This window comes from Mesorhizobium sp. CA10 (assembly GCF_020165285.1).
In the GTDB taxonomy this organism is placed as follows: domain Bacteria; phylum Pseudomonadota; class Alphaproteobacteria; order Rhizobiales; family Rhizobiaceae; genus Mesorhizobium.
This window is the reverse complement of record NZ_JAIUHV010000006.1, coordinates 112,508-167,703: the sequence shown is the minus strand read 5'-3', so window position 1 is coordinate 167,703 and position 55,196 is coordinate 112,508. Positions and strand designations below refer to the sequence as shown.

Annotated in this window: 57 protein-coding genes and 4 pseudogenes (2 of these 61 running past the window's edge); 26 read left to right on the top strand and 35 right to left on the bottom strand. The window is 63.9% G+C overall.

Going from position 1 to position 55,196, the window contains the following annotated elements:
• The 3 genes from LB535_RS15220 to LB535_RS15210 form a co-directional block, all read left to right on the top strand.
• Positions 1-472, top strand: the 3' portion of a protein-coding gene (locus tag LB535_RS15220; RefSeq protein ID WP_140844173.1) for an SDR family NAD(P)-dependent oxidoreductase. Its footprint begins 296 nt before the window's first position; the window shows 472 of its 768 coding nt (coding positions 297-768); its start codon lies beyond the left edge, outside the window; it ends in the stop codon at positions 470-472.
• A gap of 218 nt (positions 473-690) precedes the next feature.
• Positions 691-1,554: a helix-turn-helix transcriptional regulator gene (locus LB535_RS15215; RefSeq protein ID WP_224632790.1), complete on the top strand. Its 864-nt coding sequence runs from the start codon at positions 691-693 to the stop codon at positions 1,552-1,554.
• Entirely contained in the window at positions 1,551-1,760 is a 210-nt protein-coding gene (locus LB535_RS15210; protein WP_224632789.1) for a helix-turn-helix transcriptional regulator, read from the top strand. The genes LB535_RS15215 and LB535_RS15210 overlap by 4 nt, the downstream gene beginning before the upstream one ends.
• 1,071 nt (positions 1,761-2,831) lie before the next feature.
• Here LB535_RS15210 and LB535_RS15205 read toward each other — a convergent pair.
• From LB535_RS15205 to LB535_RS15195, 3 genes and pseudogenes are all read right to left on the bottom strand, one after another.
• Positions 2,832-3,202, bottom strand: a pseudogene (locus tag LB535_RS15205) (IS630 family transposase); the annotation flags it as partial.
• An 81-nt stretch (positions 3,203-3,283) separates the two neighbouring features.
• A pseudogene (locus LB535_RS15200) lies at positions 3,284-3,406 on the bottom strand (IS481 family transposase); the annotation flags it as partial.
• A 137-nt stretch (positions 3,407-3,543) separates the two neighbouring features.
• Positions 3,544-4,587: a class I SAM-dependent methyltransferase gene (locus LB535_RS15195; protein WP_224632788.1), complete on the bottom strand. Its 1,044-nt coding sequence runs from the start codon at positions 4,585-4,587 to the stop codon at positions 3,544-3,546.
• Positions 4,588-4,885: 298 nt separating this feature from the next.
• Between LB535_RS15195 and LB535_RS15190 the strand changes: the two genes are divergently transcribed.
• A complete protein-coding gene (locus LB535_RS15190) occupies positions 4,886-6,859 on the top strand; it encodes a putative bifunctional diguanylate cyclase/phosphodiesterase (RefSeq protein ID WP_224632893.1) in 1,974 nt (657 codons plus the stop codon).
• 191 nt (positions 6,860-7,050) lie between these two features.
• Here LB535_RS15190 and pqqE read toward each other — a convergent pair whose 3' ends face one another.
• From pqqE to LB535_RS15155, 7 genes are all read right to left on the bottom strand, one after another.
• Positions 7,051-8,172: a pyrroloquinoline quinone biosynthesis protein PqqE gene (pqqE, locus tag LB535_RS15185; protein WP_224632787.1), complete on the bottom strand. Its 1,122-nt coding sequence runs from the start codon at positions 8,170-8,172 to the stop codon at positions 7,051-7,053.
• Positions 8,169-8,438 (bottom strand): pyrroloquinoline quinone biosynthesis peptide chaperone PqqD, encoded by a 270-nt coding sequence (gene pqqD, locus LB535_RS15180; RefSeq protein ID WP_224523261.1) that lies wholly within the window; start codon positions 8,436-8,438, stop codon positions 8,169-8,171. The genes pqqE and pqqD overlap by 4 nt, the downstream gene beginning before the upstream one ends.
• 23 nt (positions 8,439-8,461) lie before the next feature.
• A complete protein-coding gene (pqqC, locus tag LB535_RS15175; protein ID WP_224632786.1) occupies positions 8,462-9,220 on the bottom strand; it encodes a pyrroloquinoline-quinone synthase PqqC in 759 nt (252 codons plus the stop codon).
• The gene (gene pqqB / locus LB535_RS15170) at positions 9,217-10,155 is read right to left on the bottom strand and encodes a pyrroloquinoline quinone biosynthesis protein PqqB (protein ID WP_224632785.1); all 939 of its coding nucleotides are present in this window, start codon (positions 10,153-10,155) and stop codon (positions 9,217-9,219) included. The genes pqqC and pqqB overlap by 4 nt, the downstream gene beginning before the upstream one ends.
• 125 nt (positions 10,156-10,280) lie before the next feature.
• A complete protein-coding gene (locus LB535_RS15165) occupies positions 10,281-10,376 on the bottom strand; it encodes a pyrroloquinoline quinone precursor peptide PqqA (protein WP_108702850.1) in 96 nt (31 codons plus the stop codon).
• 59 nt (positions 10,377-10,435) lie between these two features.
• Positions 10,436-10,954, bottom strand: a complete 519-nt coding sequence (locus tag LB535_RS15160; RefSeq protein ID WP_095768525.1) for a ferritin-like domain-containing protein — start codon at positions 10,952-10,954, stop codon at positions 10,436-10,438.
• 144 nt (positions 10,955-11,098) lie between these two features.
• Positions 11,099-11,428, bottom strand: coding sequence for a low affinity iron permease family protein (locus LB535_RS15155; RefSeq protein WP_224523243.1), 330 nt, complete (start codon positions 11,426-11,428; stop codon positions 11,099-11,101).
• 235 nt (positions 11,429-11,663) lie between these two features.
• Here LB535_RS15155 and LB535_RS15150 point away from each other — a divergent pair, with 235 nt between their 5' ends.
• From LB535_RS15150 to LB535_RS15080, 15 genes are all read left to right on the top strand, one after another.
• Positions 11,664-11,990, top strand: a complete 327-nt coding sequence (locus tag LB535_RS15150) for a hypothetical protein (protein ID WP_224632784.1) — start codon at positions 11,664-11,666, stop codon at positions 11,988-11,990.
• 449 nt (positions 11,991-12,439) lie between these two features.
• Positions 12,440-12,685 (top strand): hypothetical protein, encoded by a 246-nt coding sequence (locus LB535_RS15145; RefSeq protein ID WP_095768528.1) that lies wholly within the window; start codon positions 12,440-12,442, stop codon positions 12,683-12,685.
• A 57-nt stretch (positions 12,686-12,742) separates the two neighbouring features.
• Positions 12,743-13,720, top strand: coding sequence for an alpha/beta fold hydrolase (locus LB535_RS15140; RefSeq protein ID WP_224632783.1), 978 nt, complete (start codon positions 12,743-12,745; stop codon positions 13,718-13,720).
• Positions 13,721-13,965: 245 nt separating this feature from the next.
• The gene (locus LB535_RS15135) at positions 13,966-14,400 is read left to right on the top strand and encodes a hypothetical protein (RefSeq protein ID WP_224632782.1); all 435 of its coding nucleotides are present in this window, start codon (positions 13,966-13,968) and stop codon (positions 14,398-14,400) included.
• Positions 14,397-15,617, top strand: a complete 1,221-nt coding sequence (locus LB535_RS15130; RefSeq protein ID WP_224632781.1) for an NRAMP family divalent metal transporter — start codon at positions 14,397-14,399, stop codon at positions 15,615-15,617. The genes LB535_RS15135 and LB535_RS15130 overlap by 4 nt, the downstream gene beginning before the upstream one ends.
• Complete coding sequence (locus LB535_RS15125; RefSeq protein WP_224632780.1) at positions 15,617-15,976, top strand: hypothetical protein; 360 nt, start codon at positions 15,617-15,619, stop codon at positions 15,974-15,976. The genes LB535_RS15130 and LB535_RS15125 overlap by 1 nt, the downstream gene beginning before the upstream one ends.
• A 2-nt stretch (positions 15,977-15,978) precedes the next feature.
• Positions 15,979-16,308: a PRC-barrel domain-containing protein gene (locus LB535_RS15120; protein WP_224632779.1), complete on the top strand. Its 330-nt coding sequence runs from the start codon at positions 15,979-15,981 to the stop codon at positions 16,306-16,308.
• Between the two features lie 161 nt (positions 16,309-16,469).
• Positions 16,470-17,081: a hypothetical protein gene (locus LB535_RS15115; protein ID WP_224632778.1), complete on the top strand. Its 612-nt coding sequence runs from the start codon at positions 16,470-16,472 to the stop codon at positions 17,079-17,081.
• Positions 17,078-17,470, top strand: coding sequence for a phage holin family protein (locus LB535_RS15110; RefSeq protein ID WP_224632777.1), 393 nt, complete (start codon positions 17,078-17,080; stop codon positions 17,468-17,470). Before LB535_RS15115 ends, LB535_RS15110 begins: the two co-directional genes overlap by 4 nt.
• Entirely contained in the window at positions 17,467-18,333 is an 867-nt protein-coding gene (locus tag LB535_RS15105; RefSeq protein WP_224632776.1) for a DUF3618 domain-containing protein, read from the top strand. The genes LB535_RS15110 and LB535_RS15105 overlap by 4 nt, the downstream gene beginning before the upstream one ends.
• Positions 18,334-18,408: 75 nt before the next feature.
• On the top strand, positions 18,409-18,918 hold the full coding sequence (locus tag LB535_RS15100) for a ferritin-like domain-containing protein (protein WP_095768533.1): 510 nt from the start codon (positions 18,409-18,411) through the stop codon (positions 18,916-18,918).
• Positions 18,919-19,100: 182 nt separating this feature from the next.
• A complete protein-coding gene (locus LB535_RS15095) occupies positions 19,101-20,321 on the top strand; it encodes an ABC transporter substrate-binding protein (RefSeq protein ID WP_224632775.1) in 1,221 nt (406 codons plus the stop codon).
• A complete protein-coding gene (locus LB535_RS15090) occupies positions 20,309-21,271 on the top strand; it encodes a PQQ-dependent catabolism-associated beta-propeller protein (protein ID WP_224632774.1) in 963 nt (320 codons plus the stop codon). Before LB535_RS15095 ends, LB535_RS15090 begins: the two co-directional genes overlap by 13 nt.
• Positions 21,268-21,993: an ATP-binding cassette domain-containing protein gene (locus tag LB535_RS15085; RefSeq protein ID WP_224632773.1), complete on the top strand. Its 726-nt coding sequence runs from the start codon at positions 21,268-21,270 to the stop codon at positions 21,991-21,993. The genes LB535_RS15090 and LB535_RS15085 overlap by 4 nt, the downstream gene beginning before the upstream one ends.
• Positions 21,990-22,796, top strand: a complete 807-nt coding sequence (locus LB535_RS15080) for an ABC transporter permease (protein WP_224600531.1) — start codon at positions 21,990-21,992, stop codon at positions 22,794-22,796. The genes LB535_RS15085 and LB535_RS15080 overlap by 4 nt, the downstream gene beginning before the upstream one ends.
• Here LB535_RS15080 and LB535_RS15075 read toward each other — a convergent pair whose 3' ends face one another.
• From LB535_RS15075 to LB535_RS14985, 19 genes and pseudogenes are all read right to left on the bottom strand, one after another.
• Positions 22,797-23,213 (bottom strand): c-type cytochrome, encoded by a 417-nt coding sequence (locus tag LB535_RS15075; protein ID WP_224632772.1) that lies wholly within the window; start codon positions 23,211-23,213, stop codon positions 22,797-22,799.
• A complete protein-coding gene (locus LB535_RS15070; protein ID WP_224632771.1) occupies positions 23,194-24,072 on the bottom strand; it encodes a cytochrome c oxidase assembly protein in 879 nt (292 codons plus the stop codon). The genes LB535_RS15075 and LB535_RS15070 overlap by 20 nt, the downstream gene beginning before the upstream one ends.
• The gene (locus tag LB535_RS15065; protein ID WP_095768540.1) at positions 24,069-24,410 is read right to left on the bottom strand and encodes a hypothetical protein; all 342 of its coding nucleotides are present in this window, start codon (positions 24,408-24,410) and stop codon (positions 24,069-24,071) included. Before LB535_RS15065 ends, LB535_RS15070 begins: the two co-directional genes overlap by 4 nt.
• Position 24,411: 1 nt before the next feature.
• On the bottom strand, positions 24,412-25,017 hold the full coding sequence (locus LB535_RS15060; protein ID WP_224632770.1) for a heme-copper oxidase subunit III: 606 nt from the start codon (positions 25,015-25,017) through the stop codon (positions 24,412-24,414).
• The gene (gene ctaD, locus LB535_RS15055) at positions 25,014-26,990 is read right to left on the bottom strand and encodes a cytochrome c oxidase subunit I (protein ID WP_224632769.1); all 1,977 of its coding nucleotides are present in this window, start codon (positions 26,988-26,990) and stop codon (positions 25,014-25,016) included. Before ctaD ends, LB535_RS15060 begins: the two co-directional genes overlap by 4 nt.
• Positions 26,987-27,970 carry a cytochrome c oxidase subunit II gene (coxB, locus tag LB535_RS15050; protein WP_224632892.1) on the bottom strand — a complete coding sequence of 328 codons (984 nt, stop codon included), beginning with the start codon at positions 27,968-27,970 and terminating at the stop codon, positions 26,987-26,989. The genes ctaD and coxB overlap by 4 nt, the downstream gene beginning before the upstream one ends.
• A 26-nt stretch (positions 27,971-27,996) precedes the next feature.
• On the bottom strand, positions 27,997-28,530 hold the full coding sequence (locus LB535_RS15045) for a c-type cytochrome (protein ID WP_224632768.1): 534 nt from the start codon (positions 28,528-28,530) through the stop codon (positions 27,997-27,999).
• Positions 28,527-29,396 carry a substrate-binding domain-containing protein gene (locus LB535_RS15040; protein ID WP_224632767.1) on the bottom strand — a complete coding sequence of 290 codons (870 nt, stop codon included), beginning with the start codon at positions 29,394-29,396 and terminating at the stop codon, positions 28,527-28,529. Before LB535_RS15040 ends, LB535_RS15045 begins: the two co-directional genes overlap by 4 nt.
• Positions 29,377-31,209, bottom strand: a complete 1,833-nt coding sequence (locus LB535_RS15035; RefSeq protein ID WP_224632766.1) for a methanol/ethanol family PQQ-dependent dehydrogenase — start codon at positions 31,207-31,209, stop codon at positions 29,377-29,379. The genes LB535_RS15040 and LB535_RS15035 overlap by 20 nt, the downstream gene beginning before the upstream one ends.
• Before the next feature lie 41 nt (positions 31,210-31,250).
• Positions 31,251-31,988 carry a heme-binding protein gene (locus LB535_RS15030; protein WP_224632765.1) on the bottom strand — a complete coding sequence of 246 codons (738 nt, stop codon included), beginning with the start codon at positions 31,986-31,988 and terminating at the stop codon, positions 31,251-31,253.
• A 322-nt stretch (positions 31,989-32,310) separates the two neighbouring features.
• The gene (locus tag LB535_RS15025; RefSeq protein WP_224632891.1) at positions 32,311-32,619 is read right to left on the bottom strand and encodes a multiprotein-bridging factor 1 family protein; all 309 of its coding nucleotides are present in this window, start codon (positions 32,617-32,619) and stop codon (positions 32,311-32,313) included.
• Between the two features lie 470 nt (positions 32,620-33,089).
• Positions 33,090-33,236 (bottom strand): annotated as a pseudogene (locus tag LB535_RS15020) (Arm DNA-binding domain-containing protein); the annotation flags it as partial.
• A 565-nt stretch (positions 33,237-33,801) separates the two neighbouring features.
• Positions 33,802-33,943, bottom strand: a pseudogene (locus LB535_RS15015) (MucR family transcriptional regulator); the annotation flags it as partial.
• Between the two features lie 26 nt (positions 33,944-33,969).
• Positions 33,970-34,743, bottom strand: a complete 774-nt coding sequence (locus tag LB535_RS15010) for an SDR family NAD(P)-dependent oxidoreductase (RefSeq protein ID WP_224600540.1) — start codon at positions 34,741-34,743, stop codon at positions 33,970-33,972.
• Positions 34,744-34,748: 5 nt separating this feature from the next.
• A complete protein-coding gene (locus LB535_RS15005) occupies positions 34,749-36,083 on the bottom strand; it encodes a dihydroorotase (RefSeq protein ID WP_224632764.1) in 1,335 nt (444 codons plus the stop codon).
• 3 nt (positions 36,084-36,086) lie between these two features.
• Positions 36,087-37,016 carry a polysaccharide deacetylase family protein gene (locus LB535_RS15000; RefSeq protein WP_224632763.1) on the bottom strand — a complete coding sequence of 310 codons (930 nt, stop codon included), beginning with the start codon at positions 37,014-37,016 and terminating at the stop codon, positions 36,087-36,089.
• A gap of 11 nt (positions 37,017-37,027) precedes the next feature.
• The gene (locus tag LB535_RS14995; RefSeq protein WP_224632762.1) at positions 37,028-38,050 is read right to left on the bottom strand and encodes an NAD-dependent epimerase/dehydratase family protein; all 1,023 of its coding nucleotides are present in this window, start codon (positions 38,048-38,050) and stop codon (positions 37,028-37,030) included.
• A 24-nt stretch (positions 38,051-38,074) separates the two neighbouring features.
• The gene (locus LB535_RS14990) at positions 38,075-38,836 is read right to left on the bottom strand and encodes an SDR family NAD(P)-dependent oxidoreductase (protein ID WP_140839273.1); all 762 of its coding nucleotides are present in this window, start codon (positions 38,834-38,836) and stop codon (positions 38,075-38,077) included.
• Positions 38,836-40,023 (bottom strand): MFS transporter, encoded by a 1,188-nt coding sequence (locus LB535_RS14985; RefSeq protein ID WP_224632761.1) that lies wholly within the window; start codon positions 40,021-40,023, stop codon positions 38,836-38,838. The genes LB535_RS14990 and LB535_RS14985 overlap by 1 nt, the downstream gene beginning before the upstream one ends.
• 293 nt (positions 40,024-40,316) lie before the next feature.
• Here LB535_RS14985 and LB535_RS14980 point away from each other — a divergent pair, with 293 nt between their 5' ends.
• The 7 genes from LB535_RS14980 to LB535_RS14950 are packed head-to-tail and all read left to right on the top strand — an operon-like array spanning position 40,317 to position 47,439.
• On the top strand, positions 40,317-40,667 hold the full coding sequence (locus LB535_RS14980; RefSeq protein ID WP_095768554.1) for a RidA family protein: 351 nt from the start codon (positions 40,317-40,319) through the stop codon (positions 40,665-40,667).
• Between the two features lie 22 nt (positions 40,668-40,689).
• On the top strand, positions 40,690-42,120 hold the full coding sequence (hydA, locus tag LB535_RS14975) for a dihydropyrimidinase (RefSeq protein ID WP_224632760.1): 1,431 nt from the start codon (positions 40,690-40,692) through the stop codon (positions 42,118-42,120).
• Positions 42,105-43,019, top strand: coding sequence for a nitrilase-related carbon-nitrogen hydrolase (locus LB535_RS14970; protein ID WP_224632759.1), 915 nt, complete (start codon positions 42,105-42,107; stop codon positions 43,017-43,019). Before hydA ends, LB535_RS14970 begins: the two co-directional genes overlap by 16 nt.
• 7 nt (positions 43,020-43,026) lie before the next feature.
• The gene (locus LB535_RS14965; RefSeq protein WP_224632758.1) at positions 43,027-44,346 is read left to right on the top strand and encodes a Coenzyme F420 hydrogenase/dehydrogenase, beta subunit C-terminal domain; all 1,320 of its coding nucleotides are present in this window, start codon (positions 43,027-43,029) and stop codon (positions 44,344-44,346) included.
• The gene (locus tag LB535_RS14960; RefSeq protein WP_224632757.1) at positions 44,343-45,503 is read left to right on the top strand and encodes an NAD(P)/FAD-dependent oxidoreductase; all 1,161 of its coding nucleotides are present in this window, start codon (positions 44,343-44,345) and stop codon (positions 45,501-45,503) included. The genes LB535_RS14965 and LB535_RS14960 overlap by 4 nt, the downstream gene beginning before the upstream one ends.
• A complete protein-coding gene (locus LB535_RS14955) occupies positions 45,500-46,777 on the top strand; it encodes a Zn-dependent hydrolase (protein WP_224632756.1) in 1,278 nt (425 codons plus the stop codon). Before LB535_RS14960 ends, LB535_RS14955 begins: the two co-directional genes overlap by 4 nt.
• Positions 46,774-47,439: a cysteine hydrolase family protein gene (locus LB535_RS14950; RefSeq protein WP_224523192.1), complete on the top strand. Its 666-nt coding sequence runs from the start codon at positions 46,774-46,776 to the stop codon at positions 47,437-47,439. Before LB535_RS14955 ends, LB535_RS14950 begins: the two co-directional genes overlap by 4 nt.
• On the opposite strand, the gene LB535_RS14945 is transcribed toward LB535_RS14950, so the two are convergent.
• From LB535_RS14945 to LB535_RS14920, 6 genes are all read right to left on the bottom strand, one after another.
• The gene (locus LB535_RS14945; protein WP_224632755.1) at positions 47,424-48,914 is read right to left on the bottom strand and encodes an N-acyl-D-amino-acid deacylase family protein; all 1,491 of its coding nucleotides are present in this window, start codon (positions 48,912-48,914) and stop codon (positions 47,424-47,426) included. The two genes, LB535_RS14950 and LB535_RS14945, sit on opposite strands and share 16 nt — an antisense overlap.
• Positions 48,915-48,923: 9 nt before the next feature.
• Positions 48,924-50,465 carry a trimethylamine methyltransferase family protein gene (locus tag LB535_RS14940; RefSeq protein WP_224632754.1) on the bottom strand — a complete coding sequence of 514 codons (1,542 nt, stop codon included), beginning with the start codon at positions 50,463-50,465 and terminating at the stop codon, positions 48,924-48,926.
• Positions 50,466-50,527: 62 nt separating this feature from the next.
• On the bottom strand, positions 50,528-51,496 hold the full coding sequence (locus LB535_RS14935) for a D-2-hydroxyacid dehydrogenase (RefSeq protein WP_224625778.1): 969 nt from the start codon (positions 51,494-51,496) through the stop codon (positions 50,528-50,530).
• A 7-nt stretch (positions 51,497-51,503) separates the two neighbouring features.
• Complete coding sequence (locus LB535_RS14930) at positions 51,504-52,412, bottom strand: dihydrodipicolinate synthase family protein (RefSeq protein WP_224625775.1); 909 nt, start codon at positions 52,410-52,412, stop codon at positions 51,504-51,506.
• Positions 52,409-52,996, bottom strand: a complete 588-nt coding sequence (locus tag LB535_RS14925; RefSeq protein WP_224625773.1) for a hypothetical protein — start codon at positions 52,994-52,996, stop codon at positions 52,409-52,411. The genes LB535_RS14930 and LB535_RS14925 overlap by 4 nt, the downstream gene beginning before the upstream one ends.
• Positions 52,997-55,196, bottom strand: the 3' portion of a protein-coding gene (locus LB535_RS14920) for a 2Fe-2S iron-sulfur cluster-binding protein (RefSeq protein WP_224632753.1). 644 nt of this gene lie beyond the right edge of the window; only the last 2,200 of its 2,844 coding nucleotides appear in the window; its start codon lies beyond the right edge, outside the window — the gene reads right to left on this strand; the stop codon is at positions 52,997-52,999.

The following is a 55,196-nucleotide window of genomic DNA, read 5'->3' as shown; positions in this document are numbered from 1 at the left end:
GAAGCCAAGTCTACTGCAGGATCTCGACGAGGCCAATTGGAATGCGCATTTCGACGTCAATGCCAAGGGCGTGCTGATGATGTGCCAGGCGGTGCTGCCGCATATGCGCGCCAGGAAGTCGGGCAGGGTGATCAACATCGCCTCGATCGCCGGCCGGCAGGGCGTGCCGACGCAGGGCCACTACGCCGCGACCAAGGCGGTGGTGATCACGCTCACCCGCGTGCTGGCGCAGGAGGTCGGCATGGACGGCGTCACCGTCAACGCCATCTGCCCCGGCATCATCCTGACCGAGATGGGCAAGAACAATCTGGGCAGCGAAGCGGCGATCCGCCATTGGGAGGAGGTCGCGGCGCTGAAGCGCCTCGGCGCGCCGGAAGACATCGTCGGACCGGTGCTGTTCTTCGCCTCGGATCTCTCGGCCTTCGTCACCGGCCAGGCGCTCAACGTCGACGGCGGCATCTACTACCACTGACCACTCGCTGAGTTGGCCCACCCGGTCCCCATATCCCCTTCGCCCCGGAACCGTCGAGACTATGCTGTCTGGAAGGTCGGCTTCCTAGTGGCTGTTGCTTCGTTTGATCCGTAGGCCGACTACCGCTCGGCGTCGTTCCTTGAAATTTTCAGGCATTTCTCGCTATCCTGCGGATGTAGGCGCGATACGCGTTCGCAGAGCAAGAAATCGACACGCGAATGTTCACAGAAATTGTCGATGCGCTTTATGAAGCTGCATTCGTAGCGGAAAAATGGCCCGCTGTTCTCGGGCAGATCACCAATGCGTCTGCATCGAAAGGCGGTGCTCTCTTTGTCTTCGCGGATGGCGCGCCCGTTCGTGGAAAGGCCGTCGCAGGGCTGCAGGATCTGATGGACGAATTCCTTGAGGATGAAAGCCTGCGCCTATCCACTGCCGCTGCGCGTATGGGCACCGTTAGGCCCTCGAGCTTTGTGGATGTAGACAGATTCATGACGGCTGACGAGGTGCGGGATGATCCGATACGCGTTCGGTTGCGCGCGCGTGGCCTGGGCGTGAATGCCTGCGCGGCCATCCCGATGCCCACCGGTGAGATGGCGATGTTCGTTTTCCAGCGCGGGCTGGGCGAAGGGGGCTACGACGAGCGCCAACTTGAAGTTCTTGACCGGATGAGGCCTGACATGGCGCGCGCCACCCTCGCGGCCGCGCGGCTCGGCCTTGCGCAGGCGCGCGGCGCCGTCGATGCCTTGGCCAACATCGGGCTTCCGGCCGCCGTTCTCGCCGCCAATGGGCGTGTCCGAGCGACCAACAGCCTGTTTGATCGCGAGAAGTCGCTTTTCCTGCCGACGGCGTTTGGCGGCGTCGCCGTTGCCAATTCTGAGAGCAACCGTCTGTTCCAGTCTGCGCTGCAGGCGAAGCGTGGCGAACTCCTCCCGCGGTCCATCCCTGTGCCGGGCACACCGTCGGCGGTGGTGCATGTCCTTCCGCTCAAACGGACCGCGCATGAGCTTTCGACGGAGGTGATATGCTCGTCGTCGCGACGTGGATCTCGGCAAGCGCCCTCGTCCCGTCCCCGACCATCTTGACGGGCCTGTTCGACCTGACGCCTGCCGAGGTAAATCTTGTGACCGCGTTGGCCAAGGGACATAGCCTCAAGGCGGCGGCAGCCGAAGCAGGCCTGCAATTCTCGACCGTGCGCACCTATCTCAACCGCGTTTTCCGCAAGACCGGTACAAACCAGCAAAGCCAGTTGGTTGCCCTGCTGAAGTCGGCGCACCCCCTTCCGCGCTGACCGGGGCTCCCAAGGGGCCACCCTTCGAACGCAGCCATCACCCTTCCTATCATCATATGATGATAGGCGACCCCCAGTTTTCGGGGCAGTTTCTTCTGCGGTGGCTGATGCTGCCCAGCAGACGAGAGCGACGCCGCAATTCGTCTAGCAAAGCACGGCCCATTGCAGGGGGTATGACGATGCTGGGAAGCGTTGTCCGCGGTTCACAATCTGCCGAGAGCCTGCTCAGCCGGGACGACACTGCCCTGCTTGGCGGCGAGCCAATGGCCGTACTAGCGAACTGCAAAAGGGCGCCAAACAAGCCAGCATGTTCGATGGGACCATCCCCGCCGGATCATCGCGCCGAAACGCGCAGAAGATTAGGATCGAACTCGTCCAAATTCATGGCGCCAATATCCGGTATATTATCATTCAATTTCCCCCGATTAGATCACGGTCTTAGTAACGAGAGCGGCGCTGCAGCTGCTTTCGACCGAATGTCTCCGCTGCGCGCCGTGTTGGCGGTTCCGGTGGTGGGGCTTGTCAGCGCAGCAGTCCACCAATCCCGTTTGTCTTGAGGTATAAGACGATGAGAGCCATGGCCAGCACGAAGGGGATCGTCGCCGTCGCCGTGCTGCTGATCATTGGCGGACTGGGCGCGGCGCTGCCTGCCCGGGCGGCGGACGTGGAAGGCAGTTCCGATCACCCGCTGGTCGGGCGCTACGACGGCTCCGAGATCGTCGGTTACAAGACGACGGAATTCGACGAGGCATACCTCATCGAAGCTCCCTTTTCGCCGACCAGCACCAATGGTGGAACCGGCTTCAAGACCGTCGAGGGCCACGTCACGCTCATCTACTACACACTGCCGCAGGGCCGTTCCACGCTCGAGGTGCTCCGCAATTACGAGGAAGGCCTGAACGCGAAGGGCTTCTCGGAGGTCTTCACCTGCGCCACCAAGAACGGCTCCTGCTTTGAATCCGGCCAACCCGAGGGTGGATATCTTCTGGGCCAGGCTGTCGGCGATCCGCTCAGCCTGCCGAAGCTTTCGGATGACTACGTGCACAATTGGTTCCAGGACGGCGGGCGCTACCTTCTCGCACGGCTCGACCGCCCGGAGGGCGCGGTCTTTTTAAAGCTCAGGCCTTCGCGGCGCAGGAACTGCCACACTGCGTTGTACGAGACCTTGACCCCGCGAGCGGCAACTCATCCTTCAGACCATGCAGCGTCAGATGCGGTGTTTCAGGCAGACGGCCCAAAGCACGGTGCGGCTCCAGCACCCTTTTGCGATGTCCGCCCATCTTGCCAGGCGCAACCGAGCCAGTCGCCTGATGGCGCTGCAACAACTTCACCGCCGTCGAATTCGCAATACCGAACCGTTGGGCGGCCGACCGGCGGCTCTCGCCACCCAAAACCGCCGCCACAACCCGCTCGCGAAGATCATCGGAAAGTGGTCGAACCATCAGATGCTGGCCTCCTATCCAGCCAGAATCTTGAATCACAAATCCGACCGACCGGGAATCCCTTCCGATTCAATCAAGCGATGAAACGCTCTTCTGGTTGATCCCGTAGCGCTTGGCCAGGACCCTCAAGCTCTCTTGACTATGCTGTATCGCTCGACGGACCGCCTCTGTCGTCGTGGCGCTCCCATGAAGAACCTGGCCCATAGCGCATCCTTTGATTCGGAGGACAAGGATGCCCCATCAAAGCCTGGGATCAAACATCTAGCACGACGGTTGTCGGCCAATGATTGTGATGCGGTCCGCCGAAAGTTGTTTTCGCGCCCGCCGCCGGCGTTCGCTGGCTATCCCCGCTTTCCGATGACGCCGTAAAGCACGTTTCGGTTCTCGCCGAAGAACACCTGCGCCTCGACCGTGTTGCGGTCGACGCTCGCATTGATGATGTTCCACATATCGGCCTCAGATCGCAGCAGCAGCACCCAGTCCATAAACGTCTCGCGGTATCCGGCGTCGGGATTGCCGTCGGTGTAGTTCGCGAACAGGAACGTGCCGCCGGGCTTCAGCATCTGCATACATTGTTTGGTGAGTTTCACTGCCACGTTGTGCGCAAGATAGTCGTAAAGGCCGGAGGCATATATAAGATCGAACTTGCCGAGCTTATGGCCCCTAGCGAGCACGGTCCGCACCGAACCGTCGACGGCCTCGACCGCTGTGCCCTGGAATTCGCGCGCGATCAGGCCGACGCTCTGCGGATCCTGATCGAGTGCAACCCAGCGCTTGATACGCCCTTCCGCCAGCGCTACTGAACGATTGGCCTCCCGCAAATGGCCGGCAGCTATTGCCAGAACCTCCGTTTCCGGCCCGTTTCTGGCCGCGATCTCATCGACATAGCGGGTCAGAAGATCGCGCCGCTCCCGTGCTGCGATGCAGGACGGCACATTCTTGGTATGGCTGTAGAGCGCCGCGCCAATCTCCGAGGCGTTCGCCACGCTGTCGGCCACGTGAGGGTCGCAATAGATGTAGTCAAGCAGTTGCGCGTCGCCGGAATAACCCCTGGGCTTGGTGAAAGACCAGCGCGTCAGCGGGTCTTCGAGAAAATACTCCAGGATTGGGTGGTTCTGCGCCACCGGTATTAATGCTTGCCAGACATCGGGGCGAAGCTTGGATCGCAGTCCGTTGAGCGTCGACAGCAGGCGGCCAACAAGCCCGGCCGGGTCCTTGCCTTGTTCGATCTGCTGGCTGGTCGTGTGCAGTATGAGCGCAAGCTCGGCGCGTGCGGTTTCGAACGCTTCGCCATGATGTTCTGGTTTTCGATGTAGATTGCCCGCGATCATCTCGGCTGTAATCAAGCTTTGGCCATCTAAGACAGTTTGCACGCGCCGCTCCATGGTTAACAGGCTGTTAAGGTATTACTTAGAATGCTTCATTTGACAATGTCGCGCCGGGCGCATTTTACCGATATGATTAATGTCCCGTTGACCATTTCGCATCTTTGAGCCTCTCGTAGCTCGGAGTCCGGGTTCCAGTTAATGCAAACTTGGCCTGCACAGGTGCAATGTTCGCGTGGAAACCGTGTCCCAAGGAGTCGACGCGCGTGGGGCAGAAGCTGGAAAGCATCCCGCAACGCAAAACCCCGTTCAGCCGGGGTTTGCGGTGAACTACCGTGTCTCCTCCGCATTGGCCGATATGGCGCATCTGGAACCATACGAACCCCGCGATGAGCCGGGGGCTGGCGAGCTCAGCGTCCTTTATCGTGCGGAAGCCCAAGCGAAACGAAGAACGGAAGCCAGGCCTGGCCTCTGGATGGCAGTCGCTATTTATTTGATGTTTTCGGCAACGGATCTGCTGCTGATACCGGACGTGGCCGCCTATACGATCGTGGCCCGCTTCGTCGTCGGCATAACTGCGCTGCTGATTTTGGAAGAACAGCTTCGCCGCGGGGTCGCGACGCAATGGCTCGATTTGACTTGCGCCGGAGCCATCATTTTCGGCTATATCGGTTGGCTTTGCCCGGCCTTTATCGGCGCCGACAAGGAAAGCGTTGCATACTACATGGTGTTCGGTACGATTTTCATGATGAGCGCCAATCTTTTCTTTACTTTCAGCTTTAAGCTATCGATTGTAACATCAACAATAATAATGTTGATATTGTATGTGGTAAATTATTTTTTGCCGGCTACGTTAACCTACAAGATGGTGTTCGGGACCTTCTACGTGTCGTGCTTTACGTTCACATCATATGTGAACTGGAAGTTGAACAGAGAGCGTTACAACGTCTTCCTGAACGCCCTGGAGGCCAAAATTCAGCACAGGGAGGCCACGGAGCGCGGCAAGGCCCTGCTGCGGCTATCGCGGACGGATCCGCTTACGGGGCTGGAAAACAGGCGGGCGATCGATGAGAAGCTGCGTGACTATTGGAGCGACTGGCAACAGCTCGGCAACGGCTTCGCCGCCATCCTTATCGACGTGGATTTCTTCAAGAAATTCAATGACTGCTACGGCCATCAGGAAGGCGACCGTTGCTTGATCCATGTCGCCAATGCCCTTGGCGATCTCATCAAGCAATATGACGGTTCGATCGGGCGCTACGGAGGCGAGGAATTCATCGTCCTGGTCCGCATGGACAAGAAGGAGCGCGTCGCGGAGCTTGCGGAAGCCATTTGCCACACAGTGGAGAGCCTGGCACTTACCCACGAGCTGCGCCGCGACGGCATCTCGATCGTCACGGCGAGCGTCGGCGCCGCCTTGACCCGAGTGCAGGCTGGCGCCAAGCTGGAGAAGATCATTCACGAGGCCGATCGCGCGCTCTACCTGGCAAAAGCCGGCGGCAGGAACTGCGCCCGGCTGTTCGATCCGACCGATCCCCAGAGCAGCGACGAGAGCGAGAACATCGCGGCTTTGCTGAAAATCGCGATCGGCCAGAATCTCGTCTCGCTCGTTTACCAGCCCATCCAGGATGTCGCCTCGGGCAAGGTCCACGCCGCCGAGGCTTTGATGCGCCTCAAGATGCTGGACGGCACTTTGGTTCCGCCCAGCCTGTTCATTCCCGTGGCGGAAAGAACCGGCGCTATCCTGGAACTCGGGCGGTGGGTGATAAGGTCGGTCTGCACGGAGCTCCTGGCGGGCAACCACATTGGCGTCGTCAGCGTCAACGTCTCGCCGATCCAACTCAAGACGCCCGGTTTCGCAACGTCCGTCGCCAGCATACTGGGCGAGACCGGTGTTGCCGGCAGCAGGCTGGCCTTCGAAGTTACCGAAGGCCTCGAGATGGAGATGCATTCGGACGTTCTGCGCTGCATCAGCGACCTGAAAGTGCTGGGGATCAAGATATGGCTTGACGATTTCGGGACGGGCTTCGCAGGCCTTTCGTGGCTTCGTCTCATCGATTTCGATACGGTCAAAATCGACCGCTCGTTCCTTCACGCCTGCGGCACCCAGACGGGCATGGCGATGCTCCAGGATATTGTCGCCTTGGTCCGAAATCGCGGCCCCAAAATCTTGGTCGAGGGGGTGGAAACCGACGAGCAGATGGCGCTCATGCAGGAGTTCGGCATCGACAAGGTCCAAGGTTACCGTGTCGGCCGCCCTGCCGCCGCCGGAAGTTTCCAGGCAAAACGGACCACCCAGAAACGCGCATTTACCGTGCTAAAGTCCGCGTGACTAGGCAGGCGGCGGCGTTCAGGGTGGGCAAGCGGCTGGTTGCTCGCTACATTGTGCCTGCGTCAGAGGAAAAACCTCGCGTAAAACCCTCATAGAAATCGTTCGCCGATTGCGTGTAGGTGTCTCTGGGTGACGCTTTGTAGGTTGTCTAAATGATCCCGGTATCCGCGCGATCATTCCGCAGACCAATGTCACGCGATTTCATTCACGACTCCTATCCGGCGATAGATGAATGCTTTGTTCTCAGCGGTGTTGGCAACGCTGCGTCGCGTTCCGTCGACCAGCACAGCCATGCGCGCATGTGCCCCTGACTTGATGCACACCGGATCCGTTGCCGCCGCATCGCCGGCGATCGCCATCGCCTGACACCTACAGCCGCCCCAATCGATCTCACGCCGCTCGCAGCTTCGGCACGGCTCCTGCATCCAGTCGGTGCCGCGGAAGGCGCTGAATGCCGGTGAGTCGGCCCAGATTTCGGCGAGCCTGCGGTCTCCGAAGCGCTCGAAGCGCAGCGAGGGAATGGTCTGGGCGGCATGGCACGGCAACACGGTGCCGTCGGGCGCGACCATGAAGGCGTCGCGCGCCCAGCCCCCCATGCATGGCTTGGGATACACGGCAAAATAATCCGGCGTGACAAAATCGATGTTCATGATTCCGGCGAGCCTTTCGCGTGCCGCCGTGACGATGTCCGCCTGCCGGTTGACCGCCGCCAGGTCGGGCATCAGCCTGTCGCGGTTGGCGAGCGCCCAACCGGCATATTGGACGTTCGCGATCTCCAGCCGCTCCGCATCCAAGGAGAGGGCGAGATCGATGAATTCCGGCACTTCCTCGATGTTGTGGCGATGGACCGGCGCATTGATGGTGAGGGGCAGCCCGGCCGCGCGGGCGCGGCGTGCCGTCTCCAGCTTCTTCTCGTGGCTGCCCCGGTGGTTGCCGATACGGTCGGTGGTCGCCGGACGGGCGCCCTGGAAGCTTAGTTGCAGGTGGTCGAGACCGGCTTCGGCAAAGGCCTCGATGCGGCCCTCAGCAATGCCGATGCCGGCGGTGATGAGGTTGGTGTAGACGCCGCGCGCCGAAAGCCCGGCGATCAATTGCTCGAGGTCGCGACGCAGCGTCGGCTCGCCGCCGGAAAGATGCACCTGCAGGACACCGAGATCGGCGGCCTGCGAGAACAGATCGAGCCAGATCTGCGTGTCGAGCTCGTGGTTGGCCTTCAGCAACTCGAGCGGATTGGAGCAATAAGGGCACTGCAGCGGGCAGCGATGCGTCAGTTCCGCCAGCATGCCGATCGGGGGCAGGAGGGGCGCGTTCATAGCTTCACCAAAAGCTTGTCCGACCATTCCTGCAGGAAGGCGATGACGTCGGCCGCCACGTCCTCCGGATCCGCGTCATAGTCGGCCGCAAGATCGGCGATGATGCGCTCGACCGTGGACCGGCCGTCGCAGCGGCGCAGTATGTCGAGACTGATCTCGTTCGGCCAGAATACCTTCTCCGGCGAAAGCACGGCGAACGCCTGCCGCACGGGATCGTACTGGATGCGCACATGCCTGGGCAGCGATGGCGCCGACCGCAACGACACGATGGCTCTTTCCCGTAGTGCCGTCATGAGGCCGCCGCCGGGCGGAAGGCGCCGGGCGGTATGTTTCCCGGCGCGCCGTAAGCATGCTGGAGCGCATCGAGCATGGCCCAGAGTATGTCGCATTTGAACACCAGCGCATCGATCGCCTGCTGCTGGCGTTCGGCCGTGTCGGCATGGGCCAGCACATAGGCGAGGGCGAAGTCGGCGTCGCGCGATGCCTGTTTGGGCCGCCGGCTGAAATAGGCCAGCGTATCCTCGGTGATGTAGTCGTATCTGGCCAGCATCGCCGGCACCCGCTCGCCAATGATCGTCGGCGAGAACATCTCGGTCAGCGATGACGCGACCGCCTCGAGCAGCGTATGGTTCGTGCAGAAGGAAAGATAGGCGCCGACGGCGAAACGGGTCGCCGGCAGGGCCAGCTTTTCGCCCTTGACGGCTTCGGCATCGAGCCCAAGAGAGCTCGCCAGGTGCAGCCAGCGCGCGATGCCGCCGCTCCAGCCGTCATCACCGTCATGGTCTTCGATGCGCTTGCGCCAGGCGGCGCGAAACGCCGGATCCTCGGCACGCGCCAGGATCATGGCGTCCTTGCGCGGAATGACGGCCTGATAGCAATAACGGTTCAGCGCCCAGGCCTGCATTTCGACCTTCGACAAGGCGCCGCCGGTCATCCTGTGATGGAAAGGATGGCGGTTATGATAGCGCTCGTCGCCGACCTGCCGCAGCACGGCCTCGAGCTCGTTCTTGGACAGTCCGCCTCGGGCCGCGTCGTGGAAATCGCTCACAATTCAAGCTCCATGCCATCGCTGGCGACTTCCCAGCCAGCCGCCTTGACCGCCGCGTGTTCGGCGGAATTCTCGTCCAGAACAGGATTGGTGTTGTTGATGTGGATGAAGATACGGCGACCGATCTTCACATCAGCGAGGCCGGCGATCGAACCTGCTTCTCCGGACATTGCGATGTGCCCCATGCGCGCGCCGGTTTTCTGGCCGACGCCGGCCGTGATCATCTCGTCGTCCGTGTAGACGGTGCCGTCGAACAGAAGGCAGGCAGCACCGGCCAGGCGCGCGCGCAGCGCGGCATGGATGCGCGCGCAGCCCGGAACGTAGAAAACCGCGGCACGACCGCCGTTCTCGCTGATGCGGACGCCGATCGTGTCGCCGGTGTCCGAGCTGAAATCGGCGGCGGGATCGCCTCTTTGCTCGAGGTAGAGCGCTATTTTGCCCGGCACCGGAAAGCTGCGGACGATCACGCCGGTCGGGTGGCCGTCCGCGCCGCAGATTGCCATTTCCTGTGTCGGCGCCAAGAGACGCCGTGGCACGATCGCCGGATCAAGGACATTGAAGATCGAATTGGCCGCCAGTGTCGCGAGCACCTGCGCGGTCGCATAGATCGCGAAAGGCTGCCGCTCACGCAGGCTGAGCAGGCCGGCGACATGGTCCACGTCGGCATTGGTCAGCACCACCGCGCGGATAGGCGTCGAGCGCAGCGGTGCGTCGGCCGCGGGCTGAAGCTCGGGCGCTTGCGCAATCTGCTGGCGGATATCGGGCGACGCGTTGAAGAGGACCCAACCTGTCCCGTCCGCCGATACGGCGATGGAGGATTGGGTTCGCGAACGCACGCCGGGCATGCCCGCGCGGGCCGCGCGGCTCAGGCGGTAATTGCAATTCCACTGCGGAAAGCCGCCTCCCGCCGCCGATCCGACGATCTTCACGCGCATGGCAATGCATGCCCAGCGGGCCAACTGACCGGCGCCACTTTTACGGCTGCGGTCGATTGCGTCCGCGTCTTCTGATATCGCAAAGAATTGCATGCCCCGTTGAGCAGGGCATGCAAATTCACGGGCTACTTTTTCGGCCGGATTTCAGCAGGCAGATATCGCGATATCTCGAAGCCCGCCGCCACCTGACACATGGTTGGTTTCTTCCAGGTCTTCTTCATCGAGTTCTCCTTCTGCAACCATAAGATCGACGGCCGTTAGGGCCAAGTGGTCCACTTTGCTAGGCCGCCTGCAAAGCACGTTGATTGGCGTCGCTCTCGCCAAGAGCGTTGAGCGCCTCGTCGGTTGCCGATTCTTCCTTCAACGTTTGTCGGAGCAGCGGAAGAGCATCCTTGAGACCGAGCTGTTCGGCCCATGCGATCAGCGTGCCGTAGCGTGCGATTTCATAATGCTCGACCGCTTGCGCGGCGCCAACCAGCCCTGCGTCAAGCGCCGGCTCGTCCTTGTACTCTTCGAGGATTTCCGAGCCCTCCTCGATGATTCCGTCGATAGCAGGGCAGGTCTTGCCCCTGGCCGGCTTGCCGAGCATGTCGAAGACTTGTTCCAGGCGGTCCACCTGGTCTTCAGTTTCCTTGAGGTGCTTTTCGAAAGCGGCGCTTATCTTTTCGGACTGTGCTGCTTTCGCCAGCTTTGGCAAAGCCTTCAGGATCTTTTTTTCAGCGTAATAAATGTCTTTTAGTCCGTCCAGGAACAGGCTTTCCAAGCCGTTCGAGGTCGCGGACGAAGCTTTTTTCGGCATCTTAGGTCCTCCTTGGGTGTAGGGATGCGCCTGCGGCACTCTTCCTAATCCGCCCGGGGACCCGAAGTTCCGACAAGAGTGTCATCATCGCTGGCGCCGTGCTCACAACGACTTAGCTCCGAAGGCAGTCCGGTTGAGGAGACGTCAACTTCCGCCTCGTCCGACATCGCGCATCCGCTCGATTTCCTCCGGCTCTTTGTCGTCCATTCCGGCGATCTCGTTGCGAGCCTTGGCGTTCGCCTTGATCAGCTCATCGAGTTTCGCCTGCAATGCTTGGGTGTCGCGATGCTCGGCCCTTTGAATAAACAGCGTCATTGCCCAGGTGATCAGCGTCGCGGCGCCGTGCCAGTCAAGTGTCTCCCGCTCGAAGACGTACCAAGCAAGAGTGTAGCCGCCCAAAATCAAAAAGGCCGCCGGTCGGGACGTCAGTGTGCCGACTTTGGTCAGCGCTTCTCGAAGCTGCAATGTTGCCATGCCTGCGAACGGCTGAGCGCAATCCGGGTTCCCGCTGGATACGTTGGGCTGGAACCTAGCTCGAGGCGGGAACGTCCCCTCGTTTCAAGCGCTCTCGCCGTGGAAAGCCATCGAGTGTCTCCCCAGAGTGTTCAAGCTCCCCACCGTGCAGCGATCCGTCCATTCCCCGCCGTTTCGGATTTGCGGAACATCGGCGTCCCCGTCCAGTTATCTCGCGTCGAGGAGGAGGTGCTCCATGAACGCGACAAAGGAATTCCTGCGAAGCTGGCTGGCAGAGAATGTCGGCAACTTGCCGACCGACACCGAGATCAGCGTTGCGATGCTGGCGCAGCAATTCGAGCAAGACGCCGATGCCGCCGGCTACGGTCGCGAGGTGCGCGAGCAGGAGGTGGGCAACATTGAGGACGCCATCCAACGTGCACTAGACAAAGCCGGCGAGGAAAACAGAGGGTCGGAATCCAGTGCTGATCACGAGAATTCGCTGGCGCCTGTCATCGATGCCCTGGAAGATGTCGAGCCTGAACAGGATGATGCCGAGGGCTCCGGCAAGCCGGCTGTCTAGTCTAGCGGTTCTCCTTGGTCAGCGTCGAAATTACCGCGTCCAGAACCGTCTTTGGGCAAGTCTCTCCTTCGCGCAGCGCTTCGAACAGGGAGGTCACCAAGCTTTCCAGCGTTCCGCCGTGATCCTTCGACAGTTTCGAAGCTGCCTGCGTTAGCGCTTCGAATTCCAAAGACTAAGTTGAGAGTGGCGCGTCATGGTTCCTTCGTCGCGAGGCGGACGCAGGACGCGACCGGACGCTCGCCGCACTTGTAGAAGTGCAGCGGTTCAGCCTCAACCACATTTGCTGCAAGAGGCTGGTGCTTCTCCCGGCTGCGGAGCAGTAACGAGGCCGATCCCACGCCCCACGGAACAAAGGCCGGCCACAGAGGTTTGGCCGGCTTCCAACCTGCCCGGAAGTCAGCAGACATCCGAAGTCAGCAGACATCCGATGAAAGCGGAGAAGGTGCTCAATGACGAAGCCCCGCCAAAACGACGATCCCGCGCGATCAACCCCAAGCAGCGATCGGACCGGCCAGCAAACAGGAGCGGACAGGGATTCGCCGCAGGAAGATCCGGTTGAAGGCTCGCGCAAGATTGTGGATCGCGAGCTCGCCCGGCAAAAGCCGTCGGCCGGGGCTGATAAGAAGGAGGCCGAGCAGAGCCTGCGCGACCAAGTCGAGGAAGAGACCGAGCTGCCTCAGAAAGGGTCGGCCTGATAGCGAGCAGGGCGGCTGTAAAGTCGCCTGCTCCGCCACACCGCCTGATTTCCAACGATGACGGCAAAGTTCAGGAAGAACCTGCTTCTGTTGCTTGCGGCGGCAGCGGTTGGCTTGTCCCTGTACAATGGCCAGCTTGCGCGACGGGCGTTGGCCGCACGTCCGCTCGGGCGCTTCATCCATCTCCGGGGAACGAAGCTGCATTTCCTGGAGGCGGGCAATGGGCAACCGCTTCTGCTGTTGCACGGCAATGGCGCCTCGGCGGAAGACTTCACGACAAGCGGCATCTTCGGCAGAGCCGCCGCCAGATATCGCGTACTTGCCTTCGACAGGCCCGGCTTCGGCATGAGTCCACGCCCGGCCGGCAGACCTTGGACCGCAGCTGCCCAGGCCGACGTCATCGATGCCGCGGTCGCGAAACTCGGCATCGGGCGCTACATGGTTGTCGGCCATTCCTGGGGTGCAGCGGTGGCGCTCGAGATGGCGCGCCGGCATCGCCGGTCGGTAGCTGGCGTCGTTGTCGTCGCCGGCTATCATTACCCGTCGCCGAGACTGGCCCTTGCCATTTCTGCGCTGCCGGCGGTTCCACTGCTCGGGACGGTGCTGCGCCACGCTTTGCTGCCTTCGCTGGTCAGGCTGAACTGGCATTGGGCGATGAAGCAGATTTTTCATCCGGCAACGGTCGCGATGCCTTTTGCGGCGATGACAAGAGGATTGGCGAGCCGGCCCTCGCAGCTGCGCTCCATATCCGCTGAACCCTTTCTGATGCTGGCATCGGCACTCTTCCCAAATCGCCGATATGCCGACATCGCCGTCCCTGTCGGGATAATTGCCGGCGCGGGCGACCAGCTGTTCGATGCCAAGGCCGAGGCAGTGCGCCTGCAATCCGAGATAAGCCAGGCGCTGGTCGATATCGTGCCGGACGCCGGGCACATGGTGCATCAAAGCAGGCCTGAGGCGGTCCTAGCCATGATCGATAAGATTGCGGCACTTACCAGCGTCGGTGACAGGGCGGAGCCAAGCCGGTCGGTCTGATTGAGTCCGAGCTCCACGGAACAATGTCATGGCCGAGGTTCGGCTCGCTCCCAACGGAGAACCAGCCATGCACCCTGCAGCAGGCAATCGGCGGCGTAGCATGCCTATGCCAGGGGCAAATTTTGTAAAGCTAGGCAGGGCATGGAAACGGGCCAGCCGCAGTGCCGCAAATCCCGACACGGAGGAACTTTCCCGTGGCTGCGGCTTTATCCCTCGTGACTTCAAGCGATTGCAAAGAGGGGAAGATGTTGCGCACCGTTGCCCGGCCGTGCCGGGTCTTCCTGCCTCTACTGGCGCTGGCGGTTGCCTCCTGTTCCTCGTCTGAAACCGTCGACCAGCAAGCGAAGCTTGCAGCATCGACGGCGCAGGCGGCTGTGCTGGTGAGTGATGCCTGGCTCGCCGGCGCGGCGCCCTCACGCTACGCATCCTCTGCATTGCAATCGTTTGCCGAGACACTCGCCGACTCCGGCCGGCAAGTGGAATCGGCGTCTCCGTCCGACGAGGCAAAGCGGGATGCGCTGGCAAAGGCTCTCAGCCGGTTGTCGACCGCGGCAAAGCGGGCCAAGAACGCGGTCGAGGCCGGACGGCACGCCGAGGCCGGCGAGGCGCAGCAGGAACTTCGCGCCGCGCAAGGCGATCTCGCAACAGCCTATCGAAACTATTTCTCGCCGGGCCGATGAAGAAGTTGCTGGAGATCTCGCTTGGTGTCGTGACCAGCGTCGGCGGCTTCCTGGAGGTCGGGTCGATGGCGACGGCGGCGCAGGCCGGCGCATTGTTTGGCTACCAGCTCATCTGGGCCATTGTACTTGGCACCGTCTGCATCATCTTCTTGGTCGAGATGGCCGGTCGCTTCGCCGCGGTCAGCCATCACACCATTGCCGACGGCATCCGCGAGAGGTTCGGCTTCAATGCGTTCATCTGGCCGCTGCTTGCAGTCTTGCTGGTCAACTTCCTGGTGCTTTCCGCCGAGATAGGCGGTGTTGCCGTCGCCGCCGAGCTTGCCACGGGGATCAGCTTCCAGTGGTGGGCCTTGCCGGTCGCTTTCCTGGCGTGGCTGCTGCTGTGGAAGGGCACGTTCGGCCTCATAGAGAAAGGGGTGTCGATGCTTGGCCTCGTCACCCTCTGCTTCGTCGTCGCGGCCGTGATGCTGCGCCCTGAATGGAAAGGGGTGGCTGTCGGCGCCGTGCCCAGCCTGCCGCACCACGACACGGCAAAATACTGGTTCATGGCCGTCAGCATCCTCGGCGCCTCGATCTCGCCTTACCTCTTCATGTTCTATTCCTCGGGCGCGATCGAGGATCGGTGGGACAAGAGCTATCTCGGCACCAATCGAGCGATTGCCGGCCTCGGCATGAGCTTCGGTGGCACGATCTCCGTGGGCGTGCTCATCGTGGCCGCGCTCGTGCTGGGCGCTCATGGCGTTACCGAAGTGGACGACTACAACCAGCTCCCGCTGATGCTGATCCCGATATTCGGGTTCTGGGGTTTTGTCCTCTTCGTTGCTTCGCTGGCCATCGCCTGCTTCGGCGCCGCCCTCGAAGTGGCTCTGCAGCAAGCCTATCTCGTCGCGCAGGGGTTCGGCTGGAACTGGGGTGAGGATCTCAAGCCGCGCGATGATCCCGGATTCAGCCTCGTCTACACATTGACGCTCTTCCTCGCCGCCGTCCCGATAGCGCTCGGTCTTGACGCCTTGAAGCTCACCATCTTCTCGATGGCGCTGACCGCGGCCAGCCTGCCGCTGACGGTCGTGCCGTTCCTTTTCCTGCTGAACGACGACCGCTATGTCGGCAAGCATCGCAACGGCGTCGTTTCGAACGCGGCCGTGATCTTCGTTATCGCGCTCGGCTTCGTGCTGGCGGTGGTGACCATTCCGCTGCAGATATTCGGAGGCACCTGATGCAGCTGCTGCGCGATATATTGGACAAGCAGGTCGTCGATCGCGAGCAGGTCAAGATCGGCAAGGTTGATGGCCTAGTCGCCGAGCTGAGGCCGGGTAAGCCGCCCAGGGTCATTGCGATCGAGCTTGGCTCGATCGCGCTGGCGCGTCGGCTTGGCGCGCGACCCGGCCGATGGACCGCGCGGCTCGCGGCAAAGCTTGGCGGCAAGCGCCAGGCACGGCCGCACCGGATCGCGTGGCACAAGGTGCGCGACATCGGTGTCGACATCGAATTCGACATCGACGTGCGCCGCACCAAGATCTTCGCCTGGCAGGACTGGCTGCGCGAACATGTCGTCGGCCGAATCCCGGGAGCCTGAGGATGGCGACTGTAAATCTCGAGCATCTTGCCGGCAGGCCCGTATTCTCCGAGCGCGGCAAGAGCATCGGCTACATCGAGGAGATCATCGCGGAGCGGGACGGCGACGACCTCGTCGCCACCGAATTTCATGTCGGCATCTTCGCCGCATTCGAGCGCTTGTCCGCTTCGACTGTCGGCGCTGCATTGCTCGACTTCTTCGCGCTGAGGCGCCGCGAGGGCCTTTATCGCATTCCCTGGGACAAGATCGATATTTCCGATCCGACACGCCCCAGGCTGCTTTGCCCAGACGAGGAGCTTGCCGCTTTGAGGGCAAAGCCCAAGGGCAAATGAGAGCTCGCTAAAAAGCTGCTCGTCCAGGGGAACATCGTAGCCGGCCGGAAGTTCGGACTGCATCGAGGAGGCTGCACCATGAACAGTGTCATCTATCTCATCGGACTGATCGTCGTTGTGCTCGCCGTGCTTTCCTTCCTCGGCTTTCACTAGGAGGCACCATGCAGCGCGAGGATGATCGAGGCCCCGAGTCCGACTTCGCCAAGGCGAAGGAGGAAGTTTCCGACCGGATCCAGCAAGAAACCCAAAGCGCCGGCGAAGCTCTCCACGATGCCCGCGACGAGGTCGCCCGCAGGGCTGGAGCGTATGCCGCCGAAGCCCAGCAGGCCGTCTCCGAAAAGGCCGAGCAGACCCAGCGCGATATCGGATCGAGCCTGTCGGTTTTCGGCGGCGCCCTGCGCGCCGCGAGCGATCACTTGGCTAACAGCGACCAGAGTGCGGCCTCGAAGTTCATGCAGGAGGCCGCAAGCGGGCTAGAGCGGCTGTCCTCCTCGTTGAAGGAGAAGCCGTTCGGACAAGTGCTCGAAGACGTTCAGTCCTTTGGCCGCGAGAATCCTGGAGCGCTTCTTGCCGGTTCGGTTTTGGCGGGATTGGCACTCGGCCGCTTCATGAAGGCTTCGCCGCCCGGCACGCGCCGCCCGACGCAGGCCGCGGCCAAGCCTGAACATTCCGGACAAACCGGCCTGGGAAGGAGTGCACGACGGGATAGCGCTCCCTCAAATTGGGGTTCCGACGGCGGCATACCCGGCAAGGCAGCGGAGCTGAAGAAATGAGCACTCACGATAATCCAAGTCTCGGCACATTGGTCGCCGATCTGGCGCAACAGGTGAGCACGCTCGTGCAAACGGAGGCGAGGCTCCTAAGAGCGGAGATCTCGGAGAACGCGACCAAGGCTGGCGCAGGCGCCGTCGAGGTGCTGGGCGGCGCGATATGTCTGCTCGCTGCGCTGCTGGTTTTGTTGCAGGCGCTCGTTATCGCTCTGGCCCGCCTTGGTCTGGGCGCCGGGTGGTCCGCTTTGCTCGTGGGCGTGGTCGTGGCCGTGCTTGGCGTGATCCTGTTGCGGACCGGCATGGCGAGCATGGCGCCTTCCGAGCTCGCGCCGGACCGTACACGGGAACAGCTCAAGCGTGACGTGAACGTGATCAAGGAACAAGCGAGATGACCGAGAGATCCGCAGCAGAGCTCGAACGCGAAGCGGAAGCCACGCGCGCAAGAGTGGTGGCGACCGCAGACTCCATTCGCGACAAGATGACCCCCGGGCAGCTCTTTGACGAATTCACCGGGCATTTCAGAGGCGGCGCGGGCTCCGAAATGCTTCACAACCTGAAGGCCCAGGTTCGGGACAATCCATTGCCGCTGACGGTGATCGGCGCGGGCCTGGCCTGGCTGATGTTGGGCAGTGGCGCCTCCGCCACCCCGGCTGGTACCGATGGTGTGACGCGGCGCGGTCCTGGCCTCGATCATGGAGCGTTCGGCGCTGGAATAGGTTCGACCGTCTCGGATGCGGCAGGCTCCGTCGCCGAAGCGGCCAGCGGGGCGGCCGGAACTGTCTCGGGAATGGCTAACGAAGCTGCCGGCACAGTGTCGAACGTGGCAAGCAGCGCAGCCGACACACTGGTGAGCTCGGCGGCGGCTGCGGCCGATATGGCAACGAGTGCCAGCCGCTCGGCACATAGTTTGCTTGAGGACCAGCCTCTCGCAGTGGCTGCCGTCGGCCTCGCCATCGGAGCTGCCATCGGCGCCATGCTGCCCCACACAGAGGTCGAGGACGAGCGATTGGGCACCTATCGCGAGAGGCTTCGGGATAGTGCCGAAGACACTTTGAAAGAAGGCCTCGACACCGCAACGCAAGTCGCGGCGGAAGCCTACCAGTCGGCAAGCGACGAAGCCGGACGGCAGGCGTCGAGCGAGGGCACGCTGGCCGACAAGGTCGGCGGGGTCGTCAAAGCCGCGGCCGACAAGGCCGACGAATCGGTGCGCGAGAAACTTTCCGATTCCGACGCGTCCTCGTCCGGGAAATCGTAGCCGCTTTTTCAACACTCAAGGAACAATGCGCGCCTCCCTCGGTTCGGGCGGCGTCAGATAGATGGAGACACCGCAATGGCTGAATCGCGCGAATGGCTTGTCCAATGGCTGAGGGACGCTCACGCCATGGAGGAACAGGCAGAGACGATGCTGTCGGGGCAATTGAGCCGGATTGAGAGCTACCCTGAACTCAGCGAGCGAATTCGCAGCCATCTGGAAGAGACGAAAGAGCAGGCGAGGCGACTGAAAACCTGCCTAGATGGCCTCGATGAAGGTTCCTCCATGTTGAAAGACGCAGGCGGCAAGCTGACCGCTACAGCGCAGTCGATCAGCGGCGTCTTCGCCGGCGACGAAGTCATGAAAGGCTCTCTGGCGAGCTACACGTTCGAGCACATGGAAATCGCGTCCTATACGATCCTCATCGCCGCGGCCAACGCCGCGGGCGAGGCTGAGATTGCCCGTGTTTGCGAACAGAACCTGCGCGAAGAAGAAGCCATGGCCGAGTGGTTGAAGAGCAACCTGCCGCAAGTCACGCAAAAGTTCCTGACGCGGGCGGACGCCGACAGCGACAGCGCGAAACGCTGACTTGGAAAGACCACCGCCAGGAACAATCCGCATTTCCAGCTGTTAGGGTCGCGGTCGGTCCTCCCTCTACCGGTCGAAGGCTGGGCCCGCCCCGATGGTTGAATGGGGCGGGCCCGGTTGGCATGAATCCAGGAACATTCCTTCTTTCAAAACATTAGGGTCGCTCCCATCCTGGAGTGCCCATGCCGATATTGAACATCCGACTTGGCTTGCCCGACCTGAGCCGGATGCGGCTGGCGCTGACGTTTCTCATGCTGCTCGCCATGGCCCTGCCCGGTCTGGCCGAGCCGCAGACGTTGGTGATCGGCTATCTCGGCGAACAGCGCAAACCACCTCTGCCCCTCGGGCCGCTGGACGAGGTCGTCACCGACAACGGCCTGCAAGGTGCCCGGCTCGGCATCGCCGACGATGCCAGCACCGGCCGCTTTCTCGGCCAGCAATTCCGGTTGCAGCAAGCCATCCTCAAGGTCGGCGAGACGCCAGCCGAAGCGATCAAGGAATTCGCCGCCGCCGGCATCAGCTTTGTGGTTGCCGATCTGGATGCCCCCCAATTGCTGCAGGCGAGCGCAGCTCCTGGCGCCGAGCGGATGACGCTGTTCAACAGCCGCGCACCCGATGATCGCCTGCGTCAGGAGGATTGCCGCAAGAACGTGCTGCACACAATTCCGAGCCACGCCATGCTCGCCGACGCCCTGGCGCAATATCTGATCTGGAAACGCTGGCAGCACTGGTTCCTGCTGGTCGGCCCGCATCCGCAGGATCAGGCGCTGGCGGCTGCCTTCCGGCGCGCCGCGACGCGCTTCGGAGCGGAAATCACCGTCGACCAGCCCTGGACGTTCCGGCCCGCCAATGGCCGCGCGGACACGGGGCACGTCACGCTGCAGACCGAGATCCCGGCCGCCACGCAAGTCAGCGACTATGATGTTCTGGTCGCAGCCGACGAAGCCGATGAATTCGGCGCCTATCTCGAGGGGCGCACCGCTCTTCCGAGGCCGGTGGCCGGGACGCAAGGGCTGGTCGCAACCGGCTGGAGTGCGGTCAACGAGGAGTGGGGCGCCACGCAGCTCCAGGATCGCTTCCACAAGCTGGCCGGGCGCTGGATGCTGCCCAGCGACTACGCCGCCTGGCTTGCCGTCAGAAGCGTTGGCGAGGCGGCAACGCGGCTGCACAGTCTCGATCCGACCGCGATCGGAAACTATCTGCGCAGCGACGATTTCCTTCTCGCCGGCTTCAAGGGACAGGGGCTGAGTTTCCGTCCGTGGGACGGGCAGATGCGCCAGCCCATCCTTATCGCTGGCCCTCGCCTGCTCGTCTCGAGTTCGCCACAGCCGGGCTTCCTTCACCAGCGTACGACGCTGGACACTCTGGGCGTCGATCTGGAGGAGAGCACGTGCAAGTTCTGATCGCGCTCGTCCTTTCGATGTTGATCCTCGCTCCTTCCGCCGGGGCGGAGACGATTTACGTTTCCAACGAGCAGGACAACACCGTCGCGGTCGTCGACGGGGCGACCATGACCCTTCAGGACACGATCGAAGTCGGCCGGCGTCCGCGCGGAATGGCGCTTTCGATCGACAAGAAGACGCTGTTCGTTGCCGAAGGCGACGATAACCGCATCGACATGGTCGATCTCGCCAAGCGGCAGGTGGTCGGTCGATCGCCTTCCGGCGCCGATCCGGAATTTTTCGTCGTCCACCCGGATGGCAAACGGCTCTTTGTGGCCAATGAGAAGGACAATCTGGTTTCGGTCGTGGATATCGCGGCGGCCAAGGTTATCGGCACCGTCGATGTCGGGGTGGAGCCGGAAGGTATGGCGGTTAGTGCCGACGGCCGAACGGTCGCCTGCACCTCCGAGACCACGAGCATGGTCCATCTTATCGATGCCGCCACGCTCGAGCTCATCGACAACCTGCTCATCGACACGCGGCCGCGCGCGGCGGCGTTCTCGCCGGACGGCAAGCAATTGTGGGTGTCGTCCGAAATCCGCGGCACCGCCACGGTGTTCGACGCCGCGACGCGCGCTCAAACGGGCAAGATCGAGTTCGAGGTGCCGGGTATTCGGCGCGAGGGCGTGCAGGCGGTCGGTATCGTGATGTCGCGCGACGGCGCGAGCGCCTATGTAGCGCTCGGTCCGGCCAACAGGATTGCCGAGGTCGATACCAAGACGCTGACGGTCCGGCGCCTCTACCTTGTCGGCCAGCGGCCATGGCATGTTGCGCTCTCGGACGACCAGAAGCGCCTGATCAGCGCCAACGGCAACTCGGGCGATGTCTCCTTCATCGACCTGGAGAATCAGGAGGTGGTGAAATCGCTGCCGGTGGGGCGCGGCCCATGGGGCGTCGTGATCGGCCCATGAACGCGCTGTCGGTCGAGGAGCTGGGCCACAGTTTCGGAAGCCGGCGGGTTCTCCAGGGGGTCTCGTTCGCTGTGGCTGAAGGGAGGATGTGCGTCCTGCTTGGACGCAACGGGGCCGGCAAGACGACTTTGTTCTCGCTGATCACTGGTCTCTATCACGCGCGGGCAGGATCTGTGCATGTCTTTGGCCAGGCGATGGAGGCGAACCCATCCGCCACGCTCGCGCAAATGGGCATCGTTTTCCAACTGCCGACGCTCGATCTCGACCTGACGGTGGGGGAGAACCTGCGCTACCACGCGGCCCTGTACGGGCTTCCTACAGACCTGAGCAAGCAGCGCTCCAGGGAGGAACTCAGCCGCCTGGGAGTGCTGGACAGGATCGATCATCCCGCCCGCGCGCTGTCCGGCGGTCAGCGCCGACGCGTGGAGATCGCAAGGGCGCTGATGCATGGTCCGCGCCTGCTGCTGCTCGACGAGCCGACCGCCGGGCTCGACGTGCCGGGACGGCGCGCGCTCGAGCGGCATGTGAGAGAGCTTTGCCGCGAGCGCGGCATTGCCGTTGTGTGGGCGACGCATTTCCTCGAAGAAGTGGGAGCCGATGACGACATCGTCGTGCTGGATCAGGGCAGGGTGCGCTGGGCCGGTCGCGCTGATCGCATCTCTCCCGAGCTTGGGGTCGAAAGCATCGCGGAGGCATTCGCCTTGCTGACGGGTTCGCCATGAAGACGTATCACGCATTGCGGGCGCTCCACGGCATCTTGCAGCGGGAAATGCTGCGCACGCTGCGGCAGCGCGCGCGCCTGTTCTCCGCGATGGTCCGTCCGCTTGTCTGGCTGGCGATCTTCGCCGCCGGCTTCCGCTCGGTACTCGGCCTGTCGATCACGCCGCCTTACCAGACTTATGTCCTCTACGAGGTCTATGTTGTGCCCGGGCTGGTGGCCATGATGCTGCTGTTTCATGCCATGGCAAGCTCGCTGGCCATGGTCTACGACCGCGAGATGGGCAGCATGCGCCTGCTGCTGACGGCACCTTTGCCGCGCTGGTACCTGCTTGCCGCGCGCCTGCTGGCCAGCGTGATCGTCGGCCTGCCGCTGGTCTACCTGTTCCTCTTCGTGGCGCGCTTCTGGGACGTGCGGCCGCCGATCCTGGGCTATGTTGCCGTGTTTCCGGCGCTCGTGCTGTCGGGTCTGATGCTCGGTGCGTTCGGCCTATTGGTGTCCTCGATCTCGACCCAGATGGAGAACTTCGCCGGCGTGATGAACTTCGTCATTTTCCCGATGTTCTTTGCCTCGACGGCGCTCTATCCGATCTGGCGGCTCGCCGAAGCCGGCCCGGTGCTGGCGACGATCGCCGCCTGGAACCCATTCAGCTCGGCGGTCGAACTGATCCGCTTCGCGCTCTACCTTCGGTTCGATGTGGTTTCCATGCTCGTCGTTGTCGCCTGCCTTGGGGCATTCTTCCTGGCGGCGGTGGTCGGCTACGATCCGGGCCGCGGCTTGTGGTCCCGGCGCGGCGGCGAAGGCTGATTATCTGAGGGCATAGAGATAGGCCGCGATATCGCGGGCCTGCTGCTCGGTGATCCTTGTCGACGGCATGGCGGTGTGCGGGTTGATTTCCCTTGCCGACCGGATCCAGCGGATCAGGTTCTCCGGACTGTTTGCCACAACGCCGCCGATATAGACACGGCCGGCTAGGCTGCCGTCGAGGCGCGGCCCGACCTGGCCTTGCGCTCCCGGCACGCCAGGAATCGTATGGCAGCCGGAACAGCCATTCGCGGCCATGATCGGAATGGCGCGTGCGCCCACGCCGCCGGTCGCCACATCCGACTCGTGCCGGACGCGCTCGCGCCGGTCGGTCCATAAGGCCGCCGCGCCGACTGCGGCGGCCAGCAGGAGGATCGCGGCAAGGGCGCCGCCGATCAGCCTAGCCAGGTCGGAGCGCATGCGTTGCCTCCCTGGTTCCACTGTTGCTTATCCAAAGGCCGGCGAGCAGCAAGGCCGCTCCGCCATAGATCAAGCCGGCCGGAACCCACATTACTAGCCCGGCGAGTTGCTGGTCCTCGATCGGGCTCAGGCCCCAGAGCGCCGCGCCGGAGGCATTCGCCGGATACCAGAGTTTTGGCGATAGCAGCAGCAGAACGCCGAGCAGGCCGGTATGCAGCGAGGTGAAGAAAAGATGCATGACGGAGCTGCCACAGGTTTGCTGTCGACCAGAGCGCGGCAGAAGTGCCCACCAGAACAGCAAGGCGGTGCCGAGGAAGCTCGCGTGCTGCGCATAATGCAGTACGCCCTGCTGAAGTGCTGCCTCGAACAGGCTGGGAATGTGCCAGATCCAGATCGTTACCCCATGAATGACTGTCGCGTTGAGCGGGCGCGCGGCGAGGGCCCAGAGCGCCTGCAGCACCTTGCCGTGGGTGAGCTTTCCTGTCCCTCGGCGAAGTTTGGCCGGCAATGCCCACATCAAGGCCGCGCCGGGGCAGGCGGCGACAAGGAGCGGCGCCGCTACGGCCATCAGCAACTCGTGCTCGATCATGTGGGCTGAGAACACGCGCTCGCCGAGCGCGTGTATCGGGCTGACCAGCGCTCCGGTCAACACGCCCCAACCGGCCGCGAACAACAGAGCCTGTCGTAGCCGCTCCGGTCGGCCCCGGCCGCTGCGGCGCCATAGCCGGCTTGCGCCGATCCCATAGATGAGCGCGAGTCCAGCCAAGGGAAGCGTGATGGGAAACGCCAACGTCCATCCGGCCTCGGGCGCGCCGGCGCCATAGCAGATCGAGGTCGAAAAGAAGGCCTCGAGGCTCATCGCAGGCACTCGTCGAGAATAAGCGCCGCGCTGCCCTGCATGAGGATGACGAGGGCGAACAGCAGCGCCGCGAGCATGCCGAGATCGGCGACGAAACGCTCGGTGCTGCGCGTGCGCTCGGGCTTGAAGGCGGCGCCGCCTTGCCGCTTCGCCCGCCATGATAGCGCGCCGCCGAGCAGCGAAAACAGCGCGAGCAACAGCGCCACCGGGAGCACGACCTGAACCTGGCGATTGCACTGCCAGTGCACGAGCGAATAGTTCAGCTGCGTCGAGATTGCCCAGGCCAAAGGCCCCGACAACAAACCTCCCCAGGACGTGCCCAGCCGCAGCGCGCGCATCTCAGCCCAACCTCGGTAGCCAGTAGATGAGCAGGTAGATCGGGATCCAGGTGAGGACCACGAAGTCCCAGTAGAAGACATTGTCGCCGACATCGCCGAAGCGCCGGCCGCTGTAGCCATGGTGCGTGAACATCAGCACGGTCAGAACGATCGTGTCGCCGACATCGGTGATCAGATGCGTGGTGTGGAGACCGAGCAGTACCCACAGCATCGAGCCGTAGGCGTTCGTGTCCCAGTAGATGTTCAGCGCGGGAAATTCGAACCAGCGCACGACGAGCGGCGCTATGCCGAGCAGCGACATCACCACCATGCCGATCCGCACCGGTCCTATAGCGCATTGCTTGGCGTAGCCGTTCAGTATGTGGTTGGGAATCAGGCTGGCGATGAGAAGCAGCGTCACGATCGTTCCCGGCCAATGGTTGGGCTGTGGAGCGCTTAGGCGCCAGTTGGGCCACAAGGTCGCGAGATAGAGATAGGCGCCGGCGGCCAGCGCAAAGCCCGTGCCCTCCAACGCCATGAAGCCAAGCGTGCCCCACCAGGTCGGGCTGCGCGGGCCGTGTCCAAAGGTCGGGAGGCCGGAAAGATCCATCGCGGGACGCTGGTTCATTCCTCGTCCTCCGGATCGCCCTTGGGCCAGAACCATCCGATCAAGGTGACGGCGATCGGCGCGGCGCCCCAGACGATCGCCCAGGGCGTGAAGATCGAGTAGAGGAAGGTGCCGCCCACGGCGATGGCCGCCAGCAGCGGCCAGATCGACGGCGTCGCAGATTTCTCGCGGATGTCGGGATGGGCTTCCGCCACCGTCGAGACGACCAACTCGCGCACGTCGACGCGAAGCCCGGTCGCGACGGGGAGCGCCTCGCGTTGGGCCCAGAGCGGCTCGATATTCGTCACGATCGGAATGCGCGCGAAATTGTAGCTGGGCGGCGGCGAGGACGTCGCCCACTCGAGCGTGCCGGCGTCCCAGGGATTGTCGCCGGCAGGCGCACCCCTCAATGCGCTGTGGACGAGGTTGAAGGCAAACAGCACGAAGCTCAGGAAGAAGAGCACCGCGCCGGCGCTGATGAAGAAATTGATGTTCCCCCAGCCGAGCTCGGCCGGATAGGTGTAGACCCTGCGCGGCATGCCCCACAGGCCGACGATATGCATGGGGAAGAAGGCCGCGTTGAAGCCGACCATCGCCAGCCAAAAGTGCCAACGCCCGAGGCGCTCGCTCATCATGCGGCCGGTGATTTTGGGAAACCAGAAATAGGCAGCTCCGAGCAGCGGAAAGACCGAGCCGCCGATCAGCACGTAATGGAAGTGAGCGACGACGAAATAGGTGTCGTGCACCTGCAGGTCGAGCGGCACTGAGGCAAGCATGACACCGGTGAGGCCGCCGATGACGAAGATGAAGAAGAAGCCGAAGACGAACAGCAGCGGCGTGCGGATCACCGGTCTGCTGTCCCAGAGAGTCGCCAGCCAGCAGAAGATCTGAACGCCGTTGGGAATGGCAATCATCATGCTAGACGCGGTGAAGAAGCTGGCCCCCAGTTTCGGCAGCCCGGTCGCGAACATGTGGTGGACCCAGAGGCCGAACGACAGGAAACCGACCGCGATGAGCGACAGAACCAGCCCGAGATGACCGAAGGCCGGGCGCCGCGCGAAGGCGGGGATGATGGCGGACACCATGCCGGTCGCCGGCAGGAAGATGATGTAGACTTCGGGATGTCCGAAGAACCAGAAAAGATGCTGGAACAGCAGCGCGTCGCCGCCTTCCGCCGGGTTGAAGATATGCGTGCCGACGAGCCGGTCGAGGATCAGGAAGGTCGAGGTGACCATTACCGCCGGCATGGCGAAGACGACGACGAAGGACGTGACCAGCAATGCCCAGACGTAGAGCGGGATCTTGTCGAGCGACATGCCGGGTGCCCGCTGCTTGAACACGGTGACGATTGTCGCGACGGCGACCGCCAGGGATGATACCTCTGTATACGTGATCATCTGCGCCCAGACGTCGGCGCGCTTGCCTGGAGCGTATTCCGGCCCGGACAGCGGCACATAGGCGAACCAGCCGACATCCGGCGCCATCGAGAGGGCGAAGGACACCCAGGCGAAGAGGCCTCCTGAGACATAGACCCAATAGCTGAAGGCATTGAGGCGCGGAAAGGCGATGTTGCGGGTGCCGACCATTAACGGCACCAGATAGATTCCTGTCGCCTGGACGATGGGCACAGCGAACAGGAACATCATGGTGACGCCATGCATCGTAAACAGCTGGTTGTAGAGATCCGGCCCGATCAGGCCGCGCCGCGGACCCGAGAGTTGGATGCGCATGACAACGGCGTTGAGGCCGCCCAAACACAGAAACAGGAAGGCGGTGATCAGGTATCGGCGGGCGATGACCTTATGGTCGACGCTCGACAGCGCGCCGATGATACCGGGAGGCGTGCGCCACGTCCGCGCCAGCCACCGATGCAGGCTGGCATCGTCCAAGCCGGTGTCGCGCGGTCCGTCACGTTCGGGGGCGATATCGCCTTTGGCGGACGCTTCACTTTCGGGCGGCAGATCGCGTTCGCTGGTGATATCGGCGCTGCTCATTTCAGCCCCTCGAGATAGGCAACGATGGCGTTGAGTTCGTCGCCGCTGAGATCGACCACCGGCATGTGGGATCCAGGCTTCACGCCCTGTGGGTCGGCTATCCAGGCGGCGAGATTGCCGCGGCTCATCGTCAATGTTCCGGCCGCGAGCGTCTGCCGGCTGGCAACATGGGTGAGATCGGGCGCGACCGTTCCGCCCGCGGGGGTGCCGCCGATCTTGTGACACATAACGCAGGGGCGTCTTAGGAAGAGGTCCTCGCCGGTCTTGGCCTCGTCGCTCATTGGCGCGGCGGCCGGTTCCAACTGATCGTTCCACCAGGCGTCGAACTTTTCGCGCGGTTCGGCAATGATGAAGGTGCCCATGTTGGCGTGCTGCGCGCCGCAGAACTCGGCGCATTGGCCCCGATAGACGCCGGGCTTGTCCGCCTTGATATCGAGCACGTTCATGCGGCCGGGAATGAGGTCGAGCTTGCCGGAAACGCTCGGGATCCAGAAGGAATGGATAACGTCGGTCGAGGTGATAAGAAGCCGCACCGGCTCGCCGGCTGGAATGTGGATCTCGTTCGCCGTGGTCAGGATGCGGCTCGGTGTGGCATCCTCGTAGCGGACCTCCCACCACCATTGATGACCTGTGACGCGAATGGTCAGCGCGGCGTCCGAACCGATCGCGGCAAGCGTCCTGTTGGCAAAGAAGCTGAGCAAGGTGAGCCCGACCAGGATCACCGCGGTCAGCGCTACGGCGGTCAACACCACGCGCAGCTTGCGGTTGTCGGCATCGGCGTCGATTACAAGCGGCTCGGCGCGTTCTCGTGGACGCATCATCAATGGCAAGGCAAGGGCGATCATCACCAGCACCCACACCGCCGCGCACAGGCCGGTGAAGAACCAGATCAGCCATGCGAGCTCACTTGCCGCGGGACCTTTCGGGTCGAGCGCCGATTGCCAGCCAGCGCATCCCTGAAGAAACAGGGCGATTGCCATCGCGAACGCAATCGGGGCGAAGCGCTTCACGGCGACTTCCCCAGCGTGGCGGCATTCGGCATACGGTTTTCCGACGGGTGCGCCATCATGTCATCATTGCGGGAAGGCGCGGCGGAGGAGGGCGCGTTGCCGCTCAACGAGCGAACGAAGGCCGCAAGCTCCCAGATCTGGTCGTCCGGGACCTTGTCGCGGAAGCTGGGCATTCCGTTCGGCCGCCCGTCGCGGATCGTGGCATGGATGCTTTCCATCGAGCTGCCATAGATCCACTTTTCGTCCATCAGCGCCGGGCCCATGCCGCCGCCGCCATTGGCATGGCATCCTGAGCAGTTGAACCAGCCGAACAGGCGCTTGCCTTCGCTCAGATGAAAGGCATTGGCCTCGAAGCTCGCCGCTTTGTTGTCTGTGGGGGAGGGCCGCTGCCCGCCGGGTTCCAGCGTTGTCACCGGCGTCGGCTGCTCGCCCGAGCCGAGGGCCGATTGCGGGCGCGTATCCCGCTCCTCGCGCTGACAGGCGACGAGCATCAGCACCACAGGAACAAGCATAGCGGCAGCGCACCTCATCGCACCGGGCTCCCCGAAGCATCGAGGCGCGGCACGCCATACTGCGCCAGCAATGCGTCGATCTCGGCCTTGTGCTTGGCCAAGGCAGTGTTCACGTCGCCGCGCAACGCGTCGTCCTCGCGCCGGACGCCCATCGAAATATCGTAGATCATGGGTAATTGCGGTCCGTCGATGCGAGGCGCAACCGGCGTGATCCGGAGCGGCACCTTCTGCTTCTGGGCAAAATAGCCGGCAAGCGGGCCCCATACCACGGCTAGGTCGATCTCGCCGCTCGCTACCGCCTCGACGATACGGGCCGGCGGATTGGGGGCGGAGTAATCGCCATAGACCGGATAGCCCACCAAGTGACCGACGATGCCGCGGCGGCCGAGCGCCTGGACCGGAGGCGAGTTGGCCCCGTCGTCGCCGATGAGTTGAACGCCGATGCGCATGTCGCGCAGCCGCGGGTCGTTGAAGGAGGCCACGTCGGGACCGTCCTGACGGGTCACGAAGACATAGGACGATCGGTAGTAGGGAGTTGTGGTGCGCAGCATTTCGAGATTGGCCGGCGTGCCGGGCACGAGATCGCAGAGGCCCGCCTTCAGCGTGTTGCGCACAAAGCCGCGGCGCTGCGCCCACCAGGTGTAGGTCAGCTTCGCGCCGAGATCGGCGGCGATGATTTCGGCGATCCTGTTCTCGAATCCCTGTCCGGCTGCATTGGAAAAGGGCAGGTTGTTAGGGTCGGCGCAGACCCTGAGTTCACGAGCGCCGGCCGTCGCCGGAAAGAGCAGCAAGGCGAGCGCGGTGATGCCGAGCGCTATCGGCGGGAAAGCCTTCCGCGCCACGCTGTGGATCACACCGAACACATCAGGGCAGCCGGAACACATAGAGCGTGCCTCCCGCCGTGGTCGCGTTCTTCAGGTCCTTCATCGCATTGACGAAACCGAGCGCGGCGGTGGCATCACGCGGGTCGAGGTCGCCCGAAACGATGGCGCCTGCCCAACCGCCGACGCCGGACAAGATGGCGACGTATTGGTGGCCGTCCGGGCCGCGATAGGTGATGGGCTGGCCGATAATGCCGGACGAGGTCTTGAACTGCCAGAGCAGGTCGCCGGTCTTGGCGCTCACCGCCTTGAACCAGCCTTCCATCGTTCCATAAAAGACCACATCGCCGGCGGTGACGACCGCGCCGCTCCACACCGGGAAATTCTCCTTGAGGCTCCAGGCGGGTTTTTCGGCCGCGATATCCCACGCCGTGAAGGCGCCGCGATTGCCGCCCGGCCCCGGGATCATGCGGACGTTCATCCCGACGTAGGGCGTGCCGGCGATGTAGTTCACCTCGACGCCTTCTTCGTCCATGCACAGATTGTTGTGCGGGATGTAGAGCAGGCCGGTGTTCGGAGAGAAGGCGGAAGGCTGCCAGTCCTTGAGGCCCGACGCGGTCGGGCAGATGTCGCGGACGACCTTGCCGGTGCCCGTCAGCTTGTCCGGGTTCTCGATCAGGCGGCCGGTCTTGAGATCCACGCCCTTGCTGGAGTTGACGGGGCCATAAGGCTTTGCGGACAGGACCTCGCCGGTGGTGCGATCAAGGACGTAGAGATAACCGTTGCGTTCCGGCCGGACCAGCACCTTGCGCGGCTTGCCCTGCCAGTTCATGTCGAGCAGGATTTGCTCATTGATGCCGTCATAATCGTGCAGATCGTGCGGGGTCCACTGATAGAACCATTTCGCCGCTCCGGTATCGGGATCGCGCGCGAAAATGCCCGATGTCCATTTGTTGTCGCCGGGCCGCAGATCGGGATTCCAGGGGCCGGGATTGCCGGTGCCGTGGAAGATAAGATTGAGATCCGGATCGTAGGAAATCCAGCCCCACATATTGCCGCCGCCGATCTTCCAGGCCTCCGGCGGCCATGTCGAGACGCCGAGATCTTTGCCTTTGTCCATGTCGTAATGCGGCTTGAAGTCCGGGCCGATCAGCACCTCCTTGTCGGGGCCGGTGTTGTAAGCCGTCCAGACGACATGACCGTCGCCAGCGTCGAGCGCCTTGACCCAGCCGCGAACGCCCATCTCGCCGCCGGAATTGCCGACCAGCACTTTGCCTTTCACCACAAGCGGCGCCATGGTGATGGTTTCGCCGATATTGATGTTGCCGACATGCGCGTTCCAGACCGGCTGGCCGGTGTTCGCATCGAGCGCGATGGTGTGGCCGTCGAGCGTGTTGAAGAAAATGCGTCCATTCGCGAAGGCAGCACCGCGGTTGACGACATCGCAGCAGGCAACCCCTTGCGCGGCAGGCTCAGGATTGGGCTCGTATTTCCACTTGATCGGCGCGCCAGACTTGGAAAGGTCGAGCGCGTAGACGATGTTGGGAAACGGGCTCACGATGTACATCGTGCTGCCGACCACCAGCGGCGCCGCTTCCTGGCCCTTGTTCACGCCGGTGGAAAAGGTGAATGCGACCTGCAGATTATTGACGTTGCCTTCGTTGATCTCGGCGAGCTCGCTATAGCGGGTCGAGGCGTAGTTCTTGGCGGGCATCGTCCATTGCCCGTCATCGGGCGGCGCGGCCGCGGCAGGCGGTGAGATCGCGGGTGCCGGCGGCGATTCCGAAGCGGCTGTCAGCAAGGGGGCGCAGACCAACAGCATCGCTGCAAGGGCGCACGGAGAATGTTTTCGGGGCGCCGACGAGCGCTTGGTCATGGGGGCGTCTCCGCAGGATCGCGCCGGTTGCGCTGCTTGCTTCATTTCGGAGTCGAACCTCCGACGCCGGAACCGATTTCCGCCGCTATATCGGCCTCGTGCCCGGCACAAAGCGGGTGGCCCCAGCCCGAGGCGCTTTTCCCGCCGGGATCAAGATCGTAGACGATGGCATCCTTGCGGTTGGGATTGACGCCCGCCGGAACCTTATCGAGTCCCAGGGCGGCGCGAACGCGCCAGGCGACGTTGTGGTCAGCGCAGGAGGAATCGCCGCTGATCCCGAGGCCACCGACGATCGCCTTGCCGTCGTAGAGAGCCAGGCCCCCGCCGAACACGACGACGCCGCCGATCGGCTCGCCGATCAGCGGATCGTTGGCGCTGCCGAACGTCTTGGGGTCGCCTGTGTAAGCCGCTGCCTGGTTGACGGGATTGGTGGTCTGCAGACCGAACAGCGGTCCGCCTGGTTGCACCCCGGCATAGAGATTGGCTGTCGACAGCGCCATGTTCACTAGGCTGAGGCCATTGGCCGTGTTGGCCTTCTCGGCCGCGATCAGCCGGCTGCCCGGCCATTGCGCATCGGCCGTGGGTCCACTGAAGGCAACGGCGCAGACGGTGCCGTCGCGGGCAACGATTGCCGCCCATTCATTGGTCTCGAAGCCGCCATTCGCGGGGCCGCCGCTCGCCTTGACGTTGGCCTTCAAGGCCGAAAGCAGCTTGTCGTGATCGGCCGGGCAGGGCGCTTGCGCGTGAGCGGCGTTTTGCTGCGTCGAGCCAAACGCCAAGACCAGAAGGCCCAAAGCTAGCAACGAAAACCGACGATGAGCCATGATCCGGAACAATTTGTTGAATGTTACCGAACTGACAGCCGGCTGCTTTGTTCCTCCTTCATGAAGAGGTTTGTAGCCGACCAAGACCGCTGGCCTGTAAGGACGCCGGGCAGCGGAACCAGTTTGGATCACTGGCCGCACCAAATGTCCGCGACAGGTCGGACCATAGCGTTGGCAAGCTCGGCTGTTTGCGGCTGCGGCAGGCTTGCAATGCTACCTCGACCTAATTGAGAGGCGATTTCCCCGAGCCGCTCGCCCCGATCGGGATGAAGAGCGGCTACATTTCGCTGTTGCCGACTGTCCCAGCCCCGCCATCACTACGATTGATGATCGGAACAAGAGCCGGTATTTGCAATCGGAGGGCAGGCTTGCCCGAGCTGTCCTGGCCGAAAAACACGATACCGGCGGCCCGGAATGCCTGGCGCACGGCAAGCAGCTTTTCTGGCGAGGGGAGACGGCCACCACGCTCAAATTCGCGAATATCCACCTCGCTCAAATCGCACTTGGCCCCGAGACTGACCCGAGACCAGTTCAACAGGGCCCGAGCCGCCGTCACCTGCTCTGGCGTTAAAGGAGCCACCAACATCTCCACTGCTTTTTGATCCTGCCACGAATTGAAAACTCAAGAACATGTTCCATTGCTGGCAAAAATCGGGAACGTCATGTTGCGCTCGGACCGTTGCCCCCCTGGAACAACGATGTTGGCGCATCGTTTGATGGCAATGAAACAGCTTCGCTCAGATTTCGCGGCAATAGCGCAGCCGGGCTATTGGATCGCCCTCGGACTTCTCGTCATCCCTTATGGAGTGGGCGTATTTTTCCTTATTAGGATTTGCCACTGTATGTAATTGCACGTGTCGTGCGGTCCAGGGGACGCGTTGGTAGCTTTAATGGCTAAATCGCCGTTCAAAAGGTAGGGCCGAGCGATACGGAGCCATCCTGGAGAGCTTCTGATCTTTGCCCGCCATAAATCAAGAACTTCGACGCACCCACGTCTATGTTGCGATCAACAAGCGGAAAGCTGGGCATCAAGCATCGACTTCACGGAGGCGCGCGCCGGTGCTTGCCGTCAAAGCGATATGCGAGCCGCCAAAGGCGAGATCCCGTTGGCTGTACCCATAGCTGGAGCCCGCCACCGTCAGATAATTTCGTGAGTTTGGAAGCGGGCCGGACGTTCCGGCATTTCACGTTGGAAAGGGCCATTTATCAGATCTCCTTTGGCTGTCTCGATACCATCAGGATGTCCAATACCAACGGAAATACCATCCCCACCCGCCGTTGGACCAAATGCGCTCGAAACGGCCCAACCGCGCTCAAATTCGCGAACTGACCCGAAAAGACCAACAATTTCAGCCGGTTGCAGAGGCTGCGGCGTAGAAGCTTCAGCGAAAGGGACTATCAGGAGAAGAGGGGATGGTGCCCAGAGGCGGATTCGAACCACTGACACGAGGATTTTCAGTGAGCGATAGGGCGGTGTTGCCCGGAATACCGACCTTAACAACGTCAGGTGAGACTATAGCGAGCCCAAGTGGTGAACCCGGAATCGAACCTTCGACCTACGATTAGCGAATAAGAAGGTGGCTCATTTCGGGTTCTTATCCGGTTCGCCAGACCATACGAGACGATACGAAGGATATGGGTTGGCTAACCATCCTGTAAGCCATTGATTTTGCTTGACGACCTCACACCCTCCGGGCCCACCATGACCTTTGATTTCATTGCGAAAAAAATGGCTTCGCCCACGGCTTGCCCGCGCTTTGCCCACGCCCTAGAAACTCGAGGCCGGACGCTTTCCTTCGTTAGTTCGAGATTCCGATCGGGCGGCCGAATAGTTTGGGGCAATCATTAGGGTAGTCCTTCGCCAGTCCCCACTTCGCCCGGTATTCGTCAGGCGTCATCCCGTGCCTGGTTGCCAGAGCGGCCCGGCAATCACTCGTCAGCCGGCCATCCAGCCGCCGTCAACCATCAGGTTTATCCCGGTGACGTAGCTGGCCATATCGCTGGCCAGGAACAGCGCCGCGCCCGCCACGTCGTTAGGATGCCCGAGCCGCGGCCACGGCGTGCGCCGGCGCGAATACTCGAGCGCACCAGGATCGTTGGCGACGCCCGGCTTGCCGGTGATGATCTTGCCCGGCGCGATGGCGTTGCAGACGATCAGGTCGTCGGCATGGTCGACGGCGATCTGGCGCGTCATCTGCACGATACCGCCCTTGCTCACCGAATAGGGAAAATCGCCGGGGCAGGCAACCATGCCGTGCTGCGAGGAGATGTTGATGATCCGGCCGCGCACCTCATTGACCGGCGCCTGGGTCAGCATCTGCGTGACGGCGCGCTTGTTGCAGTAGAAGAACCCGGTCAGGTTGACGCCGATGACGCGGTTCCACTGTTCCGGCGTGGTCTCGATCAGGTTGGTGCTGGTGTAGATCGCGGCATTGTTGACCATCACGTCGAGGCGACCGAACCGCGCAACCGTTGCGCCCACCAGCGCATCGACGGCACTCCAGTCGGATATGTCGGTCTTGACGTAGATTGCAGCGCCGCCGGCCGAGCGGATCATGTCGGTGGTGCTCTCGCCGTCCTCGATCGGCTGCTCCACCATGTCGGCAACGACGACGCTCGCGCCCTCCGCCGCGAATTTCAGCGCGATGGCACGGCCGATGCCGGAGCTCGCTCCGGTAACGATGACGGTTTTACCTGCGAGCAAGGCCATGGTGTTCAGCTCTCCCGGGTGACGATCTTTCCCTGCGCCGGGCCAACCAGCCTGCCTGCGCGCACGATCTCGCGGCCGCGCAGGAAGACGTTGGTCAGGCGCGCTTTCACGGCCCAACCGTCGAAGGGCGTATAGCCGGCCCGAGACACCTGGTCGGCATTGGCGATCGTGCTGGGTTGGTGCGGATCGAGGATCAGCAGATCGGCGTCGTAGCCGGCGGCGATGCGGCCTTTGCGTCGGCCGAGGCCGAAGCGCTCAGCCGGATTGCGAGAGCACATGCGCACCAGATCCGGGAGGGCGATGAACCCGTCATCGACCAGCTTCAGCATGGTGGGAAGCAGCGTCTGCAATCCCGGCATGCCGCCCGGAATGTCAGCGAAAGCCGCATAAGGCGCCGCCTTCTCGGCCGGTGCGTGCGGAGCATGGTCGGTGGCGACGATGTCGATCAGTCCCGCGCCGAGCGCAGCGTGCAGCGCATCGACGTCATGCGGCGACCGCAAGGGCGGCGAAGCCTTCAGATTGGCGCCCAGAGCTTCGTAATCTTGCGCTGTGAAGAACAGGTTCTGCGGCGTCGTCTCGACGCTGGCGTCGGCCATGCCGCGCAGCCGGCTCCAGGTCTCGACACCCAGTTCGGAATTGATCTGCCGGACGTGGATTTTTGCCTCCGCCGAGGCCGCGGCGACAAGGGCGCGGGCGATGCCGTTGGCTTCGGCCAGCGGCGGCCGGCTGTTCAGAAAGGCGGCGATGGCGCCCGAGCGGTCGCGCGTAGCGCTGCCGTTCAGGATCGATTGATCGCCGGGTGAAATGCCGATCAGCGTATCGGCACCGGCAAAAGCTTTGAGCGCTTCGGCGACCGCGTCGAGCGAGGCAAAGAGGAAGGCGTCCGGCACGTCGGCGGTGAACAGCTCGAACGACACCGGCGCAAGGCTAAGCAGGCCAGGGATGAGCGACAGGTCGCGGCTGATCACGGCCTGCAGGCCGACGTCGACATGGATGCGGCCTTCGGCGATCGCCATCTTGTCGGCGAGTTGCGTTGGCGTGGCCGTCCACGGTTCGTCGGTCGGCATGTCGAGCACGGTCGTCACGCCGCCGAGTGCGGCCGCATGCGTGCCGGAGGAGAAATCTTCCTTTTGAGTCAGGCCAGGGTCGCGCAGATGTGCATGCGCATCGACCAGACCTGGCAGCAAGAAGCAGTCTGAGGCATCGACGACCATCCTGGCTTCGGCGGCTTCGCCGGGCGCGATGATTGCGGCGACCTTGCCCGCGGCGATTCCGATATCGCTGTGGCTGATGCCTTCGGCATTCACCACCGTTCCACCGCGGATCAGCGTTTCGAACATCGCTCAGCCGCGCTGTTCGATGCGGGTATGGTTCGCATGCCAGAAGCGGGCGATGTCCTCGCGGCGCATGAAGGCGGCGCCGCCGCTTTGTTGGACATGCTCGATCACCTCGCGTAGACCCGATGCGCGGTTGGGCTGGCCCGTCCAGCGGGCGTGGATGCCGATGGTCAGCATGCGGCCGCCGGTCTCGTCGGCTTCGGAGAGCATATAGTCGATGGCCGAGCGGCAGTCCTCGGCGAAGTCGCGGGGATTGCTATAGCCCGGAGCCACCAGATAGCGGCTGTCGTTGAGCGTCTTGGAGTAGGGGACGACCAGTATCTCCGTGCCCCGGTGGTCGAGGAAATAAGGCAGGTCGTCATTGCAGGGATCGGAGTGGTAAAGGAAGCCGCCTTCCTTCACCAGAAGGTCGCGCGTGTTGACGCTGGGCAGCGAGCGGCAGTTCCAGCCGAGCGGCCGCTTGCCGAGCAGCTTCTCGTAAAGCGCGATGGCTTCGTGCAGGTGACGCTCTTCCTCGCCGCGCTCCATCATCGTGTAGTCAATCCAGCGCAGGCCATGGCCCATCAGGTCTTGGCGGCGGCTCTTCATCCACTCGACCAAAGGCGGGTTGCGCTCCAGCGCCACGGCGCAGGCGGAAAAGGTGACCGGAATGTCGTAGCGATCGAAGAGGCGCACCAGGCGCCAGACGCCGGCGCGGCTGCCATATTCGAAATGCGTCTCGGTGCCGAGATCGCGCACCGGCGGGCTGCTGGTCAGATTGTATTCGCCCCAATTGTCGTTGCGGCCATCATCCAGCCAGTTGTATTCCGAACCTTCCTCGTAGTTAAGCACGAGGTTGACAGCGAGCTTCACGCCGCCCGGCCAGGTGACGAAGGGCGGATGCGGGCCATAGCCGACAAAGTCGCGCGGCTGGGCATGCTGGAGATCGATCGGCATCGGTACTCTCCTCAGCTTTCGTTGGCGGCGATCCAGTCCATATAGGCATGGAAGGCTTCCTTGCCGGGACGCGGCCGCCATGTGGTGTCGCGCAGGATGCGGGCGATGTCATAGGCGCCCCACATACCGCCTTTCAGCGCCACGTCCTGGACGATGTTGGCGTCTTCTCCTGATGTCACCTCGGCCTTCAGCCCCGGCACGCGTTCCTTTGCCCAACCGATGATCTCACCGATGGTCTGGCTGGAGCCGGAGCCGATATTGTAGTGACGGTAATTGAGGTGCGGCGCGTCGATCAGCGCGAGGATCGCTGCGGCAACGTCGGTCGAGGCGACATAGTCGCCGACAGGCTCCAGGCTGTTCGGCCTGATCGTCTCGCCGGCCAGAGCCATATGCGCGACGCGGTTGGGCACATGGCGAAAGTTGCGGCTCTCGGTGGCGCGGTCCATCGGCCCGTAGACGGAAGCAAGCCGCACCGAGACCGCCGACAGGTTAAACAGGTCGGCATAGCGGTTGGTGACCATCTCGGAAGCGAATTTCGAGATGCCGTAGAGCGTCAGCGGCGCGACATAGCCGTCTTCCGGCAGCGGCTCGCTACTCCAGTCGGGCCCGTTGTGGCGGTAGACCGAACCGGAACTGACATAGACGAAGCGCTTGAGGCCGGGCCTCGCGCGCGCCCACTCCAGCATGCGCACGGTGCCCATCAGATTGACGTCGACGATGCGTGCCGGATCCTCGGCCTCCGGCTGGCGCTTGGCCTCCGAAGCACTGCCGCGTGAGATCGGCGTGATCGTCGCGCCGTGGACGATTGCCGTGATGCCTTGCTGGTCGAGCGTCGCGGACCAGGCTTGCGGGTCGAGGATATCGGCAGCGATTACCGTCAGCCGGTCGCGCACCGGCGCGAAATGCTTTTCAGCGGCTGCGTCGAGGCCGGAGCGGTCGAGGATCACGGCGCGGGCCAGAGGGTCGCGATCCAGCCAAGCGCGCGCAACCACGCTCATGACGAAGCCGGTGCCGCCAGTGACGAGCAGGGTCATGGGAACTCCTTTGAAAATACGGGCTCAGCGCGTCGCATAGCCGCCGTCCACGAGCATGTCGGATCCGGTGACGAAGGATGCATCCGAGGAAAGCAGGAAAGCCGCCGCCGCGGCGATCTCGTCAGGATCGGCGATGCGGCCGAGCAGATGGGCGGGACCAAGGCCGGCATTGGCGGCCTCGAAATCGGCGAACCGGCGCAGCAGGCGGGTCGTGGCTACCGCGCCGGGCGACAGGCTGTTGACGCGAACCTTGTCGGGCGCGTGGTCCACGGCCATCGCCTTGGCAAGGTGGATCAGCCCGGCCTTGGCAGCGCAATAGGCGACGGCCTTGGTCGTGGCGACGCGCCCGAATTGCGAGCCGATGAAGACGATCGAGCCGCCGCCGCTTGCGGCGATCAGCGGCACGGCGAACTTGCTCATCAGAAAGGCGCCGGTCAGGCCGATATCGATCTCGTGCCGCCACGCACCTTCATCGAGATCGACGACGGTGGCGTTGGTGGAGGGGGCCGCGGCATTGTGCACCAGCCCGTCGAGCCGGCCGAATTTTTGCCGGGCGAACGCGACGGCCGCTTCGGCGGACTCGATGTTCGTCACATCGCACTGGCAAGCGGCCGCGGCAGGGCCAAGCGCTTCGGCAAGCTTCGTCGCAGCCTCAAGATCGTAATCCGCGCAGACGACGCTTGCGCCTTCGGCAGCGCAGCGTCGTGCAATCGCCGCACCGATGCCGCTGGCAGCGCCGGCAATGAGAATGACGCTGCCCTTCATGCGGTTCATTGCATCCGTCATCAGATCTGCTCCTCGGCTGCCTGCATCGTCGGCGCGATGACCGGCCGGCGTAAAAGATTGTAGCAGGCAGCTATCGTCACCAGCACGGCGCCGCCGCCGAGCAAGAGGAACATGGCCGGCGCGCCCATGCGGTCCATCAGGCCGGCGGAAATGCCGGGCGTCGCGACATTGCCGATCGAATAGAGCAGGAGCAGCGTGCCGGAAGCGCCGACCATGTGCCGGCTGTGCAATTGCGAGGCGCCGAAGGCCATCGCCACGGGATAAACGGTGAGCGCCGTGCAGCCATAGAGGAAGAACAGCACGAAGAGCAGCGGCACCGAAAAATTGCCGAGCCAGGCGATCGCAGCGCAGAGCGTGACGGACAGGACGCCCTGGACAAGCAATATGATTCGCCGCTCAAACCTGTCCGACAGCCAGCCGACTGGCGTCTGCGCCAGCATGCCGGCGATGCTGATGGTCGTAACCAGCCCGACCGTCGTTGCCGCCGACAGCCCGATCTGCGTGCCGTAGATCGGCGTCAGCACGAAGATGTTCATGTTGGTGATGCCGCCCTGGAAGATCGCCACGACCGTCACCGGCGCCAGACGAAAGAGCGCCAGCGGGCCGAGGCGCTTGACCGGCCTCGCCGAACTTGCGTGCTCCGGATCGCTGGCCGGCAGCGCCGGCCAGCGTCCGCCGATGAATTTGGAGATCAACGCCAGAAGCACCGTCGCCGCTGCGACCGGGAACAGATGCGGCGATTGCGGACCGACCAGGCCGACAAGGAGTTGTCCGAGCAGCACGGCGATCGCCGTCGTCAGCATGTAGAGCGAAAACAACGCGCCGCGATTGTGGTGCTCGGCGTAGAGGTTGATCCAGCTTTCGCAGACCACGAACAACGACGCCATCGCCATGCCGCCGAGCAGGCGGAAGCAGATCCAGCTCGGCAGGAAGTCGGTGAAGACAAAGCCTGAAGCGGCCAGCAGCGCCAGCACAAGGATCGCGACGAAGGTGCGCTCGTGGCCGTATTGGGCGACAGCCGGGCGCGTGACCAGGCACCCGACGAGGAAGCCCACGGGATAGGCGGTCAGCACGATCTGCACGACCTGGGGCGAAATGCCGGGCTTGCCGAGATGCAGCGACACGGCGGTGGTCAGCATGGCGCTGCCGATGCAAGCGAGGCAGACGCCGACCATGATCGGCAGCATGGCGCGGGAGCGCTCAGCATTTTGCCAAAGCCTCATCGCGGATTGAGCGATCGACCTCATGAATGCGGCTGCGGCGGCTCCCTGGCGGCACCGTTGACCGACGGCAGCCCGAGCTGAAGCTACACTTTATAGTGGCTGCCACAAACGAAGATTGACGCGGCTATGGCTTAAATTTTTTTGGCCATGCCGGCAAAGGAAAGCGGCGTCTCGGCGCGTCGCGGGCTTTACAGCGGTTTTGCACCCTCCTTACCATAGGCAAAAACCGGATCTGGAACCCAGCGGAAGGGAACATCATGACGATCGAACGCCTCGAAAACGGCCAGCGCTTCTGCCGGGTGCTCCGCTACAACGGCACCGTCTATGTGGCCGGCCTGACCGCGGATGATCTTTCCGGCGACACCACCAGCCAGACCAAGCAGATCCTGGCCAAGATCGATACGCTTCTGGCCAAGGCCGGCAGCGACAAGTCGAAGCTGCTCAGCGTCCAGATCTGGCTCCGCGACATCGCCGATTTCGAGATGATGAACACGGCCTGGGACGCCTGGATCGACAGGAGCGCCATGCCGGTGCGCGCCACGGTGGAAGCGCGGCTTGCCGGCGACCAGTACCGTGTCGAGATCATGGTGACGGCGGCCGTCGGATGAGCCGGCCGGCCAGGGGACGCCAATGCATGAGCTGGTGATCAAAGGCGGGCGCGTGGCGCTCGACGACGGCTGGGCCGAGTGCGACATCGGCATCGACGACGGCCGCATCGCCGCGATCGGCAAAGGCCTGACCGGGGGGAAATCGATCGACGCCGGCGGCAGCTGGGTGATGCCCGGTGGCATCGACGCGCATTGCCATCTCGACCAGCCGGTCTGGGGCGGCGCGGGTAATGCCGACGATTTCTATTCCGGCACGATCTCCGCGGCCTTTGGCGGCACCACCTGCATCGTCCCGTTCGGCATGCCCGGGCAGGACATGACCACCATCGGCGCCATTGACCGCGCGCTGCAGCGCGCGGCGGGGCGTCCCGTGATCGACTATGGGCTGCATGCCGTGGTCACCATGGGCACTGGCGCCGATGTCGAGGCGCAACTTGCGGCGCTTGCGGTACGCGGCATCTCCTCGGTGAAGCTGTTCATGACCTATCAGGGTTTTGCCGTCGACGACGACCTGTTCTTCCGAGTGCTCGATACGGCGAGACGACTAGGCTGGATCGTCATGGTCCATGCCGAAAATGACGCCGCGATCCGGCGCACGCGACAGCGGCTCATCGATCTCGGCCGCACCGATATCCGCTATCATGTCGTCGCCCACAGCGAGACGATGGAGCGCGAGGCGACGCATCGCGCTTTAGCCTTCGCCGAGATGACCGGCGCGCGCATGACCATCGTGCATGTCTCCTCCTGGCAATCGGCGGAGGAAGTGGCGCGGGCAAAGACGCGCGGCGTCGACGCCATCGCCGAGACCTGTCCGCAATATCTGTTTCTCGGGGCTGCCGATCTCGATCGCCCGGCGATCGATGCGGCGCGCTTCGTCTTTTCGCCGCCGCCGCGCTCGCCGCGCAGCCATGAGCATCTGTGGCAGGAGCTGATTAACGGCGGCATCGACCTCTGGTCCTCGGACCATTCGCCATATTATTTCGCCGACAAGATCGGCCGCTCCGAAACACCCGGTTTCACGACGACGCTGAGCGGCATTCCCGGCATCGAGACACGCCTGCCGCTGCTGTTTTCGGAAGGGCTGCTCACAGGCCGCCTGACGCTCGAGCGCTATCTCGACCTCACCTCGCGCAACGCCGCCTCGATCTACGGCTTCGCCGATCGCAAGGGCAGGATCGCCGTCGGGCTCGACGCGGACCTCGCGCTGTGGGATCCGGCTGCGCGCTGGACGCTCGGGCACAAGGCGCTGCATTCGCACGTCGATTTCACGCCCTATGAGGGCAAGGTCGTCACCGGCCGGCCGACCACCGTCCTGGTGCGCGGCGTGCCGGTGGTCGCCGACGGCAAGCTGCAGGCCGAACCGGGGTTCGGGCGCTTCGTGGCGCGCGCCGCAGCCGATCCGGCGCTTTTGGGAAAACCAGTCGAGGATTGGACACCATGGCTCGATGCCTGACCATCGCCGTTTGCCAGACCGGACCGATCCAGCGCAGCGCCACGCGCGCCGAGACAGTCGCGCGGCTGGTGCATCTGCTCGAAAAGGCAGCGGCTTCCGGCGCCGAGATCGCGGTGTTTCCGGAAATGGCGCTGACCACATTCTTTCCGCGCTCGCGCATCGACGACCAGGCCGAGATCGATGCCTTCTTCGAAGTCTCGATGCCAGGACCCGAGACGCAGCGGCTCTACGATGCCGCCGCGCGGCTGAAGGTCGGGTTCGCGCTGGGTTATTGCGAACTGGCGCATGAAGAGGGTCGCAGGCGCCATTTCAACACGATGGATCTGGTCGGGCCGGATGGCGCCTCCATCGGCCGTTACCGCAAGATGCATGTGCCGGGTTCGAGCGAGCCGGAAGCAGGCACGACCACGCATCTCGAACGACGCTACTTCGAACCGGGCAATCTCGGCTTTCCGGTGTTCGACTATCGCGGCGTGCGCGTCGGGCTTGCCATCTGCAACGACCGCCGCTGGCCGGAGACCTATCGCATGCTCTGCCTCAACGGCGCCGAGGTGGCGTTGCTCGGCTACAACACGCCGCTGCTGCTCGACGAGGCGCCGGCGCTGGCGCATCTGAGAATGTTCCACAATCATCTGCCGATGCAGGCCGGCGCCTACCAGAACACGCTTTGGATAGGCGCCGCCGCCAAGGCGGGCCTGGAAGACGGGCAAGCGCTGATCGGCGGATCCTGCATCATCGCGCCGACCGGCGAGATCGCCGCGCAGGCGATGTCGCTCGACGACGAGGTCATTGTCCACCGCGCCGATCTCGATCTGATCGAGACCTGCCGGAAGGTGAATTTCAACTTCGAGCTCTATCGCCGCCCCGACCAGTACAAGCGCATCTCGGAGCCTGTCTGAGACCGCGATGGGCCTGATCGAAACCGGATACAGCCAGGGCACCGCGGCGCTCGCAGCCGACCCGCTGTCGCTTGGCGACATCGTAGAGAACGGACTTTGCATCGGTTGCGGCCTTTGCGTCTCGATTGCCGGTGCTGGAGAAATCGAGATGGTGATGACGCCGGAAGGCCGAGAGCGGCCAGTGGCGAGGCAGGCGTTGGATAAGGCGACCTTGGCGAAGATCAACGCCGTCTGCCCAGGAACGAGGATCGCCGGTCCGCCTCCGGCGCAACGGCGCGAGGCCAGGCTAGCGGATACCGTCTGGGGGCCTGTCGAACGGCTTGTGCTCGGCTCCGCTGGAAATCCCACAGTGCGGTTTATCGGCTCCGGCGGCGGGACGCTGACGGCGCTCGGGCAGTTCCTGCTCGACTCGGGACGGGTCAAGTTCGTGCTGCACGTCGCGGCCTCGCGTTCCATGCCGATGCGCACGGAACGAAGGCTAAGCTTCGACAGCGCCTCGGTGCTCGAAGGCGCCGGCTCGCGCTATGGGCCGGCGGCGACGCTGGTGGATTTCAACGACATCCTCGACCGAGGCGAGCCGTTCGCCCTGATCGCCAAGCCCTGCGACATCACCGCGGTGCGAAACCTGGCCCGGCTCGATCTGCGGGTCGACGAATATATGCGCTATGCGCTCGCCTTCGTCTGCGGCGGGGCCTCTGACCTGACCAAGTCCGAACAGGTGCTGGAGCGTCTTGGCCTTCGCGAGGACGAGTTGTCTCTCTTCCGCTACCGGGGCCACGGCAATCCAGGCCTCAATCGCATCGAAACCAGAGACGGCCGCGCCTTCGAGATCAGCTATCGGCAGCTGTGGGAAGACGAGGACAAATGGATGATCCAGCCGCGCTGCAAGATCTGCCCCGACGCGATCGGGCAGGTGGCGGATATCGCGGTATCGGATTCCTGGCTGAACGGCGGACCGGCCGTCGAGGACGAGCCACTCAACGGCATCATCGTGCGCACGAAGCGCGGGCTGGAGCTGTTCGACGCGGCCGTTGAGACTGGCGTACTGCAGATCAAGCGGGAGAGCGGCATCGCCGAGATCAGCGAATTGCAGTCGCATCAAGTGCGCAAGCGGCGCGCCGTGTGGGCGCGGCTGACAGGCATGGCAATCGCAGGCAAGCCGGTGCCTTTTGTCAGCGACCTCGCTTTGCGGGATTGCGCCGTGCAGAACTCGCCGGCCGACAATCTGGCCGAAGGGCGGGGCGCCCGCGATCGCGCGCGCCGCGGCCGCCTGGGCGAGCCGCCAGCCGTGCCGCGCAAAATAGTCGTGGAGGATGAGCGCCGATGAGCGGGCAGACCGAAGTCATCATCATCGGCGGGGGCATGGCCGGCGCCGGCGCTGCCTTCGAGATTTCGCGCGACAAGAAGGTCGTGCTGCTCGAGCGCGAGAGCCATTGCGGCTATCACACCACGGGACGCTCGGCGGCGAGCTTCACCGAGAATTACGGCAACGGCGTCATCCGCCGCATCGTGCTCGCCAGCCGGGCGTTTTTCACCGAGCCGCCGACGGGTTTTTGTGATTATCCGCTGCTCAGCAAGCGCGGCATGATCACCGTGGCGCGCACCGACCAACTCGACCTTTTGCGTGAAGATCTGGCGGCCGCGCAGGCGCTCGTTCCCACGATCGTCGCGATGACGCCGGCGGAGGCGATCGCGCGCGTGCCGGTGCTGCGCCGGGACTACCTCGCCGGCGCCTATATCGAACCGCATTCGATGGACATCGACGTCAACGGCCTGCACCAGGGTTTTTTGCGCGGCGCGCGAGCGCATGGCGCCCGCATCGTTACCAAGGCCGGGGTGAGAACCATCGGCCGACAGGGTGGCCAGTGGCGGGTCGAGACGGAAGCGGGAGCATTCCTTGCGCCGCTGATCGTCAATGCGGCTGGCGCCTGGGGCGACGAGGTCGCTGCGATGGCTGGCGTGCGCCCGGTCGGCCTGCAGCCAAAGCGCCGCACCGCCTTCAACATTCCCGCACCTGCGGGTGTCGACATTAGCGACTGGCCGCTGGTCAACGATGTCGGCGCGGAATTCTATTTCAAGCCGGATGCCGGGCAATTGTTCGTGTCGCCGGCCGATGCCACGCCCTCCGAGCCGATGGACGCTTTTGCCGAAGACATCGATGTCGCGATCGGCGCCGAGCGCCTCGAACGGGCAACGACGATCGAGGTGCAGCGCGTGTCGCGCTCCTGGGCGGGCCTCAGGACCTTTGTTTCCGACGGGTCGCCGGTGGTCGGGCCGGATGACGAATTTCCGGATTTCGTCTGGCTGGTCGGGCAGGGCGGCTACGGCATCAAGACCTCGCCGGCGTTGTCGCGCGTCTGCGCTAGCCTGATCGCCGGCGGCGGGCTGCCCGACGATGTCGCAAGGCAAGGCGTGTCGCTTGCGAAACTCACACCGCACAGGCTGCGCGGCGGTGACGGCGAAGCCCAGCAGGTCGCTTCATGAGCTCACTGACGGCCGGTGGCAAACTGGCGGGACGCATCCTGGACGCGCTGGCCGAAGCTACGACGGACCCACCGGGAATCACGCGCGTCGCCTACGGAGCCGGTGAACGCTTCGCCCATGGTCTTGTGCGCAAGGAGGCGGAAAAGCTGGGCGCTGTCGCGCGCGTCGATCCCGCCGGCAACCTCTATTTGACGCTGAAAGGCCGTGACCCGGATTTGCCGGCGATCGTGATCGGCTCGCATCTCGACAGCGTGGCGCATGGCGGCAATTTCGATGGGGCCGCCGGTGTCGTGGCGGGCCTGGCGGTCATGGCCGAACTGGTCGGGCAGGGCATCCGTTTGCCACGCGACCTCATCGTGCTGGCGACGCGCGCCGAGGAAGCCGTCTGGTTTCCGCTGTCCTACCCCGGCAGCCAGGCAGCGCTTGGCCTGCTGGAGTCACGGGCGCTCGAAGCCAGGCGCTCCGACAGCGGCCGCACACTGGCCGAGCACATGCGCGAGGAAGGTTTCGACCCTGATGCCGTGCGGCGGGGCATGCCGGGCATCGATGCCGGCCGGATCGCGGCCTTTATCGAAGTGCATATCGAGCAAGGACCGCGCCTGATCGCAGCCGAAGCGCCGGTCGGCATCGTCACCGGGATCGCCGGCGGCTTCCGCTATGTCGATGCGAAATGCCTTGGCGCCTACGCCCATTCCGGCGCTGAGCCGCGCTTCGCCCGGCATGACAGCGTGCTTGGCTTTGCCGATCTGGTCGCCGCGCTCGAAACCGAATGGGATGCGCTCGAACGCGAAGGGCGTGAGGCCACCATCACCTTCGGCCGCGTGCAGTCCGATCCGACGCAGCATGGCGGCAGCCGTGTTCTGGGTGAGCTCGGTTTCACACTCGATGTGCGCAGCGCCGAGGCGGCCGTTCTGGAGCGGATCGAGGCGCGGCTGCAGACTATTCTCACGGAGGTTGGCGGCAAGCATCAGGTGAGCTTCGAGACCGGCCCGCGCTTCACCTGGGAGCCGGCGACCATGTCGCCGGCGTTGATCGCTAGGCTCGACCGCGCCGCGACCGCATTGCAGATGAGGGCGCCGCATGTGCCGAGCGGAGCAGGGCACGATGCGGCCACGTTCGCCGGCGCGGGCATTCCGACCGCCATGCTCTTCGTGCGCAACGAAAACGGCAGCCACAATCCGCATGAAGCGATGGAGATCGCCGATCTCGATCAGGCGATACGTCTGCTTCTGCGCTTCGTCACCGACTTCGACAATCTCCTGGATCAGCCATGAACCTCGCCAAGACTGCCTTGCTCGTCATCGACCTGCAGAATGAGTACCGACCCGGCGCGGCATGGCCGGTCGTCGGCTACGACGCGGTGCTGGCCAATGCCGCAGCGCTGATCGAGGCCGCCCGCAAGGCTGGCGTGCCGGTCATCCACGCTCAGGCTTGGGTCAAGCCGGAAGAGCGTGAAGGCTACGCGCGTCAGGAGGAGATCCTGACCGAAGAATTCCGCTCCGCCGTCGCGGGCAGCGAAGGCGCGGACATCTGCGCCGAGGTGGCGGCCGTGCCCGGCGACATCGTCATCCACAAACACTGGCCGAGCGCCTTTCGCCGCACCGATCTTTCGCAGCGCCTCGCCGCGCTCGGGGTTGAAAACCTTGTTGTCACCGGCGTGCTCACCGACAGCTGTGTGACGGAGAGCGTGTTCGATGCGGTTTATCAGGGTTTTCGCGTCTGGCTGGTGAAAGAGGCCTGCGGCAGCATGACGGAAGCCATGCACCGCACCGGCATGCTCGACATGGCGAACCGGCTCTATGGCGGCGGCATATTGCGTCTGCGGCAGGCGTTGAAGGCGCTTGCCGAACAGCCCTTCGAGGGCTGGCGCTGCACGCGGCCGGTGGAATTCGCCTATACGCTGGAGAGCGTAGACCGGATCTACGAGGCGCTGTGATCGGCGCCACAGCCGCATGCGCCTTTGAATATCGTCTTTGAAGCCGAAGGCTTGAGAACCGCGCCGGGCAGCGCTCCGGTGGCTCTGCCGCCACGCCAGACCGAGATGCCGTTGACGAAGACATGGTCGATGCCGGCGGCGGGCCGGCGCGGCTCATCGAAGGTGGCGGTGTCGATGATCGTCTCGGGGTCGAAGATGACGAGATCGGCGAAATTGCCTTCGGCGAGAATACCGCGCTCTTGGATGCCGAATTCACGCGCAGGCAGGCCGGTCATGCGGAACACGGCCTCCTCCAAGCTGAACAGGCCGACATCGCGCGCATAATGTCCGAGCACGCGCGGAAAAGTGCCCCAGAGGCGTGGATGAGGGTGGATATCGTGCGGCAGGCCGTCCGAGCCGATCATGGTGCGCGGATGGGCGATGATGTTGCGGACATCCTCCTCATCCAGCTGGAAGTAGACCGCGCCCGCCGGCAGCAGGCGCTCGCCGGCTTTGCGCTCGGTGCAGTTCCATTCGCGGGCAATGTCGGCGATCTCGCGCCTTGCCATCTCCGGATGCGGATCGGACCAGGTGATGAGGATCTTCAGGCCGGTATCGCAGCGCTCCAGCCGCAGCACCGTCGAGCTCGCGGCATAGGGATAGACATCCATGCCGATGTCCATCGTCTCGCGCGCCCGGTCGATCCGCTCCAGCGAAGGCCGGCTCTTGCCGAAATTGGCGCGGCCGGTGCACTGGTGGTGCGAGATGAAAAGCTTGCCGCCGGCATGGTCGGCGATGTCGATCGCTTCCTCGATCGCCTCGTCCATCGTCTCGAAATAATTGCGCGTGTGGGTGACATAGGGGCCGCCAAGGCCCGCCGCCGTGGCGGCCAGCGCCTTAACCTCCTCGGTCGACGAGTTGACGGCCGGCGGATAGTCGAGCCCCGTGCTGAGGCCGAACGCACCCTCGGCCATCGCCTCGGCCACCGCTTCCTGCATTGCCGCCGTTTCCGCTGCGTTTGCGGGACGGTCGGTCACCGGCATGCAGCGCTGGCGCAAGGTGGTGTGGCCGACGAGCAGGGCCGCGTTGGTGGCGATGCCGCGCCGCTTCAGTTCGGCGACATAGTCGGCAAAACTGCCGAAGCGGAAGTTCTCGCGGCCGCCGACCAGCGTGAAAGGCGGCGGCGGGGTCTTGTCGAGCAGTAGCGGCGCGAGGCTGACGCCGCAATTGCCGGCGATCACCGTCGTCACGCCCTGGCTGATCTTCGGGTCCATGCCGCGTGGGGCCAGCAGCGCGCCGTCGTCATGGGTGTGCACGTCGATGAAGCCGGGCGCGACGATCTTGCCCAGAGCATCGATTTCCTCGATGCCGTGCTCATCGTCCAGCCGGCCGATCGCCGCGATTCTGTCGCCGGTAACGGCGATGTCGGCCTCGAACGGTGCCGAGCCGTCGCCGGCGATCAGTGTCGCGTGGCGGATAACGAGGTCGTAAGGCATTGTAGTGTCCTAAGCTTCCGGATTGGCGGCGATCTCCTCGCGGCGGCGCGCGACATAGGCGTCGAGCTCCTCGCGGATTGCGGGATCCATGACCGGCTCCTCATAGTCGTGCAGCGCCTGCTGCCAGAGCTCTGTCGCCCGCTCCAGCGCATCCTTGCCGCCGGCTTCCTGCCAGGCGCCGTAGTTCTGCCAGTTGGAGAGCATCGGCTGGTAGAAGGCGGTGGTGTAGCGCGACATGGTGTGCTCGGCGCCGAAGAAATGGCCGCCGGCCGGCACCGATTTGATGGCTTCGAAGCCGAGGTCGTCCTCCTGGAAGGGCAACGGCCGCAGGAACTCCATCATGTTCTGCAGGATCTCGACGTCGAGCACGAGCTTTTCGTAGGACGCCGTCAGCCCGCCCTCCAGCCAGCCGGCGGCGTGATAGATCAAATTGGCGCCGCCGAGCACCGCGCCCCATGTCGCCATTTCGGTCTCGTAGGCGGCCTGCAAGTCGACCACGTTGGAGGCATTCGCATTTGAGGTGCGGTAGGGCAGGTTGTAGCGCCGCGCCAATTGGCCGGCGATGATGTTGGCCTTGGCGTTTTCCGGCGTGCCGAAGGCCGGCGCGCCCGACTTCATGTCGACATTGGAGGTGAAGGCGCCGTACATCACCGGCGTGCCGGGGTTGACGAGCTGGGTCAGCGTCACGCCGAACAGCGCCTCGGCGTTCTGCTGGCAGAGCGCGGCGGCCAGCGTCACCGGCGTCATCGCGCCCATCAGCGTGAAGGGCGTCACCGTCACCGGCTGGCCGTGCTCGGCCATGGCGATCAGGCCTTCCGCCATCGCGTCATCGAACAGGCGCGGCGAGTTGATCGAGATGATCGTGGTGACGCCCGGCGAGGCGCGCATCTCCTCGACCGAGATGCCGCGCGCGACCGCCATCATGTTGATGCCGTCCATCGCCCTGGCGCGGCCGATCGCCGTGCAATGGAAGGAGAGATCGCTCAGTGTCAGATTGGCATGGTAGGTGTCGAGATGGCGGGAATTCGCCGGCAGTTCGATCGGCGCCACCACCTGGTTGCCGATGATGTGGATGGCGTTGAAGTGGTGCGCCAGCCGGATGAAGTTCTGGTAGTCGGGGAGGTTGCCCGGACGGCGGCCGTTGATGCGGTCATGCACATTGGGCGGACCGGCGACCAGGCCGAAAACCAGCGAATTGCCGCCGAAATGGATCTGCTTGTCCGGATTGCGGCTGGTCAGCGTGAAGGAGGAGGGCACGTTGCTCAGAGCTTCCGTCACGATGCTCTCGTCGATGCGGATGGTCCGCTCCTCGCGATCGACGATGGCGCCAGCCTTGGCGAACAGGTCCATAACCTTTTCGCTCATGACGCGGATCCCGAGCTCCGACAGGATGCGCATCGAGGTCTTGTGCAACTGCTCCATGCGCTCCTCGTCAAGGAGCTGCATAGGCGGGTAGGGGTTCTTGACGCTCTGCCACGGCAGCTGCGCGATGCCGCCGCCACCGCGCCCGAGCTTCGATCTGCGGCCACCGCCGCGCCTGTCCTGTGACATAGCATTCCCTTTCGATTCTTGTTCTCGCACGGAAAACCGCTGCACTTTTCCTGGAATTGCTTTCAGTAGCCGCGTTCCGGATTGACCACATTCTCGAGCGGCTCGCCGCGGCGGTAGCGCGCCAGATTGTCGGCGAACATGCGCACCGACTTGATGTCCCAGCCGTCATAAACCGCAGCGCAATGCGGCGTGACGGCAACGTTGTCGTAGCTCCAGAGCGGATGCTCCGCCGGGAGCGGCTCGGTCGCAAAGACGTCGAGCGCCGCGCCCTTGATCCTCCCCGCATCAAGCGCGGCGAGAAGGGCCTTTTCCTCGATGACGCCGCCGCGCGAAATGTCGATGAGAACGACGGACGGCTTCATCGCGGCGAAAGCGGCCTCGCCCAGCAGGCCGCGCGTGGTGGACAGCAGAGGCACGCAGCAGACGATGAAATCTGCACGGCCGGTCAGAGGCAGCAGCGCGTCGGGCCCATGCACCTCGTCGAGCGACGGCATCGGTTTCGGTCGCGCGCGGATGCCCAGGGTGCGCATGCCCATCGCCTGCGCGCGGCGCGCGACGGCCTCACCGGTCTTGCCGAGGCCGACGATGAGGACGGTCTTACCCTCGATCGGCTCGACACGGCCGCCGCCCCATTGGCGGGCCTGTTGCCGGCGCTCGAAACCGCGCAGGTCGAGCGAGAAGGAGAGCATGGCTCCGAGCGCATATTCGGCCAGCATACCGGCGGCGACGCCGGCCGAGTTCGTCACCGTCACATGATTCGGATCCCAGCGACCGAGATGGTCGGTGCCAGAGCCGCCGATCGACACCCATTTCACCGTCGGGCTCTCGACGAGGACCTGGCGCGGATAGCGCGGCGTGCCGTCGAAGCGGATCGAATAGACTACTTCCGCGGCGGTCCGCTCGATCAAAGCGGGAAGGCCGGCATAGGTCTCGCAGGCATGAACATCCAGATCCGGATGTGTCTCGGCAAGCACCGCGAGCGCGCCGGCAGGCTTGTCGGTGTGCAGGATGATTGTTGGGCGCGCCGACATCGCGATCTCAATCGCGGCCGATATGATCGGCGGCGCTGCCGAGGATGGCAAGCAGCGCCCGGCCGTTCTCGAGCGTCGCATTCTCATGCGGCGCGCGCAGGTTCAGCCAGCGCCGGTCGCCGGACTTGACCGCAAGCACCGCCTTCATCGCAGGGATCAACCCGGTATCCTGGATGACCTTCCGGAACGTCTTGATAGCGCCATCGGCTTCGGCGACGTCCTCGCCCTGCCGGGCCGCGTCATAGAGGCGGCGAATGGCGGCGGCGTTCAAATTGACGGTGGCCGAAATGCAGCCGGCCGCGCCGCTCGCCAGACCCTTGGTGAGCTGCGCCTCGGAGCTCGGAAAGACCGAGATATCAGGCGCGGCGGCGATGACGGCGGCGGTGTTGTTCCAGTCGCCGGCGCTGTCCTTGTAGGCGACAACGGTGTTTGGGAACGCCTTGCTCAGCCTCGCCGTCAGCGTCGGGCTGACCGGCACGCCGGAGTTCTGCGGGATGTGATAGAGGATCACGCGCATCGAAGGTTTTGCCACCTTCTCGATCAGCTCGCTGTAGTAGCGCGCCTGACCGTTGTCGCCGGCGCCGGTGTAGAAGAAGGAGGGCAGCACCATGACGGCGGCGCAGCCGAGGCCGACGGCGTGGGCCGACAATTCGACCGTTTCGGGAAGCGCGGTGACGCCGGTGCCGGGCATAAGCCGGTCCGGCGCAATGCCGGCCTCGACCAGCCATTCCAGCGCCTGCATGCGCTCGCGCAAGGACACCGACAGCGCTTCGCCCGTCGTGCCGAAGGGCGAGAGGAAATGCGCGCCCTGGTCCAGCACCCATTTGGCGTGAGAGATCCACAGATCGCGCGCGATGCGTCCGTCATCTTCGAATGGCGTCAGGATCGGGGCGATGGTTCCTTGCGGGCGGGTCATGAATGTCCTCTGTGCTTGCCTGTGTGGCCGGCCACCGCCGCGACGGCGCGGGCGAAGTAGGCCGAAGCGGTGATGTCGAAGAGTATGTCGAAACCCGTCGGCGAACGGAACGTCACGGCCTCGATATGGCCGACGCGCGTCTGGGCGACATCGTCGGGGCCGAATTTTTGCGGTCTCAGGTCCAGCGCGCAAAGCGCCCTCATCGCTTCGGCAAGTTCAGGACCGGAAAGGCGCATCCATGCCCAGCTTTCCTCGCGCCATGACGAGTAGCCTTTCGGCGCCGTCGCAGCCTGCCAGGCCGCTTTGACTTCGGCGAGAGTCTCGCCGGCGTCCTCCGCGAGAAGTAGGATGTCCTCGTTGCCGAGGCGCAGAACCTGCATGCCGCGATGCTCGCCGATGCGGTTGACGCACGGTAGCGTAATGCCTTGCGCGGCAAGCCAGGCGGCGCTCCCGCCGCCTTTCAGGCCAAAGCGCGGGCGGTCCGTGAGGTCGCTCAGCACGACCGCGCCGGAAATCAGCTCCGGGCCGTCGGCCGCGCCGCCAGGCATGAAGGGGTAGATGCGCGTCGCGGTGCCGGCGGCCATCTAGATCTCCTGCCGCGCGTTGGTCGGGTCGAAGAAGGCGTGGGCGACGACCGGCGCCTCGACCAGCTCGCCATTGCGGCACTTCACCGTCACGCGGCTGCCTTCAGCCTGGTCGTCGACATGGACATAGGCGAGCGCAATGTGATGCCCGAGCGACGGCGAATATCCGACCGAGGTGATCTGACCGACAGGCGCGCCGCCGCGCAGCACCAGACAGCTTTCGCCGGGAATGTTCCGCGCGCCGGCCGGGAATTGCAGGCCGACCAGCTTACGGGCCTGGCCGAGCCTTGCGCGCATCTCGATCGAGCGCTTGCCGACGAAGAACGGCTTCTTCTTCGAGACGGCCCAGCCGAAGCCCAGCTCATCAGGCGTAGTGATCGCATCCGTATCCTGGCCGATCAGGATGTGGCCCTTCTCCAGGCGCAATATGCGCGATGCCTCCAGCCCATAGGGACGCAGACCATGCGGTCGGCCCGCCACCATCACCGCATCCCATAGACTGGGCGCCAGGCTAGACGGGCAGTGCAATTCATAGCTCAGCTCGCCGGTGAAGCCGATGCGCATCACCCGCACCGGCACGCCGGCGACCATGCCTTCGCGGCCGCTGAGATAAGGGAAGGCGTCACGGCTGAAGTCGATGTCGCTCTCCAGCGCTTCGAGCACCTGGCGCGCCTTGGGTCCGGTGACGTTGAGGCCCGAGAAGGCGCCGGTGAGGTTGAGCACGTCGACCTTCAGGCGCCACTCGGCATTCCAGAACAGCATGTCGGCATAGACGCGCCCGACGGCGCCGGTGGTCGCCGTCACATAGAACTGGTCCTCGGCCATCCGGTAGGCGACGCCGTCGTCGATCACCGAGCCCATCTCGTTGAGCATCAGGCAGTAGCGGACGCGGCCCACCGGCTGGTTGGCATGCGCCATCGTGTAGAGACGATCGAGAAATTCGCCGGCGTCCGGCCCGCGGATCTCCAGCTTGCCGAGCGTCGAGACGTCGAGCAGGCCGGCGCCTTCGCGCACGGCGAGGATTTCCTCGCGAACGCTGCTTGCGTCTCCATAGTAGTAAGGCCGCCACCATGCGCCGACCGGCTTCATCGCCGCGTTCAGCGCGAGGTGCCTTGCATGCAGCGCCGTGCGGCGTTCCAACACTTCGTGGTAGCCGGCGAGCACGCCGAGCGTTTCCGGCCCGACGGGAGGCCGCGCCGTGGTGATGCCGATTTCGCCGACCGTCCGGCCGGTCGCCTCGGCGACGATCCGGGCGGTCGCCAAGGCCGAATGGCGTCCCTGGCTAGGGCCCATGCCGACGGTGGTGAAACGCTTGACGAGCTCGATCTCGCGATAGCCGTCCTTGGTCGCGTTCTGCAGATCCTTGACTTGCAGATCCTCGTCGAAGTCGACGAAGTCACGTCCCTTGGGGTCGGCGACAATCGGCTGCACATAGCGCGGCCGAATGGTCTTCGCCGTGACCTGAGGCTCATCGGCGACCGCATGGCCGAGTCGCACGAGCGCTGCTGCCGCCGCGCGCCGGCCGCTGGCGATCGCGTCCTCAAGATCATCCGATCCGGCAACGGCGCCGGCGAGATGGACGGGACGTTTCGGCAACGTGATCGTCATCGTTTGCATGCCGGCATCATAGCCGACCTTGCCGCCGGCCTGGCACGGCAATTGCCATGCTGGCGCCTGGCCGATCGAAACCGTCAGCAGGTCGCAAGCAATCCAGCTCCCGCCGATACGGACGCGGGCAAGGTGGCGATTTCCGACTGTGCCTTCCGCCGCTTCGATAGTCGCGCCTTTGCGGATGGTGACGCCCTTGCTGCGCAGTTCGGTTTCCAACGGACCGGCCTCGCCAGCGGGTCTCGGATCGACAAGCTCGACGACCGACACACCCGCATCCAGCAGGTCGAGCGCCGTCCGGTAGCCGTCGTCATTGGCGGCCAGCACCACGGCGCTCTGACCGGGCCGCACGCCATAGTGGCGGATCAAGCGCTGGGCAGCACCGCCGAGCATGATCCCCGGCAGGTCGTTGTTGCGGAAGACGGCTGGCTGCTCGATGGCGCCGGTCGCCAGGATCACCTCGCGGGCGCGGGTGCGGTGAAGCCGATTGCCCTCGATCAACGGCAGCCAGTTGTCCTCGTACCAGCCATTGCAGACGGTGCCGGTCAGCCCCTTGAGATTGGGCAGCGACTCGAGCCTTGCCAACAGACCG

Bases quoted from the DNA above. Each gene is read 5' to 3' on its own strand.
- LB535_RS15115 (WP_224632778.1), top strand. From the start codon at position 16,470: ATGCAGCGCGAGGATGATCGAGGCCCCGAGTCCGACTTCGCCAAGGCG.
- LB535_RS15085 (WP_224632773.1), top strand. From the start codon at position 21,268: ATGAACGCGCTGTCGGTCGAGGAGCTGGGCCACAGTTTCGGAAGCCGG.
- LB535_RS15035 (WP_224632766.1), bottom strand. From the start codon at position 31,209: ATGACCAAGCGCTCGTCGGCGCCCCGAAAACATTCTCCGTGCGCCCTT.
- LB535_RS14955 (WP_224632756.1), top strand. From the start codon at position 45,500: ATGAGCTCACTGACGGCCGGTGGCAAACTGGCGGGACGCATCCTGGAC.
- LB535_RS15070 (WP_224632771.1), bottom strand. From the start codon at position 24,072: ATGAGCCTCGAGGCCTTCTTTTCGACCTCGATCTGCTATGGCGCCGGC.
- LB535_RS14985 (WP_224632761.1), bottom strand. From the start codon at position 40,023: ATGCTGCCGATCATGGTCGGCGTCTGCCTCGCTTGCATCGGCAGCGCC.
- LB535_RS14990 (WP_140839273.1), bottom strand. From the start codon at position 38,836: ATGACGGATGCAATGAACCGCATGAAGGGCAGCGTCATTCTCATTGCC.
- LB535_RS15125 (WP_224632780.1), top strand. From the start codon at position 15,617: ATGCAGCTGCTGCGCGATATATTGGACAAGCAGGTCGTCGATCGCGAG.
- pqqE (WP_224632787.1), bottom strand. From the start codon at position 8,172: ATGAACGCGCCCCTCCTGCCCCCGATCGGCATGCTGGCGGAACTGACG.
- coxB (WP_224632892.1), bottom strand. From the start codon at position 27,970: ATGGCAATCGCCCTGTTTCTTCAGGGATGCGCTGGCTGGCAATCGGCG.
- LB535_RS14925 (WP_224625773.1), bottom strand. From the start codon at position 52,996: ATGGCCGCCGGCACCGCGACGCGCATCTACCCCTTCATGCCTGGCGGC.
- LB535_RS15025 (WP_224632891.1), bottom strand. From the start codon at position 32,619: ATGTTGGTGGCTCCTTTAACGCCAGAGCAGGTGACGGCGGCTCGGGCC.
- LB535_RS15215 (WP_224632790.1), top strand. From the start codon at position 691: ATGTTCACAGAAATTGTCGATGCGCTTTATGAAGCTGCATTCGTAGCG.
- LB535_RS15005 (WP_224632764.1), bottom strand. From the start codon at position 36,083: ATGTTCGAAACGCTGATCCGCGGTGGAACGGTGGTGAATGCCGAAGGC.
- LB535_RS14980 (WP_095768554.1), top strand. From the start codon at position 40,317: ATGACGATCGAACGCCTCGAAAACGGCCAGCGCTTCTGCCGGGTGCTC.
- LB535_RS15140 (WP_224632783.1), top strand. From the start codon at position 12,743: ATGACGGCAAAGTTCAGGAAGAACCTGCTTCTGTTGCTTGCGGCGGCA.
- LB535_RS14945 (WP_224632755.1), bottom strand. From the start codon at position 48,914: ATGCCTTACGACCTCGTTATCCGCCACGCGACACTGATCGCCGGCGAC.
- ctaD (WP_224632769.1), bottom strand. From the start codon at position 26,990: ATGAGCAGCGCCGATATCACCAGCGAACGCGATCTGCCGCCCGAAAGT.
- pqqB (WP_224632785.1), bottom strand. From the start codon at position 10,155: ATGCGCGTGAAGATCGTCGGATCGGCGGCGGGAGGCGGCTTTCCGCAG.
- LB535_RS15100 (WP_095768533.1), top strand. From the start codon at position 18,409: ATGGCTGAATCGCGCGAATGGCTTGTCCAATGGCTGAGGGACGCTCAC.
- LB535_RS14940 (WP_224632754.1), bottom strand. From the start codon at position 50,465: ATGTCACAGGACAGGCGCGGCGGTGGCCGCAGATCGAAGCTCGGGCGC.
- LB535_RS15010 (WP_224600540.1), bottom strand. From the start codon at position 34,743: ATGGCCTTGCTCGCAGGTAAAACCGTCATCGTTACCGGAGCGAGCTCC.
- LB535_RS15165 (WP_108702850.1), bottom strand. From the start codon at position 10,376: ATGAAGAAGACCTGGAAGAAACCAACCATGTGTCAGGTGGCGGCGGGC.
- LB535_RS15000 (WP_224632763.1), bottom strand. From the start codon at position 37,016: ATGCCGATCGATCTCCAGCATGCCCAGCCGCGCGACTTTGTCGGCTAT.
- LB535_RS15095 (WP_224632775.1), top strand. From the start codon at position 19,101: ATGCCGATATTGAACATCCGACTTGGCTTGCCCGACCTGAGCCGGATG.
- LB535_RS14950 (WP_224523192.1), top strand. From the start codon at position 46,774: ATGAACCTCGCCAAGACTGCCTTGCTCGTCATCGACCTGCAGAATGAG.
- LB535_RS15190 (WP_224632893.1), top strand. From the start codon at position 4,886: ATGGCGCATCTGGAACCATACGAACCCCGCGATGAGCCGGGGGCTGGC.
- LB535_RS14930 (WP_224625775.1), bottom strand. From the start codon at position 52,412: ATGACCCGCCCGCAAGGAACCATCGCCCCGATCCTGACGCCATTCGAA.
- LB535_RS15130 (WP_224632781.1), top strand. From the start codon at position 14,397: ATGAAGAAGTTGCTGGAGATCTCGCTTGGTGTCGTGACCAGCGTCGGC.
- LB535_RS15080 (WP_224600531.1), top strand. From the start codon at position 21,990: ATGAAGACGTATCACGCATTGCGGGCGCTCCACGGCATCTTGCAGCGG.
- LB535_RS14960 (WP_224632757.1), top strand. From the start codon at position 44,343: ATGAGCGGGCAGACCGAAGTCATCATCATCGGCGGGGGCATGGCCGGC.
- LB535_RS15040 (WP_224632767.1), bottom strand. From the start codon at position 29,396: ATGTGTTCCGGCTGCCCTGATGTGTTCGGTGTGATCCACAGCGTGGCG.
- LB535_RS14970 (WP_224632759.1), top strand. From the start codon at position 42,105: ATGGCTCGATGCCTGACCATCGCCGTTTGCCAGACCGGACCGATCCAG.
- LB535_RS15060 (WP_224632770.1), bottom strand. From the start codon at position 25,017: ATGAACCAGCGTCCCGCGATGGATCTTTCCGGCCTCCCGACCTTTGGA.
- LB535_RS15160 (WP_095768525.1), bottom strand. From the start codon at position 10,954: ATGCCGAAAAAAGCTTCGTCCGCGACCTCGAACGGCTTGGAAAGCCTG.
- LB535_RS14995 (WP_224632762.1), bottom strand. From the start codon at position 38,050: ATGACCCTGCTCGTCACTGGCGGCACCGGCTTCGTCATGAGCGTGGTT.
- LB535_RS15150 (WP_224632784.1), top strand. From the start codon at position 11,664: ATGAACGCGACAAAGGAATTCCTGCGAAGCTGGCTGGCAGAGAATGTC.
- LB535_RS15045 (WP_224632768.1), bottom strand. From the start codon at position 28,530: ATGAGGTGCGCTGCCGCTATGCTTGTTCCTGTGGTGCTGATGCTCGTC.
- LB535_RS15105 (WP_224632776.1), top strand. From the start codon at position 17,467: ATGACCGAGAGATCCGCAGCAGAGCTCGAACGCGAAGCGGAAGCCACG.
- LB535_RS15155 (WP_224523243.1), bottom strand. From the start codon at position 11,428: ATGGCAACATTGCAGCTTCGAGAAGCGCTGACCAAAGTCGGCACACTG.
- LB535_RS15065 (WP_095768540.1), bottom strand. From the start codon at position 24,410: ATGCGCGCGCTGCGGCTGGGCACGTCCTGGGGAGGTTTGTTGTCGGGG.
- hydA (WP_224632760.1), top strand. From the start codon at position 40,690: ATGCATGAGCTGGTGATCAAAGGCGGGCGCGTGGCGCTCGACGACGGC.
- LB535_RS15135 (WP_224632782.1), top strand. From the start codon at position 13,966: ATGTTGCGCACCGTTGCCCGGCCGTGCCGGGTCTTCCTGCCTCTACTG.
- LB535_RS14965 (WP_224632758.1), top strand. From the start codon at position 43,027: ATGGGCCTGATCGAAACCGGATACAGCCAGGGCACCGCGGCGCTCGCA.
- LB535_RS15145 (WP_095768528.1), top strand. From the start codon at position 12,440: ATGACGAAGCCCCGCCAAAACGACGATCCCGCGCGATCAACCCCAAGC.
- LB535_RS15075 (WP_224632772.1), bottom strand. From the start codon at position 23,213: ATGCGCTCCGACCTGGCTAGGCTGATCGGCGGCGCCCTTGCCGCGATC.
- LB535_RS15120 (WP_224632779.1), top strand. From the start codon at position 15,979: ATGGCGACTGTAAATCTCGAGCATCTTGCCGGCAGGCCCGTATTCTCC.
- LB535_RS15195 (WP_224632788.1), bottom strand. From the start codon at position 4,587: ATGGAGCGGCGCGTGCAAACTGTCTTAGATGGCCAAAGCTTGATTACA.
- LB535_RS15110 (WP_224632777.1), top strand. From the start codon at position 17,078: ATGAGCACTCACGATAATCCAAGTCTCGGCACATTGGTCGCCGATCTG.
- LB535_RS14935 (WP_224625778.1), bottom strand. From the start codon at position 51,496: ATGTCGGCGCGCCCAACAATCATCCTGCACACCGACAAGCCTGCCGGC.